General features: G+C 36.2%; 51 protein-coding genes and 29 pseudogenes (1 of these 80 cut by a window edge). 47 read left to right on the top strand and 33 right to left on the bottom strand.

The window, feature by feature from the left end; all coding sequences use genetic code 11:
* The 4 genes in view from nikD to nikA are tightly spaced (at most 18 nt apart) and all read right to left on the bottom strand, a layout consistent with a single transcriptional unit that may run on beyond the window.
* On the bottom strand, positions 1-816 hold the 5' portion of the coding sequence (gene nikD / locus NSS75_RS14475; RefSeq protein ID WP_103672569.1) for a nickel import ATP-binding protein NikD. 12 nt of this gene lie to the left of the window's left edge; 816 of the gene's 828 nt are visible here — the first part of the coding sequence; its start codon is at positions 814-816; the stop codon falls past the left edge of the window.
* Positions 817-834: 18 nt separating this feature from the next.
* A complete protein-coding gene (gene nikC / locus NSS75_RS14470) occupies positions 835-1,665 on the bottom strand; it encodes a nickel ABC transporter permease subunit NikC (RefSeq protein ID WP_024122256.1) in 831 nt (276 codons plus the stop codon).
* Positions 1,662-2,606 (bottom strand): nickel ABC transporter permease subunit NikB, encoded by a 945-nt coding sequence (nikB, locus tag NSS75_RS14465; protein WP_339233521.1) that lies wholly within the window; start codon positions 2,604-2,606, stop codon positions 1,662-1,664. The genes nikC and nikB overlap by 4 nt, the downstream gene beginning before the upstream one ends.
* A gap of 9 nt (positions 2,607-2,615) precedes the next feature.
* Positions 2,616-4,232, bottom strand: coding sequence for a nickel ABC transporter substrate-binding protein (nikA, locus tag NSS75_RS14460; RefSeq protein ID WP_339233519.1), 1,617 nt, complete (start codon positions 4,230-4,232; stop codon positions 2,616-2,618).
* A gap of 278 nt (positions 4,233-4,510) precedes the next feature.
* Between nikA and NSS75_RS14455 the strand changes: the two are divergent.
* Positions 4,511-4,816: pseudogene (locus tag NSS75_RS14455) on the top strand (hypothetical protein).
* A 186-nt stretch (positions 4,817-5,002) separates the two neighbouring features.
* On the opposite strand, the gene NSS75_RS14450 reads toward NSS75_RS14455, so the two are convergent.
* Both NSS75_RS14450 and NSS75_RS14445 read right to left on the bottom strand, forming a co-directional pair.
* Positions 5,003-5,092 (bottom strand): YjcZ family sporulation protein, encoded by a 90-nt coding sequence (locus tag NSS75_RS14450; protein WP_024122253.1) that lies wholly within the window; start codon positions 5,090-5,092, stop codon positions 5,003-5,005.
* A gap of 171 nt (positions 5,093-5,263) precedes the next feature.
* The gene (locus tag NSS75_RS14445) at positions 5,264-5,380 is read right to left on the bottom strand and encodes a YjcZ family sporulation protein (RefSeq protein ID WP_010335054.1); all 117 of its coding nucleotides are present in this window, start codon (positions 5,378-5,380) and stop codon (positions 5,264-5,266) included.
* Between the two features lie 695 nt (positions 5,381-6,075).
* Here NSS75_RS14445 and NSS75_RS14440 point away from each other — a divergent pair.
* The 3 genes from NSS75_RS14440 to NSS75_RS14430 are packed head-to-tail and all read left to right on the top strand — an operon-like array spanning position 6,076 to position 7,923.
* On the top strand, positions 6,076-6,453 hold the full coding sequence (locus tag NSS75_RS14440; protein ID WP_101861127.1) for a GntR family transcriptional regulator: 378 nt from the start codon (positions 6,076-6,078) through the stop codon (positions 6,451-6,453).
* Positions 6,453-7,313, top strand: a complete 861-nt coding sequence (locus NSS75_RS14435) for an ABC transporter ATP-binding protein (protein ID WP_339233515.1) — start codon at positions 6,453-6,455, stop codon at positions 7,311-7,313. Before NSS75_RS14440 ends, NSS75_RS14435 begins: the two co-directional genes overlap by 1 nt.
* A 1-nt stretch (position 7,314) precedes the next feature.
* Positions 7,315-7,923, top strand: coding sequence for an ABC-2 transporter permease (locus NSS75_RS14430; RefSeq protein ID WP_268496808.1), 609 nt, complete (start codon positions 7,315-7,317; stop codon positions 7,921-7,923).
* 391 nt (positions 7,924-8,314) lie between these two features.
* On the opposite strand, the pseudogene NSS75_RS14425 reads toward NSS75_RS14430, so the two are convergent.
* Both NSS75_RS14425 and NSS75_RS14420 read right to left on the bottom strand, forming a co-directional pair.
* A pseudogene (locus NSS75_RS14425) lies at positions 8,315-8,401 on the bottom strand (ImmA/IrrE family metallo-endopeptidase); the annotation flags it as partial.
* Positions 8,402-8,568: 167 nt separating this feature from the next.
* Positions 8,569-8,836 (bottom strand): annotated as a pseudogene (locus tag NSS75_RS14420) (hypothetical protein).
* A gap of 177 nt (positions 8,837-9,013) precedes the next feature.
* Between NSS75_RS14420 and NSS75_RS14415 the strand changes: the two are divergent.
* Together NSS75_RS14415 and NSS75_RS14410 are read left to right on the top strand one after the other, a co-directional pair.
* A pseudogene (locus NSS75_RS14415) lies at positions 9,014-9,287 on the top strand (ribonuclease domain-containing protein); the annotation flags it as partial.
* 18 nt (positions 9,288-9,305) lie between these two features.
* Positions 9,306-9,581 (top strand): barstar family protein, encoded by a 276-nt coding sequence (locus NSS75_RS14410; protein ID WP_339233512.1) that lies wholly within the window; start codon positions 9,306-9,308, stop codon positions 9,579-9,581.
* A gap of 29 nt (positions 9,582-9,610) precedes the next feature.
* On the opposite strand, the pseudogene NSS75_RS14405 reads toward NSS75_RS14410, so the two are convergent.
* Positions 9,611-9,892: pseudogene (locus NSS75_RS14405) on the bottom strand (ImmA/IrrE family metallo-endopeptidase); the annotation flags it as partial.
* Between the two features lie 248 nt (positions 9,893-10,140).
* Between NSS75_RS14405 and ant(6) the strand changes: the two are divergent.
* Positions 10,141-10,995 (top strand): aminoglycoside 6-adenylyltransferase, encoded by an 855-nt coding sequence (ant(6), locus tag NSS75_RS14400; protein WP_339233510.1) that lies wholly within the window; start codon positions 10,141-10,143, stop codon positions 10,993-10,995.
* A 756-nt stretch (positions 10,996-11,751) separates the two neighbouring features.
* On the opposite strand, the gene NSS75_RS14395 is transcribed toward ant(6), so the two are convergent.
* From NSS75_RS14395 to NSS75_RS14380, 4 genes are all read right to left on the bottom strand, one after another.
* A complete protein-coding gene (locus NSS75_RS14395; protein WP_060399085.1) occupies positions 11,752-12,294 on the bottom strand; it encodes a PadR family transcriptional regulator in 543 nt (180 codons plus the stop codon).
* Positions 12,291-13,133, bottom strand: coding sequence for a sialate O-acetylesterase (locus NSS75_RS14390; RefSeq protein ID WP_268544253.1), 843 nt, complete (start codon positions 13,131-13,133; stop codon positions 12,291-12,293). The genes NSS75_RS14395 and NSS75_RS14390 overlap by 4 nt, the downstream gene beginning before the upstream one ends.
* Positions 13,134-13,690: 557 nt before the next feature.
* The gene (gene nfsA / locus NSS75_RS14385; protein WP_339233506.1) at positions 13,691-14,431 is read right to left on the bottom strand and encodes an oxygen-insensitive NADPH nitroreductase; all 741 of its coding nucleotides are present in this window, start codon (positions 14,429-14,431) and stop codon (positions 13,691-13,693) included.
* 379 nt (positions 14,432-14,810) lie between these two features.
* Positions 14,811-15,170: a winged helix-turn-helix transcriptional regulator gene (locus tag NSS75_RS14380; RefSeq protein WP_024122237.1), complete on the bottom strand. Its 360-nt coding sequence runs from the start codon at positions 15,168-15,170 to the stop codon at positions 14,811-14,813.
* A gap of 224 nt (positions 15,171-15,394) precedes the next feature.
* Between NSS75_RS14380 and NSS75_RS14375 the strand changes: the two genes are divergently transcribed.
* From NSS75_RS14375 to NSS75_RS14365, 3 genes and pseudogenes are all read left to right on the top strand, one after another.
* Positions 15,395-16,129 (top strand): NAD(P)-binding domain-containing protein, encoded by a 735-nt coding sequence (locus tag NSS75_RS14375; protein WP_185848787.1) that lies wholly within the window; start codon positions 15,395-15,397, stop codon positions 16,127-16,129.
* Positions 16,130-16,442: 313 nt separating this feature from the next.
* Positions 16,443-16,621 (top strand): annotated as a pseudogene (locus NSS75_RS14370) (hypothetical protein).
* Positions 16,579-16,742, top strand: a pseudogene (locus tag NSS75_RS14365) (recombinase family protein); the annotation flags it as partial. The pseudogenes NSS75_RS14370 and NSS75_RS14365, both read left to right, overlap by 43 nt.
* Positions 16,743-17,160: 418 nt before the next feature.
* On the opposite strand, the gene NSS75_RS14360 reads toward NSS75_RS14365, so the two are convergent.
* The gene (locus NSS75_RS14360; RefSeq protein WP_198098315.1) at positions 17,161-18,057 is read right to left on the bottom strand and encodes a LysR family transcriptional regulator; all 897 of its coding nucleotides are present in this window, start codon (positions 18,055-18,057) and stop codon (positions 17,161-17,163) included.
* Between the two features lie 166 nt (positions 18,058-18,223).
* Between NSS75_RS14360 and fumC the strand changes: the two genes are divergently transcribed.
* The gene (gene fumC / locus NSS75_RS14355; protein WP_185848789.1) at positions 18,224-19,612 is read left to right on the top strand and encodes a class II fumarate hydratase; all 1,389 of its coding nucleotides are present in this window, start codon (positions 18,224-18,226) and stop codon (positions 19,610-19,612) included.
* A gap of 573 nt (positions 19,613-20,185) precedes the next feature.
* Here fumC and NSS75_RS14350 read toward each other — a convergent pair.
* Positions 20,186-20,578: pseudogene (locus tag NSS75_RS14350) on the bottom strand (sigma-70 family RNA polymerase sigma factor); the annotation flags it as partial.
* Between the two features lie 5 nt (positions 20,579-20,583).
* Positions 20,584-21,098: pseudogene (locus NSS75_RS14345) on the bottom strand (ImmA/IrrE family metallo-endopeptidase).
* 266 nt (positions 21,099-21,364) lie between these two features.
* Here NSS75_RS14345 and NSS75_RS14340 point away from each other — a divergent pair.
* Positions 21,365-21,901: an AAA family ATPase gene (locus NSS75_RS14340; protein ID WP_101861115.1), complete on the top strand. Its 537-nt coding sequence runs from the start codon at positions 21,365-21,367 to the stop codon at positions 21,899-21,901.
* Between the two features lie 149 nt (positions 21,902-22,050).
* Positions 22,051-22,407: a hypothetical protein gene (locus tag NSS75_RS14335; RefSeq protein WP_339233501.1), complete on the top strand. Its 357-nt coding sequence runs from the start codon at positions 22,051-22,053 to the stop codon at positions 22,405-22,407.
* 78 nt (positions 22,408-22,485) lie between these two features.
* Here the strand turns inward: NSS75_RS14335 and NSS75_RS14330 are convergent, their stop codons facing one another.
* The gene (locus tag NSS75_RS14330) at positions 22,486-22,704 is read right to left on the bottom strand and encodes a hypothetical protein (protein ID WP_260627350.1); all 219 of its coding nucleotides are present in this window, start codon (positions 22,702-22,704) and stop codon (positions 22,486-22,488) included.
* Positions 22,705-23,075: 371 nt separating this feature from the next.
* A pseudogene (locus NSS75_RS14325) lies at positions 23,076-23,212 on the bottom strand (transcriptional regulator); the annotation flags it as partial.
* Positions 23,213-23,227: 15 nt separating this feature from the next.
* Between NSS75_RS14325 and NSS75_RS14320 the strand changes: the two are divergent.
* The 5 genes and pseudogenes from NSS75_RS14320 to NSS75_RS14300 all read left to right on the top strand — a co-directional run.
* A pseudogene (locus tag NSS75_RS14320) lies at positions 23,228-23,595 on the top strand (DnaD domain protein); the annotation flags it as partial.
* Positions 23,477-24,418, top strand: a pseudogene (locus NSS75_RS14315) (ATP-binding protein). The pseudogenes NSS75_RS14320 and NSS75_RS14315, both read left to right, overlap by 119 nt.
* A pseudogene (locus tag NSS75_RS14310) lies at positions 24,409-24,559 on the top strand (hypothetical protein). The pseudogenes NSS75_RS14315 and NSS75_RS14310 overlap by 10 nt, the downstream one beginning before the upstream one ends.
* 76 nt (positions 24,560-24,635) lie before the next feature.
* Positions 24,636-25,064: pseudogene (locus tag NSS75_RS14305) on the top strand (RusA family crossover junction endodeoxyribonuclease).
* 81 nt (positions 25,065-25,145) lie between these two features.
* On the top strand, positions 25,146-25,352 hold the full coding sequence (locus NSS75_RS14300; RefSeq protein ID WP_213417757.1) for an XtrA/YqaO family protein: 207 nt from the start codon (positions 25,146-25,148) through the stop codon (positions 25,350-25,352).
* A 139-nt stretch (positions 25,353-25,491) separates the two neighbouring features.
* Here NSS75_RS14300 and NSS75_RS14295 read toward each other — a convergent pair whose 3' ends face one another.
* Complete coding sequence (locus NSS75_RS14295; RefSeq protein ID WP_024122226.1) at positions 25,492-25,758, bottom strand: hypothetical protein; 267 nt, start codon at positions 25,756-25,758, stop codon at positions 25,492-25,494.
* Between the two features lie 262 nt (positions 25,759-26,020).
* Between NSS75_RS14295 and NSS75_RS14290 the strand changes: the two are divergent.
* From NSS75_RS14290 to NSS75_RS14260, 7 genes and pseudogenes are all read left to right on the top strand, one after another.
* Positions 26,021-26,476: pseudogene (locus NSS75_RS14290) on the top strand (sigma-70 family RNA polymerase sigma factor).
* Positions 26,477-26,611: 135 nt separating this feature from the next.
* Positions 26,612-27,004 (top strand): hypothetical protein, encoded by a 393-nt coding sequence (locus NSS75_RS14285; protein WP_103672590.1) that lies wholly within the window; start codon positions 26,612-26,614, stop codon positions 27,002-27,004.
* Positions 27,005-27,117: 113 nt separating this feature from the next.
* Complete coding sequence (locus NSS75_RS14280) at positions 27,118-27,351, top strand: hypothetical protein (protein WP_103672591.1); 234 nt, start codon at positions 27,118-27,120, stop codon at positions 27,349-27,351.
* A 93-nt stretch (positions 27,352-27,444) separates the two neighbouring features.
* On the top strand, positions 27,445-27,615 hold the full coding sequence (locus NSS75_RS14275; protein ID WP_213417756.1) for a hypothetical protein: 171 nt from the start codon (positions 27,445-27,447) through the stop codon (positions 27,613-27,615).
* 338 nt (positions 27,616-27,953) lie between these two features.
* Positions 27,954-28,331, top strand: a complete 378-nt coding sequence (locus tag NSS75_RS14270) for a YrdB family protein (RefSeq protein WP_038954242.1) — start codon at positions 27,954-27,956, stop codon at positions 28,329-28,331.
* A gap of 173 nt (positions 28,332-28,504) precedes the next feature.
* Complete coding sequence (locus tag NSS75_RS14265; protein WP_024122221.1) at positions 28,505-29,074, top strand: cysteine hydrolase family protein; 570 nt, start codon at positions 28,505-28,507, stop codon at positions 29,072-29,074.
* Between the two features lie 257 nt (positions 29,075-29,331).
* Complete coding sequence (locus NSS75_RS14260) at positions 29,332-29,973, top strand: hypothetical protein (RefSeq protein ID WP_024122220.1); 642 nt, start codon at positions 29,332-29,334, stop codon at positions 29,971-29,973.
* A gap of 238 nt (positions 29,974-30,211) precedes the next feature.
* Here NSS75_RS14260 and NSS75_RS14255 read toward each other — a convergent pair whose 3' ends face one another.
* The gene (locus NSS75_RS14255; protein WP_024122219.1) at positions 30,212-30,337 is read right to left on the bottom strand and encodes a YjcZ family sporulation protein; all 126 of its coding nucleotides are present in this window, start codon (positions 30,335-30,337) and stop codon (positions 30,212-30,214) included.
* 181 nt (positions 30,338-30,518) lie between these two features.
* Here NSS75_RS14255 and terS point away from each other — a divergent pair.
* Both terS and NSS75_RS14245 read left to right on the top strand, forming a co-directional pair.
* Positions 30,519-31,317: pseudogene (terS, locus tag NSS75_RS14250) on the top strand (phage terminase small subunit).
* A pseudogene (locus NSS75_RS14245) lies at positions 31,310-31,447 on the top strand (phage terminase large subunit); the annotation flags it as partial. The pseudogenes terS and NSS75_RS14245, both read left to right, overlap by 8 nt.
* A 75-nt stretch (positions 31,448-31,522) precedes the next feature.
* Here NSS75_RS14245 and NSS75_RS14240 read toward each other — a convergent pair.
* Both NSS75_RS14240 and NSS75_RS14235 read right to left on the bottom strand, forming a co-directional pair.
* Positions 31,523-31,966, bottom strand: coding sequence for an SMI1/KNR4 family protein (locus NSS75_RS14240; RefSeq protein WP_339233493.1), 444 nt, complete (start codon positions 31,964-31,966; stop codon positions 31,523-31,525).
* A gap of 12 nt (positions 31,967-31,978) precedes the next feature.
* Positions 31,979-32,425 (bottom strand): annotated as a pseudogene (locus NSS75_RS14235) (HNH/ENDO VII family nuclease); the annotation flags it as partial.
* 301 nt (positions 32,426-32,726) lie between these two features.
* On the opposite strand from NSS75_RS14235, the gene NSS75_RS14230 reads away from it, so the two are divergent.
* The 11 genes and pseudogenes from NSS75_RS14230 to NSS75_RS14180 form a co-directional block, all read left to right on the top strand.
* On the top strand, positions 32,727-33,287 hold the full coding sequence (locus NSS75_RS14230; protein WP_339233491.1) for a cupin domain-containing protein: 561 nt from the start codon (positions 32,727-32,729) through the stop codon (positions 33,285-33,287).
* 403 nt (positions 33,288-33,690) lie between these two features.
* The gene (locus NSS75_RS14225; RefSeq protein ID WP_151175170.1) at positions 33,691-34,056 is read left to right on the top strand and encodes a sulfurtransferase; all 366 of its coding nucleotides are present in this window, start codon (positions 33,691-33,693) and stop codon (positions 34,054-34,056) included.
* Positions 34,057-34,071: 15 nt separating this feature from the next.
* A complete protein-coding gene (locus NSS75_RS14220; RefSeq protein WP_151175169.1) occupies positions 34,072-34,332 on the top strand; it encodes a metal-sensitive transcriptional regulator in 261 nt (86 codons plus the stop codon).
* A 154-nt stretch (positions 34,333-34,486) separates the two neighbouring features.
* Positions 34,487-34,969, top strand: coding sequence for a DsrE/DsrF/DrsH-like family protein (locus NSS75_RS14215; RefSeq protein ID WP_185848796.1), 483 nt, complete (start codon positions 34,487-34,489; stop codon positions 34,967-34,969).
* Between the two features lie 39 nt (positions 34,970-35,008).
* A complete protein-coding gene (locus NSS75_RS14210; RefSeq protein WP_185848797.1) occupies positions 35,009-35,377 on the top strand; it encodes a rhodanese-like domain-containing protein in 369 nt (122 codons plus the stop codon).
* Positions 35,378-35,441: 64 nt separating this feature from the next.
* Positions 35,442-35,999: a sulfurtransferase TusA family protein gene (locus NSS75_RS14205; RefSeq protein ID WP_339233486.1), complete on the top strand. Its 558-nt coding sequence runs from the start codon at positions 35,442-35,444 to the stop codon at positions 35,997-35,999.
* A 20-nt stretch (positions 36,000-36,019) separates the two neighbouring features.
* A complete protein-coding gene (locus tag NSS75_RS14200) occupies positions 36,020-36,415 on the top strand; it encodes a DsrE/DsrF/DrsH-like family protein (RefSeq protein ID WP_216394288.1) in 396 nt (131 codons plus the stop codon).
* A gap of 33 nt (positions 36,416-36,448) precedes the next feature.
* A pseudogene (locus NSS75_RS14195) lies at positions 36,449-37,582 on the top strand (MBL fold metallo-hydrolase).
* Between the two features lie 37 nt (positions 37,583-37,619).
* On the top strand, positions 37,620-37,847 hold the full coding sequence (locus NSS75_RS14190; RefSeq protein WP_151175164.1) for a sulfurtransferase TusA family protein: 228 nt from the start codon (positions 37,620-37,622) through the stop codon (positions 37,845-37,847).
* Between the two features lie 61 nt (positions 37,848-37,908).
* A complete protein-coding gene (locus tag NSS75_RS14185) occupies positions 37,909-38,685 on the top strand; it encodes a sulfite exporter TauE/SafE family protein (RefSeq protein ID WP_339233482.1) in 777 nt (258 codons plus the stop codon).
* An 80-nt stretch (positions 38,686-38,765) separates the two neighbouring features.
* A pseudogene (locus tag NSS75_RS14180) lies at positions 38,766-39,320 on the top strand (MFS transporter); the annotation flags it as partial.
* A gap of 71 nt (positions 39,321-39,391) precedes the next feature.
* Here the strand turns inward: NSS75_RS14180 and NSS75_RS14175 are convergent.
* The 5 genes and pseudogenes from NSS75_RS14175 to rapE all read right to left on the bottom strand — a co-directional run bounded on the left by NSS75_RS14175 (position 39,392) and on the right by rapE (position 42,899).
* A protein-coding gene (locus NSS75_RS14175) for an IS3 family transposase (protein WP_339233480.1) occupies positions 39,392-40,542 on the bottom strand; the annotation gives its coding sequence in 2 pieces (ribosomal slippage) (positions 39,392-40,269 and positions 40,269-40,542; 1,152 coding nt in all).
* Between the two features lie 95 nt (positions 40,543-40,637).
* Positions 40,638-41,009, bottom strand: a pseudogene (locus tag NSS75_RS14170) (T7SS effector LXG polymorphic toxin); the annotation flags it as partial.
* Between the two features lie 368 nt (positions 41,010-41,377).
* Positions 41,378-41,537: pseudogene (locus tag NSS75_RS14165) on the bottom strand (hypothetical protein).
* A gap of 111 nt (positions 41,538-41,648) precedes the next feature.
* Positions 41,649-41,783 (bottom strand): phosphatase RapE inhibitor PhrE, encoded by a 135-nt coding sequence (phrE, locus tag NSS75_RS14160; RefSeq protein WP_014114495.1) that lies wholly within the window; start codon positions 41,781-41,783, stop codon positions 41,649-41,651.
* Positions 41,773-42,899, bottom strand: a pseudogene (gene rapE, locus NSS75_RS14155) (response regulator aspartate phosphatase RapE). The gene phrE and the pseudogene rapE overlap by 11 nt, the downstream one beginning before the upstream one ends.
* A 478-nt stretch (positions 42,900-43,377) precedes the next feature.
* Between rapE and czcD the strand changes: the two are divergent.
* The 4 genes from czcD (at position 43,378) to NSS75_RS14135 (ending at position 48,740) form a co-directional block, all read left to right on the top strand.
* Positions 43,378-44,313 (top strand): CDF family zinc transporter CzcD, encoded by a 936-nt coding sequence (gene czcD, locus NSS75_RS14150; RefSeq protein ID WP_101861076.1) that lies wholly within the window; start codon positions 43,378-43,380, stop codon positions 44,311-44,313.
* 68 nt (positions 44,314-44,381) lie between these two features.
* The gene (locus tag NSS75_RS14145) at positions 44,382-45,419 is read left to right on the top strand and encodes an NAD(P)/FAD-dependent oxidoreductase (protein ID WP_103672616.1); all 1,038 of its coding nucleotides are present in this window, start codon (positions 44,382-44,384) and stop codon (positions 45,417-45,419) included.
* Between the two features lie 300 nt (positions 45,420-45,719).
* Positions 45,720-46,847 (top strand): Rap family tetratricopeptide repeat protein, encoded by a 1,128-nt coding sequence (locus NSS75_RS14140; protein ID WP_101861074.1) that lies wholly within the window; start codon positions 45,720-45,722, stop codon positions 46,845-46,847.
* A 723-nt stretch (positions 46,848-47,570) separates the two neighbouring features.
* Entirely contained in the window at positions 47,571-48,740 is a 1,170-nt protein-coding gene (locus tag NSS75_RS14135; RefSeq protein ID WP_127696745.1) for an MFS transporter, read from the top strand.
* A 250-nt stretch (positions 48,741-48,990) separates the two neighbouring features.
* Here the strand turns inward: NSS75_RS14135 and NSS75_RS14130 are convergent.
* Positions 48,991-49,311, bottom strand: a pseudogene (locus NSS75_RS14130) (GNAT family protein); the annotation flags it as partial.
* Between the two features lie 123 nt (positions 49,312-49,434).
* Complete coding sequence (locus NSS75_RS14125) at positions 49,435-50,133, bottom strand: GNAT family protein (protein ID WP_219620031.1); 699 nt, start codon at positions 50,131-50,133, stop codon at positions 49,435-49,437.
* Positions 50,134-50,481: 348 nt separating this feature from the next.
* Between NSS75_RS14125 and NSS75_RS14120 the strand changes: the two genes are divergently transcribed.
* Positions 50,482-51,864 carry a PLP-dependent aminotransferase family protein gene (locus tag NSS75_RS14120; RefSeq protein ID WP_024122193.1) on the top strand — a complete coding sequence of 461 codons (1,383 nt, stop codon included), beginning with the start codon at positions 50,482-50,484 and terminating at the stop codon, positions 51,862-51,864.
* A 40-nt stretch (positions 51,865-51,904) separates the two neighbouring features.
* Positions 51,905-52,077, top strand: a pseudogene (locus NSS75_RS14115) (recombinase family protein); the annotation flags it as partial.
* Between the two features lie 142 nt (positions 52,078-52,219).
* Here NSS75_RS14115 and wzy read toward each other — a convergent pair.
* The gene (gene wzy / locus NSS75_RS14110) at positions 52,220-53,437 is read right to left on the bottom strand and encodes an O-antigen polysaccharide polymerase Wzy (protein ID WP_106020130.1); all 1,218 of its coding nucleotides are present in this window, start codon (positions 53,435-53,437) and stop codon (positions 52,220-52,222) included.
* A 143-nt stretch (positions 53,438-53,580) separates the two neighbouring features.
* Here wzy and NSS75_RS14105 point away from each other — a divergent pair, with 143 nt between their 5' ends.
* Positions 53,581-54,138 carry an XRE family transcriptional regulator gene (locus NSS75_RS14105; RefSeq protein WP_101861070.1) on the top strand — a complete coding sequence of 186 codons (558 nt, stop codon included), beginning with the start codon at positions 53,581-53,583 and terminating at the stop codon, positions 54,136-54,138.
* Between the two features lie 835 nt (positions 54,139-54,973).
* Here the strand turns inward: NSS75_RS14105 and NSS75_RS14100 are convergent.
* Entirely contained in the window at positions 54,974-55,423 is a 450-nt protein-coding gene (locus NSS75_RS14100; RefSeq protein ID WP_101861069.1) for a DUF1569 domain-containing protein, read from the bottom strand.
* A gap of 378 nt (positions 55,424-55,801) precedes the next feature.
* Between NSS75_RS14100 and NSS75_RS14095 the strand changes: the two are divergent.
* Positions 55,802-55,909 (top strand): annotated as a pseudogene (locus tag NSS75_RS14095) (hypothetical protein); the annotation flags it as partial.
* Positions 55,896-56,161 (top strand): annotated as a pseudogene (locus tag NSS75_RS14090) (recombinase family protein); the annotation flags it as partial. The pseudogenes NSS75_RS14095 and NSS75_RS14090, both read left to right, overlap by 14 nt.
* Before the next feature lie 136 nt (positions 56,162-56,297).
* Here the strand turns inward: NSS75_RS14090 and NSS75_RS14085 are convergent.
* A pseudogene (locus NSS75_RS14085) lies at positions 56,298-56,690 on the bottom strand (sigma-70 family RNA polymerase sigma factor); the annotation flags it as partial.
* Between the two features lie 5 nt (positions 56,691-56,695).
* A pseudogene (locus tag NSS75_RS14080) lies at positions 56,696-57,213 on the bottom strand (ImmA/IrrE family metallo-endopeptidase).
* Between the last annotated feature and the right edge of the window lie 77 nt (positions 57,214-57,290).

Here is a 57,290-nt window from a genome sequence, read left to right as displayed (position 1 = left end):
AATGGCACGTTCATCAATTGGCAATGTCAAACGTGCACCTAATAGCTTCTTTGTATATTCATGCTTTGGTGCATCAAACAGCTGAAGCACATCTGCTTTTTCTGTGATTCTTCCTTTCTGCATCACAGCGACTTCATCCGCCATTTCAGCAATGACGCCCAGATCATGAGATATAAGCAAAATCGCCGTTCCGCATTCAGAGCGCATGGCGTCTAAATGTTTCAGCACGGTCTTCTGATTATTTACGTCTAGTGCGGTTGTGGGCTCATCCGCAATGAGAATGCTTGGATGTAAGCATACAGCGGTTGCAATCATCACCCGTTGAAGCATTCCGCCACTTAATTGAAAAGGGTAAGATTTTAAAAGTTTAATAGGATTGGATAAGCTCACATTATGCAACGCTTCGATTGCAAGCTCCTTTGCCTGCTTTTGGTTAAAAGACGTATGAGAGCGAATCGTTTCAATCATTTGATGACCAATCGTAAAAACGGGGGTAAAAGCGTTCATCGGATTTTGCATAATATAGGCAATTTCTTTGCCGCGTATTTTGCGCATTTCTTTATCTGCCAATCCGTTTAATTCTCGGCCTAGTAGTGAAATGCTTCCTTTCACCTTGGTTGTTTTCTGATCATGCATCTGAAGAATGGACATGCCTGTTACTGTTTTTCCACATCCGCTTTCACCAATCAGGCCGAGGACTTGACCGCGCTTCAGTTCGAAATTGACGTTTTGCACTAGAGTAGAAACTCCTTTGTGCGTTTTGGCCTGTACATGCAAATCTCTAACTTGCAGCACCGGTGATTGTTCTGTTCCCAACTTCCTCATTCCTTTTTATCATCGACGTTTGACTCCGTATTTTTCTGATAAGCTTTCGCCCAATAAATTGAACGTTACAACCACAATCATGATCATCATCCCTGGATAAATCATCAACTCAGGGTTCGTCCGGATATACGATTTACCTTCATGAATCATCGCTCCCCATTCCGCAGCCGGTGGCTGGACGCCTAATCCAAGAAACGACATAGCGGATATGTCCATAATGGCCCAGCCCATTTCCAATGTACCCATGACAACGAGGGGAGGGAGCACATTAGGTATGATATGTTTTTTCAGAATCTTCCATTGTGATGACCCATTGATTTGTGCGGCTTTCATAAAGTTCTCCTCTTTCAGACTAAGCACCATTCCTCTAAAGATTCTCGCATAATAGACCCATTGCACAAGCATGAGGGCAAGAATGACTTGAGGAAGTCCAGGTCCGAATATGCCCACTAGACCAAGAACTAAAATTAAGTTCGGAAAGGCCATCACACCATCACAACATCTCATTAACAGATGATCAATCCATCCGCCTTTATATCCCGAAATCGTACCGACGATGAGACCGATCACAAGTGAGGAAATAAAAATGAGCACTGCAAATCCCAAAGAAATTCGTGTTCCGTACAAAAGGCGGGATAAGTTGCATCTTCCTAAATGATCAGTTCCTAAAGGGAACTCCAAGGATGGAGGGTGCAGCTTATATGCCAAATGAACAGCAACAGGGTTATTCGGCGCAATCCAAGGGGCAAATACAGCGATGAGAAATAGAATTGATAATATGATAATACATGCCGTTATCACTTTTTGACTTTTACATATCATGCGTATGCTTGTGATCATCGATACTGCCCTTCTTTCCTGGAAATGCGCGGATCAATATACATTTGAATGAGATCAACGATTAAGCTACTCAATATAAAAAATGTGGCGGCTATGAACACATAGCATTGGATGACAGGGATGTCACGATTGAAAATGGCTTCAATAAAATAACGGCCAAAGCCAGGCCAAGAAAAAACCACTTCAACAATAATGGTTCCGGTGAGAAGTTTGCCAAGATTCATTCCTAGGCCTGTAATCATCGGAGAAATGGCCATTTTCAATACATGCTTAGCCATAATGCTTTTATTCTTCAAGCCTCTGATTTTTGCGTATTGTACATATGGTTCTTGCAGGTTTTCTATAACACTGGCGCGCAAAAGCCTCGTATACATTGCAATTAAAGGAAGCGCCAGCGTCAATGACGGCAGTACGAGGTGCTGCCATGTCCCAAATCCTTCTACTGGAAAAAGATCTAATTGAACTGAAAAGAAAAAAACCAACATATATCCTAACCAAAAAGTCGGAATGGATGCCCCGAAAAAGGAAATGAAGCGACTGATATGATCAATTGCGCGATTTCTTTTCATTCCCGCAAGGAAGCCGAGAGGCACACTGACAACCACCGCGATCAATAAACTACCAAGCGCAAGTTCGATCGTTGCTGGCATTCGGAGTGTAACCTCGTCCCAAACCGGCTTATTCGAAACATAAGAAATGCCGAAATCGAATTGGCATTTCTTCAAAATAGAGTTTACATATTGGATATAGAAAGGTTGATCTAAGCCAAACTCATGTCTTTTTTGCTCTAAAATGTCATCGGTTGGCTGGATATGCGCTGCGGCTACATACGCTTCAGCCGGGTCAACCGGTGAGAGTTGAATCATTCCAGTTGTCAGAAGTGTAGCTAAAAGAAACACTGGTATGATGGACATGATTCGTTTCAATATATAGATGCCCATAAAAGCCTCCTACTGCTTAATGCGAATACCTGTAAATGGATGTTCATCACGGTTGGCAGGGAAAGTAAAGTCTGTAATATTCTTTTGGTAGATCGCTGTCTTTTTTATATAAGAGATAGGAACGATAGCTCCCTGATCTTGAAGGGATGTTAAAATAGATGAGTAAAGAAGTTGACGCTCTTTTTTATCAGTTGTTTTGGGGACTTTTGCCATCTGCTTCAATAGCTCATCCTTGTTTGGATATGCCGAAATCGCTTCATTAAATCCAAATCCTTTTGACGCGACAATGTTTACAAATGTATGCGGGTCATAAGGTGCGCCATAGTTGCTAAAGAAGTTCATATCAAATTCATTCGCTTTGAACCGTTTAACCTGAGTCGCCAATTCTACTCCTTCAAGATTCAACTTCACCCCAATCGCTGCCCACTCTGCTTGCAGCGTTTCTGCCATTGCTTTTTGAATGGATTCCGCTGAATCATACATTAAACTAAATTCAAGAGGCTTTCCGTCTTTCTCACGCACCGTCTTGCCATTCGGAAGCTTCCAACCTGCTGCATCTAATAACGCTCCCGCTTTTTCCGCATCATATTTCACTGGCTTTACATCAATATCAGACGTGTATGGGAAGGTTGTCGGCAAAATATGATCTGCTTTTTCTTCTAATCCGGAGGTAATGCCTTCCACCATGGCGTCTTTATTAAAGCCATAGTGCAGGGCTTGGCGAACACGTTCATCAGAAAGCTGTTCTTTTTTTGTATTCATGACAAGCTGTCTCGTCGCCACCGGTTCGGAAAGGCTTGTTTCATATTGACCTGTCGATTGCAGATGCTTATATGCATCCAAACTGATGACGCCTTCACCGTAAATTAAGTCCAGTTCACCTTTTTCAAATGCAAGTACTCTTGTTTCTGCGTCTGGGATGACTTTCACCTTGATTTTCTCGACTTTAGGCTTTTCACCCCAATAATTTTCATTGCGTTTAAAAATCGCATATTCATCGGTTTTATGCTCTTCCAATACCCATGGACCCGTCCCGACCGGTTTTGTTACACCTTTTGATGTATCGCCATCCTTAGGGAACCCAGCCTCTCCTAAAAACCGAACAGGCCGTACAACTGCAAGCTCCTGAATGGTTGGATAATATGATTCAGTCAGTGTCAATTGAAATGTATGATTATCGATCACTTTTGTTTGAGCTATTTTTGTAATAAATCCTAACCAGCTATGTAACTCAGGATGTTTTAAAATGGAGTCAAAATTCTTTTTCACGATTTTTGCATTAAATGTTGTCCCGTCAGAAAATGTTACATTCTTACGCAAATGAAACGTATACACTTTGCCGTCATTAGATATATCCCAAGACTCAGCTAAATGCGGTTTAAGCTTTCCGCCCGCTTCATAAGAGACCAAAGGCTCGTACACCATTGACTGCGTAAACAATTGGGAAGGATTATAGACATGTGGGTTTATTTCTCCTATATCTCTAGGCCAAGCAATTGTGACCATACTGTGAGGATCTTTCTTCTCTGTTTGTCCTGCATTTGTACATCCTGCTAATAAAATAGAAAAGATGAGTATCGATACGAAAGTAAATTTAATTTTCAAACGAATCTTCCCACTAAGCATCTGTATTTCCCCCTAATTGATGTTGATAATCATTTTCATTTTAAGGAGGCAGCATACCCTTGTCAATGTAAGAATATAGGTATTGTTTTGGAACCCGATGTTCTGCCAACGGCAGTGGGCAGTATTCGCAACAAAAACAAGTAATTGATTTCGAAAAGGGTAACAAGTAATCCTTCGAATAATTAAGATGCAACCGACTTATCATAACCAGAACGGGAAAAGTCGTCATATTTTACTATCTTTTAATGGTGGAGAAGATCTCTCCGAAAACTGAGGAGTTGGAAAAACTGAGTCAAATTAATCTACTTCTAAGATTTTCACTTGAAGTGCTGCAGTCATTTTCATAGGGGGTGTGTGCTTAGAATATGCTTTAACTTTAGCTTTACCAATTGTAGTGATTTATTATCTGGTCCATATTTGCAGGCAATGATCCTAGTCGAAGCGGTCAAACTGTAATAGCCGTAAACAAGATTATTTATTGAATTATTGATCTTTGTAACTTTTTTTGTTTTATATTGCTACACTATATAACTTCAGCTGAGCGTATAAAATGGCTCTGGATCAATATGAATGATGTAAGGTAAAACTGTGGACGTTTTAAAAAAGCTCATAGAGTTTCAGAAAGATGAAGATTTGTAATTTATATTTCCCTGGTACAGAAACTTTGTCAGGATAAGGAGTTAATCACATTACAAAACGCCATAAAGATTTCTTATGGCGTTTAGCCGAACAGGGAGGTGCTGCTACGGAGGAGTTAGTCTAGATTTAACTTAATATCTAAAGAAAGCTGCTCCGACAATGATTAACAAGATGAATAGCACCACGATTAACGCGAAGGAACTACCGTAACCATTAGACATATTGCCACCTCCTTTAGTGAGGGTAGTATAAGATATGCCAAACGATCGTTTTCGACATAGATTTACGTCTAAATAAGAAAAAATGAATTTTTTGTCTAAAAAACAAATTAAAACGCCATAAAAGTTTCTTATGGCGTCAAACAGAACAGGGAGGTACTCCTGCATATCGGGTTAAATAGGAACGCCTTCTGGATAGCCTCCGAAGAAAGCTGCTCCAACAATGATTAGTAAGATGAATAGCACCACGATTAATGCGAAGGAGCTACCACAACCATTTGAGTATCCCATATGTCCACCTCCTTTAAAAGAGGATAGTACATGATATGCGGGGGCGAGTTACTTCGAAAGGGATGCTAGTTGAAATGAATTTTAAAATGATTTTTTAGTCTAAGTTGAAATAGAGAGCATTGGAAGGGCAACAATACCAATATAGACGGATTTATGGAACGAAAACGAAATCGGAAATTGAGTCTCTCTTGAAATAATCAGGAGAAAATACGTCAACACACCATTATATACCTGCTCATTTTTATATGCACCTCTGCTTGGATATTATGTTCTGAGCAGGAGGTGCTTATTTTCGTTTGTATTTCCCGACTGTTACACTCCGTAAAGGAAACTTTTGATCATGAGCACTACATTACCGAACTTCTATTATCTCTATAAATGAATGTGTACATTATTAAAAATTTTATCCTCATTCTTATGTAATTTGTGTTTCTTTCTGATTTGGAGTGTAAACATAATTAACTTTCTATACATAATTCAATTTAAATATAAATTGAGTGAAGAAATAAACCTTCTCAATATCCCTCTGTTGTCTGACAACGATTCATGCACCATACAAGTGAATGAAGCATTATAGCCCTACACTTAACCAAACGATAAACTCGAAGGATTGGATTAAAAAAGAGTTGTATTCTGATATTAATTTGGATATATTGTATATAAAGTATATATACAATATGATAGCGGGGTTTTATATGCAAATTATCATTTCAAATCATTTAAAAGAACCTATTTACGAGCAAATTTATGCTCAAATTAAAAAACATATTTTGACCAATGAATTACATGCAGGGCAATCCTTACCTTCAATGCGACAGTTAGCGAAGGATTTGGATATAAGTGTTATTACAACGAAACGTGCCTATGAGGAACTTGAGAAGAACGGATTCATATATTCGGTTGTTGGGAAAGGTTCTTTTGTATCGGAGCAGGATAGTGAGATGATGAAAGAAAGAAAAATGAAGGTAATTGAAGAGCAATTGTTGACGGCAATTCAAAACAGTAAAGAAATTGGCATCTCACTTACAGAATTAAAGGGCATACTTACACTGTTATATAGGGAGGAAGAATAGTGGAAAATGTTATTGAATTCAAACATGTTTATAAATCATTTGGTGATTTTCAGCTAAAAGATATTTCAATGACAGTTAAAAAAGGATTTATAACGGGTTTTATCGGTGGTAATGGTGTTGGAAAATCTACAACGATTAAACTTATGATGAACTTATTGCAACCAGATAGCGGATCGATTTCAATATTTGGGTTAGATCATAAAGCACATGAAAAAGAAATAAAGCAACGGATTGGTTTTGTATTTGATGAAAATATTTTCTACGCACATTTAACATTAGCAGAAATGAAGGAGATTATAAGGCCCTGCTATATGAAATGGGATGATCGCCTATTTAATTACTATGTTGAAAAATTTGAACTGCCGTTAAATAAAAAAATCAAATCATTTTCTAAAGGAATGATGATGAAAGCTTCTTTATCAATAGCCTTATCACATCATGCAGAGTTAATTATTATGGATGAACCCACATCGGGATTAGACCCAATATTTCGCAGGGAGTTTCTGGATATACTACATGATATAATGCAAGATGGAAAGAAAACGATCTTCTTTTCTACTCATATTACAACAGATTTAGACCGTATTGCAGATTATATTACTTTTATTCATAATGGTGAGCATATTTTCACAAAGAAATCGTATCAAATTCAAGAAGAGTATGCCATTGTAAAAGGAGGCGCGGAGTTATTAGATCGAGATACAGAACAGGAGTTTATTTCCATCCGGAAATCTAATGCTGGTTTTGAGGCATTAACAGCCAATAAAGCACGAATAGAAGATGTGTTTGGTGACTTAGTTTTAATCGAAAAACCAACGATTGAAGAGCTGATGTTCTATACAAAGAAAGGGGCTAAATAGGGTGTTTCACTTAATAAGAAAAGATATCATTTTACAAAAGAAATCTCTTATGATATTGCTGCCTGCTTTATTTGTTTATTTAACGTTAAATATATCATATATCTGGTCAGGTTTTGTATTTAGTATTGTCATAATAATGAACGCGTTTTCAATGGATGAAAAAGCCCGAATAAATACCCTGCTGAATTCACTGCCTTATACAAGAAGGGAAATTGTTAGTTCAAAGTACATCGGGGTACTTATTTTTACTTTAATTATAGTTCTTACAATTTTTATAGGAAACTTAATCATTCATAGAGAACTAACAATATGGATAGATCTAATGTTTATCGTATGCCTTGTGATGGTATCTGCTTCATTTATCTTTCCATTTAGTTATCAGTTTAACAGCCGATATTTGTTCAAAGGCTCACTTGTTTTATTCGGTATTTATATGGTGTTGATTAATACCTTGTTCCGAAATGTGAACGATATAATCAGAGAAAATGTTCGAATATTATTATCATTACAAAATCTTAATGTTTATTTATTAATTCTATTTTCGGTTATGATTCTATATGTTTGTTCTTGGCTTCTGTCGATTCGTATTTATAGAAATAAAGCATTTTAAAGGAAAGGTGTAGAAATTCTACAGAAAGAGATTTTTACTGAGTGGTTTAATCATCCCTATTCTCATATGTTGCAAAAGGAACGGTATCTTAAATCAATGTTTGTGATGTATTTTGAAGTTAGATGTTACTCATACAATGGATTACCTGATAATTTACGGTCCAAAAAAGCGAAATCCAAACAATATTGAAGTGAAAAAGAGCCCATCTCCTTTTATGAGAAGGGCTATCCACATATTTAACATGAGTTTCTGAGTGATACATAGCTTTTTCGAATGCAGCAGCTATTCATTTTTATCTTCGTAATCAATATCCTGCCCGATCGGATCATGAAGGGACACATTTTTTTTTGTTTTTTTCGATACGCGTAAATGCATGATGAGGATATCTTTATTAATTACAAAAGGGGGGAGCATAGTTTCCTGTCACTGATTGATTAAATAAATGTTGGGTCAGCTTCCTGTAATACATGTTCAAACGGGGTACTGCGCATGTCTTAGAGGCTCCTGAGAATGGCCGAACAGTGATTCAAATAAGGGCAGCCTTGCGCAGGTTTAATCATGAGATAGATTTTAAGGGTATGTAAATGAATAATTGAAAAAACCCACTAAAATGTGGGTTCTTTGTATGCGCTAACGGGGGAATAACTATTCTTCATCTTCAAAAAAACCCAATAGTTTTTTCTTCATCATATTCATATTTACGTCCTAGATTATCTGTATCTCTTTCGTGCTGTAAAAGAACTTTATAGTTTTTTCCCTTTGAAGATTCGTTTTCAGTAACACTTAGGACGGTTACTTTATCGTTCTCATATGTCTTTGCAAAAAGTTTCATCTCCTCAATTGTATCCTTTAAATCTGTTTCATCACCATTAAAAAAGTCTAAAGAAACTTCAGTTGTGTATTTTTCAATCATGGCTAGCTCCCTGCTAAAAATGTATTAGTTCTTAAAGGGATAATGAAAAATCTAATCAACAGCTATCACTGGATGGTGAAAGAGGTTCAACAGTTGCAGAGAGTACTCTATGGTTCAGCCACTCTAATGTGAAATTGGGGTGTTGCTCAGTATGGATGAGATGGCGATCAATGGCCGGTGCCGGAAAATTACATAAATAAAGGAGAAGCAAGAAAATTAGGATGGGAAAGCAAAAAAGGTAATTTATCAAAAGTAGCACCGGGGAAAAGTATCGGGGGAGATATATACAAAAACAGAGAAAAATCTTTCTGAAGCTAAAAATAGAGTGTGGTGCGAAGCTGATATAAACTATATCATAGGTTACAGAGGGAATGGCAGATTATTCTATTCGAATGATGGATTAATATATATAACAACGGATCATTATAAAACGTTTGTTAAGTTAAAATAATGGAGGACATAGTTTTTAATGAAAAAAATAGTTGTAGATGGAAAAGACTTTGAAAATAAAGAAGGATTACATGATGCATTAAAAGATAAATTAGACTTCCCAGACTACTATGGGAAAAATTTAGACGCCTTATGGGATTGCCTTACAGGGTGGATAGAGTTGCCGTTAACTTTAATCTGGAGAAATTTTGAGTGTAGTAAAAAGTTTTTAGGTTCATACGCTGATGATGCATTAGAAGTTTTACAAGAGGCCCAAGAGGAATTAGAGGATGAGTTTAAAATAATAATAGAGTAGACTTTCTTTTTTGGTTTTGTGAATTTGAAAAAAGTTACAGGCATTGTTTTTTTATCACCTTCATGTCTATATATATGGCAAAATTCATGAGCGAAATCATACCATTGTTCAGTTCGGCTTTTTCGGCTGTCCAAGCATATATTATAAATTCCGCTGTGTTTAAGTGCGAAGCTTGTTACAGGTTTAAACGAAAGCCTGATATCTAAAGCCTTGGCAATCCGTTCAAAATTAATTTGTTCTGGTTCTTTAATATCAATCTTCCTGTATAAGTTTTCAATCCAATCCTCTAAATGACTGTTTGTATACCTCAAGATGAAAAACCTCCTTAAAGACGACAATATAAAAATTGGATTCGTGAAATATTATAGGGAAAACTAAGACTTTTTTCACGGGAAAATGCATCTAAGATAAGGGTGGTGTTTCTTGAAGAGCTGCTAAGTAATTAATGACAATAATCGATAATGAAAAGTGTTTGTTTCATAATTAGAGCCATATTCGGTTTAGAGTTAGAGGTATTTAGGCTGCAAAAAGAAAAAGTTGAAACGGAGGAATACATGCAATGCGGAGTGAACAGGTAATGATGGACATTTTTTTAGACTTTGCTTTGAATGATCAAAGAATCCGATTGGTTACTTTGGAAGGATCACGTACAAATAGAAATATTCTCCCCGACAACTTCCAAGACTATGACATTTCTTATTTTGTAACTGATATGGAATCTTTTAAAGATAATGATCGGTGGCTTGAATTCTTTGGTACTCGCATTATGATGCAAAAACCCGAAGATATGGAGCTTTTTCCTCCTGAATTAGGTAACTGGTTTTCATACATCATTCTTTTTGAGGATGGTAACAAATTAGATCTAACCCTTATTCCAATCAGTGAAGTAGAAGATTATTTTGCTAAGAACGATGGTTTGGTTGAGGTCTTGCTTGATAAGGATAATTTCATCAAAAATAAAGTAATCCCAAATGATCGTCAATATTGGATTAAAAAGCCTTCTGCAAGAGGATTTGATGATTGCTGTAATGAGTTCTGGATGGTTTCGACTTACGTAGTAAAAGGATTAGCAAGAAAAGAAATACTTTTTGCAATTGACCATTTAAATGAGAATGTACGTCCTAATTTATTGAGAATGATGGCGTGGCATATTGCATCCCAGCAAGGGTATTCATTCAGTATGGGGAAGAACTATAAATTTATTAAACGTTACCTTTCAAATAAAGAATGGGAAGAGCTAATGTCTACATATTCTATGAATGGGTATCAAGAAATGTGGAAGTCGTTATTTACTTGCTATGAATTATTTAGGAAATATTCAAAAGTTGTATCAGAAAGTCTTAGATATAAGTATCCAGATTATGATAAAGGCATCACAAAATATACGGTAAGTATTTATAACTCATTAAAGTGAATGGCATAAACCCGCCTCCTTAGCGGGAGGTTTTCTTATGTACAAAGAAGAAATTAAACTAATGAAAAAAGAAGAGTCTATCATAATACTCTTCTCTAAATTGTTTCAGTCTTCATTTTTCCTTTCCTTACAAATACCATGATTCCAGGGATGATCATAAGTATAGCTGGTATTAAGTAAAACCAATCAATACATATAAGTCCTCCAACCCCTGAGATAAAAAGTAAAACACTGCTCAACTTTGGTTTGAATAAGACAACAATTGAAGCGGTAAACCCAACGCATGAAAAGATCAAAGATACCCATGCACCAACAAGGAGGTCGCTCGTCATTTCAAAGTATCTGATCAAATGAAAAAATAAATCAAGGTAGGCGATACCTAAAGCTAGAATAGATGCTACAACACCCAATAGGCTCCCTATCAAACTTAAAAAAACTCAATGGTTCTCTTCACAATAAACGCTCCTTATGTAATCAGCAACTTCATTTTTATATATTAGAATATAAAAGCAACATAAATGAAAATATAAATGAGAAAGACAACGGTGTAAATAGTGGTTATTCATACGAAGGATTGAAAAAGAAGGACACGCAGCAGATTCATTTGCACTTGTTGGGGGGCAAGTGTTGACAACTCTATTAACTGGCTTAATTAAAGAAGGAGTATAAAACCTGTATCAATGATGTTACTAGATATCTACGACACAGGTTTTATATTTAGCTAACTAATATTCTTATATTTAACTTTGCATTTTTTTATTCTGCAATAGTTGATTCTATTTCTGTTTTCAATTTTTCAAACCACTCTAAATTAACCAAGTGATGTGAACGGGAATTTTCGTTCATACGGCGAAAGTAATCGATTGTGCCGGGAATTTCTTGAGTGATGGACAGGTATTCATCAAGGAGCTCGATTCGAGTTTTAGTCTGATCGATTTGTGATTGGATCAGATCCAGTAATTTATTTTTGTCGAATTCATCGGCAAAGAGTAACGCCCCATAAAATTGCAGGTTCACATATTCCGATTTGGTGCCGTATTTGATCATTAATTTTTCGAATTCTGCCCTTCCCGAATCTGTGACTTTGTAGTTACGGATTTCACGCCCGCTGGTTGAGGGTTTCTGCTGAATCTGTTCAATTAAGCACTTTTCTTCAAGTTGCTGCAGATTGTAATAAAATGAACCTTTCGTGAAGTTAACAATGTATTTGTAATGACGTTTTTCCATTAAGGCCAGAAGTTCATAGCCGTGAGCTCCGGGGTTTTGGATTAGCAAGCCAAGGATAAGTAAGGGAATCATGGTTTCATCACCTTCGCCATCTGCGCCTCAAATTCCGCGTACGTAATTTTACCCGAAGCCAAATCCATACTATGAAGGTAAATCTGTTCTGTTTTAGAATAGTCACCATTCACTTTCAGTGATTGCTCCTCTCCCGAAATGGGTTTCAAGATATGGTACTTTTTCGAAAAAGCCTCGAAATAGCGGTAACCGAATTTGCGTTGTGAAGCTGCGTCTAAATGAATGCCATCAGGATTCGCAGTCAAACCTGCTGCAGTAACAAAATAACAATTCTGTTGTTCGTTGGCAAAACGAAGCAATTGTTCATTAACCTGTCGAAATTCAGTCGCGTGCTGTCCAAAACCGGTCTTCCCAAGAAAGTCACCAAGCCCTCCAATAATTAACGGTATCTCATCAAGTTTCAACTCGTTTCTTAGCGTCTCGATGATAAGAGTTAATTTCTCGTAATAAGTTTCATGTAGCGACTGATAACTGTCACTCTCACCCTGGTGCCAAAGGATTCCACAAATTTGACTGGATCGGAGGGCGAAGCGGGCTTCGGACAAAGCATGCTGAAAAAGGATGCCTTCCGGATGCCAGTCATTCAATGAACTGCCACCTTCCGCACAAGGGATCAAGCCAATTTCTTCATCGGGATGAGCTTTCGACCATGCATCTGCAAAAGATGCCGCTAGGCCAACGCCGGAAACCGGACGGTCGTAATTAATCGGCTCTGTCATCATCTGCCACTGTCCATTGCGCAGCATTTTTATTTTTTCATTATAGATAGGGTCTACTTCATTCAAAAATCCACGGCCCGCCATATTCGACTGCCCCAACATTAAAAAAGACTTTATCATCTAATTTCACTTCTTTACATCAATATTTTAGTCTAATTAGACTATAGTCAATTCAGTTTGTCTTGTAAAGTTATAACAAGGTTTTATTTTTTTATTAGTATGTATGAAAAACAAACTAACATTGAAAATTTGGTGGATGTATTTGAGAAATAGCAAGTTCCTTTGCTTTTTCTTATCTAACTATCGGGGGCTTTATTTCAATAACGATCTTCCACAATCGGGCGCGATTAATGAACAAGAACTAAAGGAGTGATACATATTAGTCATGTATAATATGTATCACTCCTTATTTTTTATGGCTTTTTTTGATTTAGGTTTTGATGAAAAAATAACAAAAACCCTGTCATGTAAGGGTTCCTATGAGGTTCAAAATCATTTTTCATAGGAAATACGTTCAATGATGGGGGTGTATCCCAAATGAAATGGATTGTTAAAAAGGGAGGGCTATGTTGAAGGGGGTAAATATCAATAAAAAATTTTTAAGCATATAGAGGAAGAGCTTCAAAACTCTTCCTCTTTTATTTGGATAGAATACCGAAAATTTCTCTTGGGAAAATTTATTTTTTAGCAAATCCCTGTTTATTTAAATACTCAAGCATGAAGGGGAGTTTGCTTCTTTCGAGATGGTCCTCAATATGATCTTTCCATCCCTTTACTTTTTTCACTGTGAAAGGCGCTTTAACAGGACGATTCTGGTAATACTCACGCATCTGTTGATCATAGGTTGCTAATTTTTCATCATCTAGCGATTGATACTGATTATCAAACATGACCATCGATTGAGGCAAACGTGGTTTTAATCCAGGTTTCTCTTCAGCAGGGTGGCCTATGCATAGCCCTACTAAAGGAACCACATGTTTTGGTAAATGTAATATCTCAGTTAATTCTGTAATATGTAGTCTAATTCCACCGATATATACGCCACCGAGTCCCATTGATTCGGCTGCAGTCAAAGCATTTTGAGCCATTAGCCCAGCATCAAATGTACCTATTAAAAGGTATTCAATATACTCAAGATCTACATCGGGAGCGATTTGATGATTTCGGTTAAAATCTGCACAAAAAATCCAAAACTCTGCTGCCTCTTCAATATAAGGCTGGTTCGCAGAAAGCTCCATCACTTGTTTTCGAAGAGCTGGATCTGTAATTCTAATGATAGAAACGGCCTGAAGAAGGCTGAAAGATGAAGTCTGATTAGCTGCCTTAAAGATTGCTTCTCGTTGCTCCTTTGTGAGAGGTTGATCTGTAAAAGACCGAATGGAAGTATGATTACAAAGTAATTCAATTGTATTGTTCATATTGACACTCTTCCTTTCTTACATATTAGATTCAAGCTGATTAAGTTGGGCTAGAGTTACTTTTGAAAAAAGTGTAACTTGTATACAATATGATAAAATCAGCACTCTAATTTATGAAGAGGGCAATTTAAATTGCCGTAGTGCATTTTTTTGTACTTAGTACCAAAAACTAGATAAAAAGGTGGCTAGATTTTGTTAAAACGAATTTGAAAAAGAATTTAAATGGAATAAACAAAAGATCCGGCAAATGTCCCGAAAAAGGAAGCTTGTGTCAACCTGCTTAGTTAGTAAAAAAAAGCTGTCACATTCGACAGCTTCTGATCTTTTAACTCTTACCCCGATACTTTAATACATTTCTTCATAAACTCTTATCGTAAAATTACTCTATCTGCTCCCCAAACTTCTTTCCGAACTCTTCCATCAAATCAATTATAGGAATGAATTCTTTCCCTTTTGAGGTTAGTGAATACTCTACACGAGGAGGAACCTCAGGAAACACCTCTCTCTTAATTAATCCATCTGTTTCTAATTCTCTCAGCTGCTTTGTAAGAGAACCTTGTGAAATGTCCCATAAAAAAGCTTTAATTTCGCTATAACGACGTTTTTTTGTTTTTAAAAACCAGAGAATAATATATTTCCAGCGTCCCGAAAGCATATTTTGAGCATATGCAATTCCATATACTTCTCTTTGTTCCTTTATATACTCTTTGTCAAATCCATCCTTACATATTTTAGACACCTTTTCACCTGCTTTCTGCTGTTAAGTACAGAAAAATGTACTACGGCAATTTAAATTACCTACTTTAAATAGATGAGAAACGGTTTTATTCTAGTATATGTAAAAGAAATACTCAATACTCATTACGCTTTTCTTAATATATGTTTACGATTTGGTGAACATATAATGGTGTAACTTTAAGCAGAAATATTCTTTTATATACAAATTCTTTAGGAGGGAAAATAGTGAAATTCGGAATTATAGGTGCAGGAACAATTGGGTCAATTATTTCTAAAAAATTAGTTGAGAATGGGCATGATGTCAAAATTGCAGATGCAAGGGCAATTGAATATTTAGAAGGAAAAAAGCTTGCTGGAACCCCTGTGCGCGTAGAGGATGCAATTAAAAACATTGATGTTCTGATCATATCTCTTCCTACAAAAGCAATGTCAAGCATTCGAAATATGATCGATCAAGTCGGAGAGGATGTAATCATTGTAGATACTTCAAATTATTATCCTTTTAGAGACGACAAAATTGAAGAAATCGAGAACGGGATGGTTGAAAGTGTTTGGGTATCAAATCAATTAGGCAGACCTGTCATTAAAGCATTCAACAATTTATTAGCCTATACTTTAGAAAATGAAGGAACAACCGTAGATTCTAGTGAACGAATCGCGATAGCAGTTTCTGGTGATGACACATCACAAAAACAAGTAGTCATAGACGTAGTATCCGAGTTAGGCTTCGATGCAATAGACAGTGGTTCTTTAAGTGATTCTTGGAGACAGCAACCAGGAACTCCTGCTTACTGCACAGAGCTAACAAAAGATGAACTTACGAAAGCGTTGAAAAAGGCGAATAAAGAAAAAGCACCGTTACTACGCGACAAAGTGATGGAAATATTTGCAGAGAAAAAGGATGTTAAATTTTCACACGAGGATGTTGTGAATCTAAACAGAGAAATATACAATTCATAAAACAAGCTATCATAAGGAAGAATTTAAAAATTCTTAATCAATATAGATGAAAGGTTAACGATTATTGTTTTGGCTCACCATTTTATAACCACAATCCATGAAACCAAATAGAAATGATAGAAAATGAAAGTAAAGAGTATAATAAAAATAAACATTCATAACGTACGAGATGGTTTTATAATGTTGAGGGCTAGTGAAAAAAACGGTGGTTTTATACCATCGGTTTTTTTAAGCACTTTTTTACACTCATTGAAAATCACTTCATTAGGACAAACAGTTATTACATAGCATTACCCAAGGGGTGATGCATTTTATGAAGGTGATAATCATCGAGGGACCGCAAGCTGGCAAATGCATTAACGATTGCTATCATTATTTAATAAAACGTTATAGGAAGGAGATCCAGGGTGATAGCCATATATGTAAGGGTATCGACCGAGGAACAAGCGATCAAGGGATCGAGCATTGACAGCCAGATCGAAGCCTGCATAAAGAAAGCAGGGACTAAGAAGTGCTGAAGTATGCTGATGAAGGGTATTCTGGTGAGTTGTTTGAACGTCCAGCTTTTAACCGCTTAAGGGAGGACGCAAGTAAAGGACTCATAAGCAAGTTATCCTCAATGACTCAGCTATCATTGATGATGATTAGTCTAATTCCATTTGACAGTAATGGTATTAAGCATTTTAATATTTACTCACTTTGTAGATACAGACAGATTCAAATGTTGGTTTCATAATAGTTGGAGATCAAGTTAGGGACTAAAGGAAGGAAAGAACCTTTCTTTTTTACTTGGAAGGAAAAAAACCGTGCCCATTTTGTGCCCAAAATAGATATAAAATGATGCAATGAGTGTATTGGATAACTTCAGATGCTTGAAAGCTTCTGTAACTGACAATATACTTCCACTTTATTGAGGGCCTGGACTAATAAAAAGATACCAAAGCCATATTGGTATCTTCTTTGTTTTTGCTTTAGAGCTATTAAATCCATCTAAGAGTGCCATGACTTGAACTCAACAACAGTAACTTATACTATATCGAATCTATTTGAGGAAACTGATTGATGATATATTGCTTGAAGTTTTCAGTGACAGGTGATAGATACTTCCCTTCAATCCAAGAAATACCGACTACACGCTCAAACCTTGGCCAACTAATACGGACCTTTGCGATATTTGTTTGGTCTAAGCCTTTACCTTTAAAATCAGGAAGAATTGAAACGCCAAGACCCGCTGCAACAAAACCTGCGATTGTAGCAGCTTCTTCGCCTTCAAATACAATGTTTGGGGTAATATTAACCTGTTCAAATATATGATCTATTGTTACTCGAAGAGCAAAACCTTCTTTCATTAAAACAAAAGGCTCATTAGCAATTTCGTTTAAGGTAATATCCTTACGAGTAGCTAACACATGTTTTTTGGGCAAAAATAAAAAGAGCTCCTCCTTCCATAAGGGCTTCCACATTATATTTGATTCGACTGGAAAAGAAGCAAGCAGGCAGAGATCTAGTTCACCTGATTTTAGTTTATCTAAAAGCTGATTAGAGTGAGACTGGTTTAATTGGAAATGAACATTTGGGTATTGATCTTTAAATGCTCCAATTAAATTTGGAACGATCGTTGTACCCAGAGTGTGTAAAAAGCCTAAAGACACTTCACCTTGATCTGGTTGTAAAAGGGATTGAATTTCTTCCTTTCCTTCAGTAAATTCTTTAATGATGGAATCGACCCTCTTGAGGAATCTTTCCCCATATTTATTTAATGTAATGGACCGGCCTTGTCTATCAAAAAGCGGAACCCCTAAGTAATTTTCTAATCTAACAATAGACCGAGAAAGTGCTGGCTGTGTTATTGATAATGTTTCAGCAGCTTTAGTTACATGCTGTATACGAGCAAGTGTTTGAAAGTATTCTAATTGTTCCCATTCCATTAGAAATCCACCTTTTTTATAAATCATTACATAAATGAATTAAAATCATATTTATTATGCATTATACATCATAATTTATTAGTGTTATGATAAATTTATCGAAAAAATATATGAATTTTTATATGAATTTTAAACTAATTATGTGTTCAGAAGGAGGACTATTTTAATGAACTATCGAATTGAAAAAGATACTTTTGGAGAAATAAAGGTGCCTGCTGATAAGTTTTGGGGAGCGCAAACACAACGTAGTAAAGAGAACTTCAAGATAGGTTCTGAAAAAATGCCTATCCGTATTGTTAAAGCTTTTGCTATATTGAAGCGCAGTACAGCTATTGCTAATAATCGTCTAGGTAATTTGGATAACGAAAAAACAGAGGTTATTACAGCAGTTTGTGATGAAATTCTTGAAGGCAAATATGATGACAATTTTCCACTCGTTGTTTGGCAGACGGGAAGCGGTACACAAAGCAATATGAATGTTAATGAAGTTATAGCGAACCTTGCAACAGCTTTATTAAAAGAAAAAGGCTCTATACAAACCATACATCCAAATGATGATGTCAATCGCAGTCAAAGTTCGAATGACACTTTCCCAACAGCGATGCATGTTGCAGGTGTATTAGCCATCTATGAACAATTAGTTCCTGCACTTGATCAACTTCGGAACACATTAGATGAAAAAGCAAAAAAATTCAATGACATTGTAAAAATAGGTCGTACACATCTTCAAGATGCTACACCTTTAACCCTTGGACAAGAAATTAGCGGTTGGGTGTATATGGTTGATCGTTCGAAAGAAATGATATTGGAAGCAACTGAAAAAATGCGTGAACTTGCTATCGGGGGTACGGCAGTAGGGACAGGCATTAATGCACATCCACAGTTTGGAGAAGTTGTCTCAGAGGAAATCTCGAATTTTACAGGCCAACAGTTTAAAAGTTCACCGAATAAGTTCCATGCCTTAACTAGTCATGATGAAATAACGTATGTACATGGTGCTATGAAGGCATTAGCTGCTGACTTAATGAAAATTGCGAACGATGTTAGATGGCTTGCAAGCGGTCCTCGCTGTGGTATCGGGGAAATTTCAATCCCGGAAAATGAACCTGGCAGCTCCATTATGCCCGGTAAAGTCAACCCTACTCAATGTGAAGCCCTAACCATGATTGCGGCTCAAATTATGGGGAATGATGCAACTATTGGTTTTGCTTCAAGTCAGGGCAACTTTGAACTAAATGTATTTAAACCGGTTATTATCTATAACTTCCTTCAATCCGTGCAGTTACTGAGTGATGGAATAAAATCTTTCCATGATCATTGTGCGGTTGGTATTGAACCTAATACGAAAACCATTAAAGAAAATCTTTCCGGATCTTTGATGCTTGTCACAGCATTGAATCCTTATATCGGATATGAAAAAGCTGCGAAAATTGCTAAGTTTGCTCATAAAGAAGGCTTAACGTTAAAAGAGGCTGCTGTGAAACTTAAATTGCTAACGGAAGAACAATTTGATGAGATGGTTAAACCGGAAAATATGGTGAAACCAAACATTTAAATCTTTAAGATGAAAACTAGTTACTGATCAGTAACTAGTTTTTCCTTTTTTTACACTTGTTGAAAATCACTTCATTAGGACAAACAGTTATTACATAGCATTACCCAAGGGGTGATGCATTTATGAAGGTAATAATCATCGAGGGACAGCAAGCTGACAAAATGCATTAACGATTGCTATCATTAAAATTTGTAGGAATACGATCCAGGGTGATGGAAATTTGTATGTGAAAAGGTATCGACCGAGGAACAAGCGATCAAGGGATCGAGCATCGACAGCCAGCTCGAGGTCTCTAAGGATGTGCTGAAGAATGCGTTGAGGGATTTTCTGGCGAGTTTGGATGAAAGTAAAGGACTTATAAGTCAAGTCATCTGCTAAGATGCTGACCGTCTTTCTCGGAAATGATAATTGAGCTTATCAGTGCTGACGAGTTAAGATAGTGAGACAAGCGGTTGACTGGAAATATTTTCATGCCTCTATCGTATATTCTGTCTCCGTTAGTTTCGAAAGTTTTAAAAGAAGCATGTAAATGAATGAGAGAAAGCCGGAATATTAGATCCGGCTTCTTCTGCATTATTTCCCCTTCGCTTTCTTCCGCTTTTCCTTTTCCGCCCGGTAGAACTCATGAAACATCTTCATCAGCGCCCGTTTCTCAATCCGAGATACATAGCTGCGCGAAATACCGAGTTCTTTGGCAATCTCACGCTGCGTTTTTTCCTTCTTTAAATCAAGCCCAAACCGCCCGACAATCACTTCCTTCTCACGGTCATCTAAAATGTCAATGTATTGCTTCACTTTTTCAAGCTCCATATTGAGCTGGATCGTATCAATCACGTCTTCATTTTCTGATTTCAGGACATCGATCAGGCTTATTTCATTCCCTTCTTTATCCTGCCCGATCGGATCATGAAGGGACACATCTTTTTTTGTTTTTTTCAATGCGCGTAAATGCATGAGGATTTCATTATTAATTACAAAAGGGGGGTGCACAGATTTCCCGTCACAGTTTGATTAAATAAAGGTTGAGTCAGCTTCCTGTAATAAATGCTTAAACGTTTCTTAGTGAATGAAGGGTACCTTAAATAACCAAGCCCATTTTCAATTGCATGTGATTGTATGTACGAAAGATTAATATTACGCAACATGAAAGTTGGAATGCAAAAGTGATATGTAAAGTAATTGGACTGCCACTCTAAATAATCAGTCCAAGTTGCAGGCATTGTTTTTTATCGCCTTCATGTCTATATATATGGCAAAATTCATGAGCAAAATCATACCATTGTTCAACTCGGCTTTTTCGGTTGTCCAAGCATATGTTATAAATTCCGCTGTGTTTAAGTGCGAAGCTTGTAACAGGTTTAAATGAAAGCCTGATATCTAATGACTCAGCAATGCGTTCAAAATTAATTTGTTCAGGTTCTGTAATATCAATCTTCCTGTATAAGTTTTCAATCCAATCCTCTAAATGACTGTTTGTATACCTCAAGATGAAAACCTCCTTAAAGACGACAATCTAAAAATTGGATCGTTTAAATATTATAGGGAAATCAAGACTTTTTTCATAGGATAATGCGTCTATGGAGATGGAATATGAATCCGTTTAATAATGGCTGTTTTCGTAAGTATTATGATTTTAACACGCATCTGGATTTCCCTCGAAAAGTAAAGGTCTTTAGGGATTTATGTCAAAATAATAGTAAGTACCTTATGCAACAAACAGGGAGTTTGGTTGATTAATTAGGAGGGGGAAGTATGAAAAAAAATATTCACATATTGGGAGCCTCTGGTGTCGGAACTTCAACATTAGGTGTTGCATTATCAAAGCATTTGCCTCATACGCATTTTGATACCGATGATTACTATTGGATAGATAAATTCACTAAAAAAAGAGAAATTCCTGAAAGAAGAAAGTTGCTTGAAAAAGACTTAACAATAAATGAGAAATGGATTCTTTCTGGTGCAGTGTGTGGCTGGGGCGATAATCTAAAAAGTTATTTTGACCTTGTCGTCTTCTTATGGATTCCACAAGATATACGGCTTGAGAGATTAAGGCATAGGGAATTTCAGCGTTATGGAAATGAGGTGTTAGCCGGTGGCAGTAAATATGAACAATCAAAAGCATTTTTAGAGTGGGCTTCTTTATATGATACTGCTGGAATGGAAGTTAGAAGTAAAGCATTACACGAACATTGGATGGCAGATTTATCTTGTCCAGTGTTAAAAATTGAAGGTGATTGCTCAGTCAATGAAAGAGTTGACCGTGTCTTGGATTATCTGAATTCTAATTAAACTAACGGATAGCGATAGCTGCATAAGAAAATAAATTTAAAAATCAAAGAAAGTTCTAGTAATGCATTTTACGGATCACGTTTTTTTATACCGCTATCAGTATGCTGTTGGAGGGGGTAAATATCAATAAAAAATTCTTAAAAAGGTTAATGATTGTACCAATTCTATTCATTTGTTATGTTTTATTTTTAAATCCTAAAGTTATACTTGAACAGCAATGTCCTAATAAGCCTTACAGTTTAACAATCGTAAAGCACGGGACAGGTATATTCGATAAGAAAATTGTTTTAATATATTACAAGATCAACGGAAAAACAGTAGCTGTTGGGGATTTGGTGTTTTTTGAGAATTTTGACAGAGATATAGATGTTACTTGGGATACGAATACAGATGATGGAACTTGGTGGATAGATAAAAGCGTACATTTAACCATGACCTATGCTAAAAATTTTAAGGGGGATTTAGACAAGAAAGATATTCATTTTGATTATGGTACTGTCCAATAATAATGAAGCAGTTTATTTAAAATAGGAATATACACTAAAAGAACCGCCAGTCGCGGTTCTTTTGTGTTATACTCTGCTCTAAATTGCTTTAGTAGCAGTTTTTTCTTTCCTTACAAACACCATGATTCCAGGAATGATCATAAGTATTGCTGGTATTAAGTAGAGTAACGAAATACAAAATAATCCACCTAAACCAGATATAATGAGTAATGTACCGCTTAGCTTAGGTTTTACTCCAACAGCAAATGAAGCAAGAAAAGCAACACTTGAAAAGAAAACAGATCCCCCATGAAACATCTATAAGTTCACTTGATAAATCTAAATGAATAAACGCATTTAAAAGTGCATCTGAATAGGCGATAATTAAGGCTATGATGGCGACTACTATACCTAGTAGCTTCCAATTAAACTTAAAACAAACTCAACAATTCTCTGCACCAATAGACGCTCCTTATGTAATGATTTTTATATATAAAATATAAAAGAAACATAAATGAAAATATAAATGAGAAAACAACAAAAACCCTTGTCACGTAAGGGTTTTTATGGGATTCAAAAGTCACTTTATAAATGAGGATATGATTGAGATATAAATGAGAATCTAAATCTTATTAGTAAACAGAATTAAACATAATAAACAGAAATAAATAATAATAAACTAACTGCGTTTATTTATCTGATTTCCGTCTTTCCTTTAATTGCTCCGTTATAATCTCCAAAGCAGCCTGTGAAATTTCATCAGTTACTTCACCGTCTTAGCTGCAAGGAATGTTTCAGGATCGTTTAATACTTTTTTTGCATCGTCAGTGATTATATTGCAGCTGAGATTGAACACAGGAGGTCGATGACAAAATGAAAAATGCCTTTGAGCTATATGAAAACAAAGTTGCTCGGTCAGTCGGCCCGATTGAGGCACAGCGGATCGGCTACATGGTCGATGACTATGGTGAAGAAAAAGTAAAGGAGGCTATCAAGACAGCGTTTCAATTAAAGGGGAAAGCTGCAAGTTTGTCATATGTTCAAGCTATCTTATCAAATCCATTCACTCAAAAGAGAAAGGAGAAACAATATGGCTATAAACAAAGCAGTCAGTATAGACACCGCATTTCAAACGATCATGCAGGAGCTTCGGGAAAAGTCAGCCCACTTTTTGGGAACAAAACAGGCCGTATCCGGAGAAAAGGCTGAATTTGATTGTCCTTATTGTAAGGATCGTGGAATTGTCGTTTATCGGGTACATAAGGACACTCCTTGGCATTTAGATGATCAGTTAGATCTTATGGTTCCTAACGAAATGGTACCTGAAGATGATTTTCTGTTAGGTAAGGTTTGCACGCCGGACAAAGCTAGTGAATGGAAAGATACTTATTCAAAACAGTGTGAATGTGTGAGACGAAAGAAAATTGCCAGACTCATGGCAGCTAGCGGCATTACAGAAGAGTTTGAAAAGCTTCTCTTTGGTAACTTCGCCACGGACGGTAAGTCAGACAGGATCAAGGACGCTTATGAGTGTGCAGTGGAATACTATAAAGATTTCCAAAAGATCAAAGGAGAAAGGCAAAACAGTATTGCATTACTTGGACAGCCTGGCAGTGGCAAAACTCATTTGCTCACGGCGATTATGAATAATCTGATCAAGAAAAAATCAGTACACTGCATGTATTTCCCTTACGTAGAGGGCATGGGTGATTTGAAAGCTAACTTTGATAACTTAGAAGCGAAACTCGATGTCATGAGAAAGGTCGAATTACTATTCATTGATGACTTATTCAAACCAATAAACGGTCATCCAAGGGCAACCGATTGGCAGGTTGAACAAATCCAGTCGGTCATTAATTATTGATACTTGAATCATAAGCCTTTGCTGATTTCTTCGGAGTTAACAGTCGATGAGATTTTAGATATAGACGAGGCTCTTGGTTCACGAATTCACCAGATGTGTCGTGATTACATAGTGATTATTAAAGGTGATCGAATGCAATTAAATCATAGGTTAGGTGAATGGGAATGAAAGAGAAAACGAATGTAAAAGCAGCTGATGGACTTTATATATTCGGACCCTCTAAGTCCTACAGAAGGTAAAGATCTTACGCCAACTATCCGTTTACTTGAGGAACAAATAAAGCAAATGGAGCGGATGCTGAGTGCTTAAAGCAGTCGTGTCTCTGCTGGCAATTTTACTCTCCGCACCGAGAATAGAAAAAGAAATTCAGCTATGGAAAGAGCAGTTGGATTACATTAAGTTCACTGTTTATGATGAGCCAGTCGCACAGGGGCGGCCGCTTGGATCAATACGAAATGGGAAGGTGCATATGCGAGATCCAGCGAAATCAAAGTACTTTAAGCAGTATGTAGCATTGGTTGCGTCTCAGCATCGACCAGAAACAATTATTACTGGTCCTGTCTCAATGGATGTCAAAGTGTATAGACCTATGCCCAAATCAGTTTCAAACTCATGAAAGAAGAAAGAAAAAGCCGAAAAAGGTCTTCTGAGGCCGACGACAAAGCCCGACGTTGATAACTATGTAAAGGGTGTAAAAGACGCTCTGAACCATTTGATATATAAAGATGATAGCCAAGTAGTGGACCTGAAAGTTAGCAAGTTTTATAGTGGAGAGCCGAGGGTGGAAGTCATGATAAGAGAGGTTTCTGCCTAAAAATAAAAAACACTGAAGCGCTTAGCCTCAGTGTTCTTGATATGAACTGGTACTTCTATCATAACACAGGGGGCGCTTTGAGTGTGCAATCCAAGAGAAATAAACATCAAAAAAGACTTTACTATTCAACAGAAGATTGACCCAGAGAAAGTTCAGATCATTGTTTTAGATGGGAATCAAGGTACTGCCCATGTCTTAGATGCTCCGGAGCACGGTAAAACGGTGATCCAAATTGTAAAGGGCAGCTTTGCAAGGGTTGATCATGAGATAGGTTACAAAGTCAGGTAAGCAATTGAAAGGAAGTTTCATAATGGATACCATTAACAAGTTGAACTTCAAATGTACGTCAAGTCATGCCAGATGAAATAATAACTGACAAACAAGCAGTAGAACTATAAGAAAGAGGAGGCTATAAACCTCCTCATAGTTAACTTGAATAGTAGGCGATATAAGATCCATCAGGATAAAAAGTAACACTGTCTAAATAATATGTTGTTCCGTTTATAGTGATTGTTTGTCCTGGGTCTGGATCAGAAGGAAGTCCACGAACAACTAGGGTACCTAATGCAGAAACTTCTTTTGATTGACTTTCTTCAGAATGAGTATCAGTAGGACTTGCGGCAAAGGCAGGAGCGGCAGAAACAAGCAAAGTAAGTGACAATGCAGTACCAGTTAAAACTTTTTTCAATTTCATTTTAAACACTCCCTTTGTTTTTAATACAAGTGTATTATTACATGAGATACAAAAATATCCAAGGTATTTTTTGTTAATATTTTGTGAACTTAGATTAAAATATAGAATCCTCCCGAATGCCTGCACCCCGAAATGAGGGCACAGCATGAGCGCTGAGAGGTAATATTGTCCAAGAAGGAAAGCCTGCGGACACTGAACTTACAGTATTATTTACGCTGTTGGTTTGGTGTCCGTTTTATTTATTTAAAAAGGAGGACGTTTCATGAATCGAAAAGAAATTGAAAATCTAATCAATAGCTATCACTGGATGGTGAAAGAGGTTCATCGTTTGCAGAAGGTACTCTATGGTTCGGTAATTCCAATGAAAAATTGGGGTGTTGCTCAATATGGATTAGAAGCTGCTATGCCAAAAGGGAGTCCTGGGAAGAGTCAGGCTGAATTGAGGCAAATGGATATGCGAGAGGAACGTCTTTTCAAACGTCTTAAGTACTATGAGAAACGAGTATATGCAGTTGAGTTGGTGGCAGAAAAGATCAAATGAGAGCAACATAAAGTCATTTATGATTGCATGATGGAGGGTATGAGCAACCGCGCAATAGGTCTTCACCTTGGCATTTCAAGGGAAACTGTACGCAAAATGAAAGACGAATTGATCAGCCAATTATGCCAAGGTTGCCACTTTGAGCGTTTGTTGAATCTGAAAAAATCTGTGGTTTAAAATGGGAGGCAGGTCGGCGCGGCAGAATTATTATTGTGCCACCTAAACCATATAGTAAAAGGATAATAAATCATTCGTGCAAAGCGTCCCTTTGTTCTCTTTGTTCACCGATAATAAAGGTGGGGGAGGAGACAAATGAAAAAGATTTGTTTGTTATTTATATTAGTTGGCATTGTGGCGGTAATTGGTGCATGTTCTTCAGAAGATTCGACTGACGATACATCGGTAAACTCTGTCGATTCATCAACAGATGATTTAACGGACGATACATCTGATGAATTAGATACAGATAGTGGTGAATCTGATAGCTCAATTTATACTGAAGAAGAATTAGAGAGTGATCCAAAAACACCTTCTTCAAATCCAAATGATTACAATGATGATGCAGAGTATGTACCAGAGAATGGGGTTTCTGATAACCCAGCTGATTATAATGCCAACGGAGAATATAAACCAGTTGAAGACATGACTCAAGAAGAGATTGAAAAAGAATTGGAAAGTATGATTGGAGATAGTATAAATCAATAATTTTTTCATGGGGCACCTTATTAGGTGTCTTTTTTATGTTCAATCGTTCGACAAATTTTGTAAAATGTTCTTTGTCATAATCTATGGCCGATATTAAGGTAGGAGGTGAAAACATGACTAGAACAATTAATGTTAATCAGCAACATTTGTTAGAACAATTGGCAGGTAGATCGGTAAACCGTCAATGCACAATAGAAGCTCTAATTGATATTCTCATCGATAAAAAGGTATTTACTGAAGAAGAATTCGTTAAATACCAAATGCATCATTTAGAACAATCTGCAGATGAGCATTCTGCGGAGCTTTTAGGTGTCAGTAAAGAAGATTACATAAAGAGCAGAAAATAATAAAGCATCCTGTAGGGTGTTTTTTTGTCGACAAATTTTGCAAATAGTTTCTTAGTTACTTGCTTTAACCGATAATTAAAAAGAGGTGATTAAATGGGAAATGAAAATGGATGGAGCAAAAACTTGGTAGGAGACTTAAAGATACCTAAGATCAATTTAGAATTACCTAAATTGAATTATCCTCCAACTGACTTGAGTCATATTAAGAAAATTAATGAGCAGATAGCTTCAGAGCGGCAACAAAAAGAGCAAGCCAATAAATAAAGAGAGAAAGATGAGAAAGAGTACCGTGAACAAACTCTTCAACTACTATCTGGTATCGAAAGGAATACAGCTATACTGCATGAAATATCGTTGCTTATGAGAACTAGCAATGAGAAACAAGATGAAATTTTCACTCTAATTGTAGAAATGTTAGAGGTATTGAAAAGTGCCAATCAGGAAGAAGCTGTAAGCAAATATAGAAAGATCATGGATAAGATAAGTAAATTCAAAGGAGATACCGATACTATTAAATCACTTTATAGTGTTGGTTCTGCTATTTTGACTATGATTAATACTCTTAATTCTTGAGCCGGTTTAGCGTTGTAAAGGAATAGGAGCTGTATAATTTGAATCAAACTAACTTACTTTTAAGATTCGCTCTTGAAATCGTTGCACTAATCTCCATAGGTGTGTTTGCATGGACCCATTTTAACTTTAATGGTTATCTTAAGTATGTTGTAACTTTGGTTTTACCGATTGTAGTTATGATTATCTGGTCAGTGTTTGCAGTGTCTAATGATCCTAGTCGAAATGGACAAACTGTAATAGCTGTAAACGGGGTAACAAGATTAGTTATTGAATTTATGATCTTTATAATGGCTGTTGCAGCGCTTTATTTTAGTAATTTAAAAACTGTTAGTATCATCTTTTTATGTCTTATAATACTCCACTATATATTTTCAGTTGAGCGTATCAAATGGCTTCTAAATCAATAGTCTTTAATTTCAGCACTCCTTATTAGAGTGCTTTTATTATTCGCTGTAGAAAATATATTCAAATGTTTTAGGGGGGCGCTTATTTGGAATTCATCGTTAAGCCATTGTACAAAAGTAAAATTTGTATTTAAAATGTAGTAATAAAAATAAGTGATTCTTTAGGAGGTTAACTTATGGAAGAAAAGAAAAAAGCTTTAATAATTGTGGATGTACAAAAAGCCTTCGATGATAAAAAATGGGGTGAACGAAATAACTTAAAGGCGGAAGAAAACATTAGTGAAATACTAAAATTGTGGAGAGAAAAAGGATGGACAGTAATATACATACAACACACTTCTGATAAACCTCATTCTTTATTTCATCCAAAGAATGAAGGGTTTGCTATAAAGGAAATAGTTAAACCTATGGATGAAGAAGTAATAATAACCAAGAAAGTAAATAGTAGCTTTATTGGTACTAATTTAGAAGAGTTCTTAAAATTAAATGAAATAACAACTGTAGTAATAACTGGTTTAACTACGCCTCATTGTGTATCAACAACCACAAGGATGAGTGGTAATTTAGGATTTGATACATACCTAATTTCAGATGCAACAGCAGCCTTCGGTATTAAAGACCAAAATGGTACATATTATGATGCGAATACTATTCATAATGTATCTATAGCTACATTGCACGATGAGTTTGCCACAATATTAACAACTGATCAATTAATAAACGATTTTATAAAACTCTCTAATTAAAATAATTATGCGCAATTATGGCATGATAATGGCACGCCATTTTGTATTCCGTATGTCGGTAATAGGTAATAAAACGAGAAGAGCGACCCAAATGTAGGGTCGCTTTTTATCACTAATAAAACTATGAACAAAATGTTCAAAAGAGAAAGCAGTTCTGTGATCAAGGAAATTAAGATTCGTAGCAAAAATTTCGACAAATTCTGCAAATTATTCCTTTGTCCTTTTCTTTCACCGATAATAAGGTGGGAGGAGATTATATGAGTTTTGAAACAAAGTATTTAATAAGGTGGGGCATACCAGGATGGATGTTAATTTTCTGGATAGGAGCCTATTTTGCACTTACTGAAGCTGACTATATATCAGCTCATTTAAAGTTTTCTGAGCTTGGAAAATTAATAGGGGTTTTCATTTCTCTGAGTATATTTGGCGTGGTAGTGGGTTATATAATTCATCATTTATACTTTGTAGCGAATTGGATATTTAATAAAAATCGGATTTTTGATAATGCAATTAAGCAGGTTGAGAATTTTCCCAAACCTGACAATTGGAAAGATAACAATAAGAACGATTATTTTTATTTTGAGGTTTTATGGCATGAAAATTTATTAAAGATTAAAGAAGATAAAAGAAACTATATCGTTGAAAGGTATAGGTACCTGCTATCAACAATTCATGCCTTGGGTACTGTATTCGTAAGTCATTTTTTAGCCGTTTTGTTTACAGTGATAGCAACACTGTATAAGTATGGCTGTTTTTCTTACCCGCCGATGGTAATTGCTATGTTAATTATACAACTTGTAATATTGTTTATTGCGGTATCAAGTTTCAGATACTACTCTGCAAACTTAAATTATTTTCAAGGAAGTTTTTTAGACAAAATGTTAAAAAATAAGATTTAGCATCCTACGGGGTGCTTTTTATATTCTCTGTAAACTGCTTCCGGTAAATCTCAGGATAGACAATTGGCGGTTAACGGCTTGAGTGCGGTGGCGGTTTAGAGAGAATATTTACCATATAGAAACCTTGTCAGCATGATTCGGCAATCAAATGGCAAAACGCCATAAAAACTTCTTATGGCGTTTTGCCGTACAGGGAGGTGAATTCAAAAAGGCCGCTTTGGATTGAAGTGCCTCAAGACTAATAAAGGAATGCAGCACCAACAATGATTAACAAAATGAATAGCACCACGATCAAAGCGAAGGAGTTACCATATCCATTTGAATAACCAGTATTTCCGTTAGAGTATCCACCGAAGAATCCCATATTTCCACCTCCTTTAGGGGAGATAGTATAAGGTATGATAAACAATAACTTTCGACATAGATTTAAGTCTAAAAAAGAAGAAATGAATATTTTGTCTAAAGGTGCAATAGCGGACACATCAGCAAAAGCTATTAAAACAAACACAAACTCAAACATGAGATCCGGAGGTGGGTGAGATGTAATGCCAAGACCACGTGATCCACGCAGAGATGAAGCTTTTCGTTTGTGGGAAGAGAGCGGCGGGAGCAAGAAGTTAAAAGACATTGCTGAGGAATTAGGCATCACAAGCAGCACTATTCGCAAATGGAAAGCAAACGATAAATGGGAAGAAAAAATAAAAGGGAGCGCTCCTAAATCGAAAGGGAGCGCTCTTTTGCGTCGAGGCGCACCTAAAGGGAACAAAAATGCAAAAGGAAACAAGGGAGGAAGAGCACCGTTTGGTAATAAAAATGTGTTAGGAAATAAAGGTGGTGCCGCTCCACTGAGAAATCAAACAAAATGCTGTGACTCATGGATTCTTCTCAAAGTTCTTGCCAGAAGAAACGCTATCCATCATGGATGAGATTCAGGAGCGCTCACCTGTCGATATGATATGGGATCAGATACAGATCCAATATGCTGCAATATTAAGGGCGCAAAAAATCATGTTCGTTTCTGATAAGGAAGAAATGATTAAGGAACTGAAAAAGAAAAAGTCTGTCATATCTGAGACAAACGAAGTCGAAGAGGAAGAATACGAATTCCAATTTTCTTGGGATCGTCATGCTACGTTCTTGAACGCTCAATCTAGGGCAATGGCAGAGCTCAGGAACCTAATAAAACAGTTTGATGAGTTAGCTCATTCGGAAGACGAACGACGCCTTAAATTGGAGCATATGCGTTTAAATATCAACAAGAAAAAATTAGAGATTGAAGAACTTACAGAAGAAGATAAACCTTTTGAGATCACCATTGTGAACAAAGGTGATAACAGTGATTAAACAAGTAAATCCCCATTTTAAAGAATTTCTCTTTGACTGGAATCAAAAATTTCAATTCTTAGTAGGTGGTTATGGATCATCCAGAAGCTATCATGTGGCACTCAAGATTGTTCTGAAATTGATACGAAAGCGAAACTAGAAGCATTTATTGAAGTGCAAAAGAGCCTCTCATATAATGAGGGCTCTATATTGCAATCCTTCTGACTTAATCGTCCCAGTTTTCTTTAGATTCCTCAAAATCCTCCATTAAAAACTCTAAAAAGTTACGGGCCACAGTTCGACCGTAACCCTCTTGATTGTCCCAAAGGATAACCGGACATTCTCCATCATCATCCATTCTGTTTGTATCAAGACAATAAGAAAATTCATCTATATATTCGATAACCACAATTCCATCAATTAAATCATAGTATTTCTTGTATTCTTCAGTCACTGTAACCACTCTCGCCCTAGCTTTACCATGACCTAGTATATTCACTCCATAAACTCCACCAGATCCATATTTCTCAAGAAACCATTTATAACTGTTGGGTAATTTAACGTTTAGTTTTTCCTCTATAGCATTAATTTTATCAATGCTAATTCCACCCGTAAAATCGTCATCTTCTGCATTCTCTCTAATAAATTGCTCAACTTGTGAATAGTTCATTAAAGTCACCTCTTACTCTTGATTCTCGAATTGTTTAGCTCTCCATTTCCAATATCTCTTTCTAAAATTATTGTACTGTTTTTCAAGTATTGGATCATTTCTAAAGCTCTGTCCACTTCCCTTCAAGCCATGCAGCACTTTACTATATTTGTTGTGCCAGCTTTCGGGTATTTCAAGCATTGTACCACTCTCTTCTTGGATAAGGTGATGCAAATTAACTTTGGTTCCATCATTAGCGTAAGGAGCATCTCCTTTTTTCATTATCTGAAGATTCGTTTTCCCTGTATCTGGGTCTACTCTGTTAATATCAATGTCTTTCATTGTGTATACTCTACGGCTTACATCTCTAGGTTGTCTTTTTACTTTTACTTTGCCGTCTATTTCAACAGCACTATACTTTTCTTTATTTAACCAAGGAAGATTTATTTCCTTACCTGTAAACGGTTTTCTGCTATCATCTAGTTTTACGATTATAGAGTCGGTGATAAATTATTCATCCGTGTAAACGGTGATCGAACAAAACGTTACTTAGAAGTAGATATTATGAAAGCATCTAGTGCAAATAAATCAGGGTTTATGAATATGGTTTTATGAGAATTTGTAAAGGGACATACAAAGCAGGTCTTTTTAAATAATATATTTTACATTAATTAAGAACGTCCATTTTTGTGTTAAATATGAATTTTCTTGATTTAGTAACACTCTCTTAATAAATGCATAGGATACTATCACAAAAATTTATAATTGTGGGGATCAAAAAATGTACTATATACCTTTTTCGCCTCAATGTTATTATTATGTCACTGTACCGATGTATAACGATGGAAGATCTGTTTATTGGACTATTCCAAATGAAATGCAGTATGTAAACAGATTTAATGATGTGCGTTCTTCCTACGAAGATAGAAACCTTCTCTTGAAGGATTATGGACCAAAACCATTTGTTGTAAATATCAATAGAGCCACAAAACAAAACAATACGTTCCGTACTGCCTTATGGACAGGAAAACATTTCCAATTAACTTTGATGAGTATCGGTATTGGAGAAGATATTGGTTTGGAAATGCATTCAAACGTCGATCAGTTCTTACGGATTGAGCAGGGTCGAGGGATCGTTAAAATGGGAAAGAGCAAAGATAATTTAAATTTCCGAAGAAATGTCTATGATGATTCTGCCATTGTTATACCTGCTGGCACTTGGCACAATGTGATTAATACAGGTAATACGCCGTTAAAACTATACTCAATTTATGCTCCATCAAACCATCCATTTGGTACAGTTCATGCAACCAAAGCAGATGCAGCTGCTACGGAAGATTAGCATAGATATTTTGCAGAATTCTGAGTAATTCGAGTCACATCCGGCATGAAACATAGGGAACCAGTACCTGCAAATTGTTCTTATGCAAATGAAACTCAATTTAATATCCAAGCAGCGGAGGATTGCATGCTGTGTAGCGTATTAGAAATAGTTGCTGAGCAGATGAACTGTCTTGTGCTAATTTTAAAAGTAATTGATTAAACAAGTCGATTTAAATGAAAATCGGATTGTTTCTTTATTCGAGTTACTTTTAGTCGAATTGGCATTAGCGAAATGTGAGTGTTTTTCAGTCGTTAGAGGTTAAAATTAATTAATAGCTCAAAGAAATTAGCTTTCACACTTGACTATATACCTATAGGGGTATATTATTACGTTATGAATAAGAAGGGGTTAATAAGGTGGTGTGGTTAGTATCAATTATTTAGTTGTTGCATTTCTGCTTATTTTTGTTATTATCCATGCAACGTATAGACGTTATTATCCTATAACCGGAATTTTTTGTATTCATAAGGATAAATTAGAGACCATGGACATAACAATATTAGATATTCGCCATTATAACGATGTACCCAATTTTTCAGATGGTATTATTTTAAACATCCCATATGCGTATCTAAAACGTTTTTATTTAGAGATTCCACGTGATAAAATACACATAATAGCTTATGATAGGGTGGAATTAAATTTAGGAGTGCGTTTTCTGAAGAGCAAAGGTATCCATGTAAATAGTTATGAATTGGCAACATGTAAATGTAAAAATAAATTATAGAAAGGATTTCAGCGAATGGAGTATGATCAAAAGATTAAAAACCGCTTACGTCGGATAGAAGGACAAATTAAAGGTGTATTGACTATGATGGAGCAAGGAAAAGACTGTAGAGAAGTTGTGACTCAATTGGCAGCATCACGCAATGCTATCGACCGAGCATTAGGTGTTATAGTTAGTACAAATCTTGAACATTGTGTTCGCGAAAGTTTAGAAAAGGGCGAAGACACACAAAACTTAGTAAAAGAAGCAGTCGACTTATTGGTAAAGAGTCGATAAAAAATTCATCAACCTATATTTAAGGTTGACGAATTTTTATATGTGTTATATTATACCCCTACCGGTATATGTATTTGGCGAAACGTCCATCTTTCACTTAAAAATTTTTGGAATTCTATATACCCCTATGGGTAATTCGATTGGGAGGAGAAACATGACAGAACAAACAAAACGCACAACAATTGTTTTATTTAGTGGAGATTATGATAAAGCAATGGCAGCTTATATTATTGCAAATGGTGCTGCTGCCTACGATCACGAAGTGACGATCTTCCATACTTTTTGGGGTTTAAACGCTTTACGTAAAGAAGAACTGATTCCAGTAAAAAAAGGGTTTCTTGAAAAAATGTTTGGAAAGATGATGCCTCGTGGTGCTGATAAGATGGGTTTATCTAGAATGAACTTTGCAGGTATGGGCCCTAAAATGATTAAAAATGTGATGAAAAAGCATAATGCACTTACGTTGCCTCAGTTGATTGAGATGGCTCAAGAACAGGGTGTAAAGCTTGTAGCTTGTACGATGACAATGGATCTTCTTGGTTTACAGGAAAAAGAACTATTAGATGAAATCGACTATGCTGGTGTAGCCGCTTATTTAGCAGATGCTGAAGAAGGCAGTGTCAACTTATTTATTTAATGTTACCAATTGCAAATTAAATAAAGGAGGTGAAACACAATGGATAGTGGGATAATCATCAATACCTTACTAATTTTATTTTTACTTTGGATTGTATTTCGACGATTTTTACCAGTGGAAGGTGTTAAACAGATAACAACTACTGATTTAAAGTCAGAGCTGAAAAATAAAGGAAAACAGTTTATCGATGTACGAACACCTCATGAGTTTCGTACAAGGCATATTAAAGAGTTCAAAAATATTCCCTTGTCAAAATTGGCTCATCAAACAAGTCAACTTTCGAAAGACCAAGAAGTTTTTGTTATTTGTCAAAGTGGAATGAGAAGTCTAAAGGCGAGCAAGGTATTGAAAAAACAAGGATTTAAAAATATCACAAATATTAAAGGTGGTATGAACACATGGCCATAAAACCTTAGATATTATTTTTTTGTATGTTTATATACCCCCACCTGTATTTGAAAAGGAGGAAAAAATGGTGAAGGCAAATATTGTGTTAGACGCTAAAGGTTTGACGTGTCCAATGCCCATTGTAAAAACGAAGAAGAAAATGAAGGATTTAAATGCTGGTGAGATACTAGAAATTGAAGCAACAGATAAAGGCTCTACGGCAGATTTGCAAGCATGGGCAAATAGCACAGGTCACGAATATCTAGGTACTGAAACAGAGGGAGAAATACTTCATCATTTTCTTCGTAAAGGAGGAGTGCATTCATCAGAAAGCGCACCTTCTATTCCTGAGGTTCCACTAGAAGCTTTCAAACAGAAAGTGGAAAGTGAGGAGTCTCTTAACATTTTAGATGTCCGGGAGCTAGATGAGTATGAAGAAGCTCATATCCCGGGAGTTATGCATATCCCTCTTGGGGAAGTGGAAAAGCGCTCTAACGAGTTAAACAAAGATGATGAAATTTATATCATTTGCCATTCTGGAAGAAGAAGTGAAATGGCAGCCAAAACGATGAAAAAACAAGGTTTTAAAAAGGTAATTAATGTTGTCCCTGGTATGCGTGATTGGACAGGTAAAACAGAATAAATAAAAAGGATGATGAACCAATGAGTACAAGAGTAGCGATTATTGCGGCAAATGGTGGTCTATTTGATGCTTATAAGGTATTTAATATTGCGACTGCGGCAGCAGCAAGTGATCAAGAAGTATCTATCTTCTTTACATTCGAGGGATTAAATCTGATCCATAAGCAAGCCCATCAACATTTAGAAATGCCGAAAGGAAAAGAACACTTCACGGAAGGATTTAAGAAAGCAAATGTGCCTTCTATTCCTGAACTGATTGAAATGGCACAAGAAATGGGAGTTACATTTATTGGTTGTCAAATGACGATGGACGTTATGGGTTTAACAAAAGAGGACTTTGTAGAAGGAATTGAAGTAGGCGGAGCTGTTACCTTTTTAGATTTTGCAAAAGATGCGGATGTATCTTTAACATTTTAGTCCTGCTTTAAAAAGATTTTGATATAGGAGGAAATTAAACATGACCGTGCAAGCACTTACCGCAAAAGAAGTCACACAAAAAATCTTTAACAAAGAACCTTTATTTATTCTAGATGTACGTAATGAAAATGATTTTAGCAATTGGAAGATTGAAGGGCATGACTTTGACCATTTGAATGTTCCTTATTTCGATCTTTTAGATGGAGTAGAAGATATATTGGAGAAAATTCCTTCTGATAAAGAAGTGCTAGTCGTTTGCGCAAAAGAAGGTTCATCCGCAATGGTATCCGAGATGCTTTCAGAAGCAGGTCTTTCTGTATCCTATCTTAAAGGCGGAATGAAAGCATGGAGTGAACATTTAGAGCCAGTAAAAGTCGGGGATTTAAAAGATGGTGGGGAAATTTATCAGTTTGTTCGAATTGGGAAAGGCTGCCTATCATACATGATATTATCCAATGGAGAAGCAGCCATAGTAGATGCTACACGTATGGCGGATGTCTTTTTAGATTTTGCTAAAGAGAAGGGTGCAACAATTACTCACGTATTTGATACCCATCTCCATGCAGACCATATTTCAGGGGGGAGAGTGATTGCTGAAAAAACAAGAGCAACCTACTGGTTACCGCCTAAAGATGCTGAAGAAGTGTTATTCGATTATCAGCCGTTGGAAGAAGGAAATGACATTATCATTGAAAAACGACGATTAAAATTCAACCAATTTATTCACCTGGACATACCATTGGCTCCACTTCTTTCATTGTCGATGATCAGTATCTCCTTTCAGGTGATATCTTGTTTATCGATTCAATCGGCAGACCTGATTTAGCCGGTATGGCAGAAGATTGGGTAGGAGATTTAAGAGAAACCCTTTATAAACGTTACAAAGCGTTATCAAAGAATTTAATTGTATTACCGGCACACTTCATGATTATTGATGAGTTAAATGAAGACGGAAGTGTTGGTAAAAAACTAAGTACATTATTTATTAAGAATCATGGTTTGAACATTGAGGATGAAACAGAATTTAGACACCTAGTGACAGACAGTCTGCCTCCACAACCCAATGCATATCAAGAGATTCGAGAAACAAATATGGGAAAAATCAACCCAGATGAACAAAAACAGCGTGAAATGGAGATTGGGCCAAATCGTTGTGCAATTCGATAACACAAGATGATATTACTAAAACAGAGGAGAGACGAACATGAAGTCAGATAAAGTATTAGATGCAACAGGACTAGCATGCCCAATGCCAATTGTGAGAACAAAGAAAGCTATGAATGAGTTAGAATTGGGCCAAATTTTAGAAGTACATGCAACAGATAAAGGATTCAAAAGTGACCTAGCGGCTTGGTCTAAGTCAGGTGGTCATGAACTTCTAGAACATGTTGAAGAAGGCGATGTACTGAAATTCTGGATTAAAAAAGGCTAATCACTGTGAAAGGGTATCGAATAAAAAGATACCCTTTTCCTTTGAAAAGGAGGAATTCCGAATGGATATTGCCTTTATTATAACTCTTTTCATCATAGGGTTTATTGGTTCCTTTATTTCTGGAATGATTGGTATTGGAGGATCTGTTATTAATTACCCACTGTTATTATACGTTCCTTCTTTAGTGGGAGTGATGTCATTAACAGCCCATGAAGTTTCAGGGATAGGAGCTATTCAAGTTTTCTTTGCAACACTTGGCGGTGTTTGGGCTTATCGTAAGAGTGGGTTTTTAAATAAAAAATTAATCATTTACATGGGAAGCAATATTCTTATAGGGAGTGTATTGGGGAGTTACTTTTCTAAACTCATATCTGAAAAAGGAATTAACTTTATATACGGAATTATGGCCATTATAGCTGTTATTTTAATGTTTATACCTAAAAGAAGACAAGAACATAGAGAAAGAAAAGAAGTGATATTTAATAAATGGTTGGCGTCGTCCCTAGCGTTTATCATTGGTGGCGTATCAGGTATTTTAGGAGCTGGTGGCGCCTTTATCCTAGTCCCCATTATGTTATCGATTTTAAATATTCCTGTAAGAATCACCGTCGCTTCATCTCTTGCGATTACATTTCTTTCATCTATTGGAGCAACAGTTGGAAAGGTGATCACAGGTCAGGTACTTTTTTTACCTTCTTTGATTCTTATTATCTCAAGTTTAATCGCTTCGCCTCTAGGAGCAAAACTGGGACAAAAAGTAAATGAAAAAATCCTGCGGTGGATCTTAGCTTCACTGATTTTGGTGACGACCGTTAAAATTTGGTTGGATATTCTGTAACAGATCACTTTCTTACGTATGATTAAAAGAAAGACCAACAGAGTGTTTCAAATGTTGGCCTTTCTTTTTTATGTAAGACATTTATCATTATATTTGTACTTGCTTTCGGATTATCAGCATATGAAACAGTTTTCAGCCTATTTTCTGATCATAAATTTGGCTTCACGCCGAAGGAGATTGCAACTATTATTACAATCAGCTCAATCTTCGGAGTTGTTATTCAATTATTTATGTTTGGAAAAATGGTAGATAAACTTGGTGAAAAGAAACTAATTCAATTATTGTTAATTATAGGTGCAATATTGGCGGTGGCATCTACTGTAATCTCTAGCTTTTTAGCAGTACTGGCAGTAACTTGCTTCATCTTCCTCGCATTTGACTTGCTTCGCCCGGCGTTAACGACTTTTTTATCAAAAGCTGCCGGGAAAGAGCAAGGATTTGCTGCTGGAATGAACTCAACCTATACGAGCTTAGGTAATATCGGTGGGCCAGCCATGGGTGGAATATTATTTGACGTAAACATCCACTATCCTTATCTTTTCGCTGCTGTCATTATGGTCATTGGCTTCGGTATTACAATTATGTGGAAAGAAAACCGGTTGGGAGAAAGCTTAGCGAAAAACTTGAGGTCCTAGTGGGGATAGTAAAAAAAAACGATGATTTAAGGGACTGACCCCTGTTTTTGAGACAGGGATCAAAACACCTTTTATACAGCTAATTGCCGATAGCTTATTGGTGATTGGCTGTTTCGTTTCGTTTGAATACGAATGTTGTTATAATAATAAATGTATTCTTTGACAGTGCGTTCTACGATGGTGGTCGTGGTTCGATCAATGCTGTAAAGATAGAACGTTTCAGACTTTAGTGAGGAATGAAACGATTCGATGGAGGCATTATCAGCGGGCGTCCCTTTGCGGGACATGCTCATGGTAATGCCTTTTGTTTTAACAGCTTTCTGATACTCATAAGATGTATACACAGATCCTTGGTCACTATGTAACACACAGTTCTGAGGCAGTGTTGGCAGTTGCTCAAGTGTGTTTAAGACAAAGTCTGTGTCCTGCTTATCTCCAATCGTGAAAGCAATCACTTCTCCATTGTATACATCCAATATACTGGAAAGGTACAATTGTTTCTGTCCATAAGGCAAATATGTGATGTCCGTTACTAGTTTTTCAAGAGGACGATCAGACTGAAAGTTCCGATTCAATATGTTATCGACCACGGCATATGGCTGCCCATTCTTCTTGCGTTTTTTCACCTTAACCCGGCACTGCCACTGATTTTTCTGCATGATACGCTGAACCGTTTTATGGTTAATACGCATTCCCTTTTTTAATATAGCTGTAATTTTTCGATATCCATATCGATACTTGTGCTCTCGGCACAACGTGCCGATTTGTTTTTCCAAATGGCATTTGGGATGATCTTTCGTCAGGTTCTTTTTCCAACGATAATAAGATGCTCGTGAAATACCTAAATGAACACAGATATTCTGTACGGTCATTGTGTTGCGCAATACTTCTACAAGTTCGACTGACGTTTGACTATCAACTTCCTTTCCAATTCGTTGTACTTTTTTAAAACTTCATTTTGTTGTCTCAGATAACGGTTCTCAGCCTGCAGTTTCTCTAATTCGGAAGAGTACTCCGGACCTTTTCCGTAAGTGTATTGCTTACCAACAGGCTGTTCAAATCGATGTGTTTCCCCAGCCTTATGCCATCTAACCCATGTCTGAACCTGCGTCTTATTCTTGATATTCAATTCCTGCATGATCTCTTTCATAGGCACACCTGCCAATCTCATTTCTACAGCCTTCTGTTTGACTTCAATCGGATAACTCGCTCTTGTTCCCATACAAAAAACACCTCCAAGTCTTATTTCGGATAACAACTATCCGTTTTCAAACTTGAAGGTGTTTTTTATTTGTCTCATCTTATGGGGTCAGTCCCATCTTTCATGGCTTTTTTCTGTTCAGACATGATTGATTTTGATTTTTTATGGGCGTTAGCCAGTTCATGTTCTAAAAAAGATTCTTCAATATAAGCATCAGAGAGACCTTTGTCTTCGACAGCTCCGGCAATGCTGTTAAAGAATGCGATTTTCATGTCAATGTAGTCAATCCATTGATCAGTGACACCAACATGATCGTGATAGAATGCTTTAATGTTATTAGCGCCTTTACCTGAGAATTCGCTGTCGTCCAGTTCAGCGACGCTTTGTAAAGCTTTTCTCAAGTTGACCATTTGCGTCCTTAGTTCTTTATATTCTTTGGCGCGGTCTGTAGCTTCAGACATAAGTGTTTTAGCTTCAAAGACTTTCATAATCATACCCTCTCATTTAATCATATAACAAAATATTACCATGGAAGAATGATGAAACTAACTGTTATGTGGATCAAATGGTGGAAATGAATCATTCGATCTGTGTCATTTTACCTATTTGCTAATCCTTTCAATGAAAGGGGACTTTCCAATTGTAACATCGCCATCATGAAAAAATTCGATAACGTAGCCGGATTCACTAAACATAAAAGTATCTGAACCAACGGCAGTTACATCATCAATTACGTTTAATGCATGTTCAAGACTGGTTTTTAATGCTGGTTGTTCTCCGTAACCCCAAAGAATGATAATGTTTCTATCTTTAAAATGGTGTTCAGCTAGCCACTCGTCAATCTCTTCCTCGTAATCTATAGATTGGTGACAACAAACTTCTTCCCACTTGATTCGTCCCCAAGATGTAAAGGGAAAACTGTTTGAAAGCAGTTCATAATATTTTGCCGTTAATTCTTCTGATAAGATTTCTTTGTTTTTCTCTAGAGCTTCTAAGCATTCATCAAATAAGTCCAAAATTTTCACCTCAAAAGCTTTATGTATATGATGGATTTTTTCAGTATTAGAAATAAGAAAAAGCCGTTATGAAACGGCTAAAGGGAATTAGAACTAATGTTGTTTATCGAATCAAACAAGGAATTCATGAGTAGGTGCGAGAGTTACATTCCGGGATGCTTCCTTCATTTCGCCATTAGACATAGATCCGAAAAAGGCAAGTCCAATTAAAACAGCGGATAAACTGATAAACAATTTAGATTTCATACATGCATTCCCCTTTCGATATTTGCTTTTGAGCATATACCATCTTCTTGAAACAGATGATACTATCCTCTATTTTTCCATTATAATCGAAAAGGTTTCCTCCTAACAATGCCAGCTCTTCCAGATAAGGGTATCCTTTGCCGTTCTCTAAACGAGAAAAAATGTTGAGGAGTTTAGGTGTATCGCCATTTCTTATATAAAGAACGTCTAATGCTTCAAATAAGTTCATAAAAAGTTCGTCTTTAAAATCTACAGCGCTTCTGATTCCTTTGCGGAAGCAATCCATTGCTTGTTCTTTTTTGCCTTGTTTAAAATAAATCAACGCTAGGTCATGATAAGCTTGCGGAAGTACGTCAGAGTTTATTTTTCTGTATTGAACCAAAGCTTGTTCGATGTAACGTGCAGCCTTATTTAGGTTGTCCATTTTGTGATAGCAGTTACCGAGATTGAAAAATGCGGTGGCATAGATGTGAGTATTTTTACTTTTAAGCAGCTCAGCACCTTTTAAAGCTTCTTGAAGGTGGGGGAGAGCTTTTTCATGATTTTCAAGGTCATCGTAGTTGCCAGCAATAACAAAATGGCACTGAATAAGCCGACCAGAATAAAGTTCATGTTTTTTATAGATGTTGTATGAAAGTTCAGCGTAGTGCATTGAGATGTGAGTCATCTTCATATGATAATAGACTTCGGATAACTTAAAATAAAACTCAGCTTTTTCAATCTTGTCGGAGATCGTTGGAATTTTGCGTTCAGCTTTTTTGTAATATGTAATGGCCTTTGTGTATTCACCGTTTCTAAACTCATACATCCCGCGGAAGAAGTTATAATAATACGCTCGCATATTGTCTAGCTTCTTCTTATGCCCCTCGATTTTCTTTAAATATTCTGAAAGTTCCATTCGATTTTCATCAGATGCAGCGTGTATTCCAACATAATTTTATGGCGAAAGGCCATTAATTGATAATAAATAAGCAAATCTTGATCTTCTTCCATCACCTCTATATCACGTTCGATTTCAGCTTTTAACATTTCAGCATCAGTTACGTTGAATTTTTGAATATGCCTATGCCATTCATTAATCTTCATTCCCACTTCAGCTGATGTGATTGATATCAAGATATTCACCCTTCCCTTAACTCTACTAGTAATGTAAATATTAACAAGTTTTCCTTCGCGGAAAAAGGCAATAGGGCACCGCAATTTAAATTTTCGGTGAGACCGCAATAACTTTTTGTCTTGGTATTAAGAATCTTGATTATATGCTACGTAGAAAGTGACGGGTTGGGACTGTTAGAGGAGTAAACCTTGTGTTTGCTCCTCTTTTTTTTGCTTATCAGATAGTCGTCGTGGTGTTGTTATCAAGTTGCAATAGTATTTTTAAGAAAAGCATCAATTGATTTTATTTGAATACAAAAGAACCTGTATTGGAATTTTTATAATAAATATTTTGACATTTCAGTAAAGAGCATATATATTCTTATATGAGCATGTAATCATATATTGATATTTCTAGTGTCAGGTTAGAATGCTCAATAAAAGATAAGAAATAATAAAGCATATGAATCAAGAAACTTTCGTTAAGGAGGAGATTTTTATGGGTCACAATCATACTACGGGAGCTAATAAAAAGGTTTTATTGATCTCTTTTATCATGATTACAGGTTATATGATGATAGAAGCCATAGGTGGATTTTTAACAAATAGTCTGGCGCTTTTATCAGATGCAGGCCATATGCTGAGTGATTCAATTTCATTAATGGTTGCCTTGATTGCTTTTACATTAGCTGAAAAAAAGGCAAATCACAATAAGACATTCGGCTATAAACGATTTGAGATTCTTGCTGCTGTGATAAACGGTGTTGCATTAATTCTTATTTCTCTTTATATCATTTATGAAGCAATCGAACGTTTCTCTAACCCACCAGAAGTAGCAACAACTGGCATGCTTACGATTAGTATTATCGGGTTAGTTGTGAATATATTAGTCGCATGGATTATGATGAGTGGCGGAGATACAAAGAATAATCTGAACATAAGAGGAGCTTATTTGCATGTGATAAGCGATATGCTCGGCTCTGTAGGTGCCATTCTAGCTGCCATACTTATCATCTTCTTTGGATGGGGCTGGGCAGACCCATTGGCTAGTATGATTGTGGCTATTCTTGTTCTAAGAAGTGGTTACAATGTGACTAAAAGTTCCATTCACATATTAATGGAAGGAACTCCAGAACATATTGATGTCACTGACATCATTCGTGCAATTGAAGAGACAGAGGGAATTCAAAACATTCATGATTTACACATATGGTCTATCACAAGTGGATTAAATGCTCTTTCTTGCCACGCTGTGGTTGACGATCAGCTGACCATTTCAGAAAGTGAAAATATTTTACGCAAAATTGAACATGAGCTTGAGCATAAAGGCATTACGCATGTAACCATTCAAATGGAAACAGAAGCACATAATCATGACAATGCGATCCTTTGTCAGGCCACAATTGAGAAGCCGCATGACCACCATCATCATTAAAATTTTTATCTGATGAGGTTCAGTTTTAGTCTATCTCTCGTATGAATAAAATTAGTGGGAGGCTTAATATGTATGACACGATAGTAATTGGAGCTGGTCAAGCAGGAGTCTCAATAGGATATTATCTTAAGCAGACCGACCAAAAGTTTATCATTTTGGATAAAAGTCAGGGGGTTGGGGAGAGCTGGACAGAACGGTATGACTCATTGGTTTTATTTACTTCTCGAATGTATAGCTCTTTGCCTGGGATGCATCTTGAAGGAGAAAAAAACGGATTTCCTTCAAAAGATGAAATTGTAGCTTATCTAAAGAAATATGTTGAAAGATTTGATATTCCAATCCAATTACAGACAGATGTAATAAGTGTTCTAAAATCAAAGAATTATTTCTTAATAAAAACAAATCAGGGAGAATATCAATCAAAGAATCTTGTCATTGCTACAGGTCCTTTTCATACCCCTAATATTCCATCAATATCAAAAGATTTAGCTGATAATATTAATCAACTACACTCGTCACAATATAAGAATTCAAAACAATTGGTACATGGAAATGTACTAGTAGTTGGTGGGGGGAATAGTGGTGCGCAGATAGCTGTTGAATTATCCAAAGAAAGAGTTACATATTTAGCCTGTAGTAATAAACTTGTTTATTTGCCTTTATTGATCGGAAAAAGAAGCATCTTTTGGTGGTTTGATAAATTAGGAGTTTTACATGCAAGTCATACATCGATATTAGGCAAATTCATTCAAAAGAAAGATGATTCAATATTTGGGTATGAATTAAAACATGCAATAAAACAGAGGGAGATTATGTTAAAAACAAGAGTCGTAGCTGGAAAGCAAAATGAAATCATTTTTAAAGATTCATCTTCATTAGAAGTAAACAATATTATTTGGGCTACAGGTTTTAGGAATCCCCTTAAATGGATAAATATAAAAGGTGTTTTGAATAAAGAAGGTCGAATCATACATCATAGAGGTGTTTCACCTGTAGAAGGATTGTACTTTATAGGTTTGCCTTGGCAGCATAGGCGAGGTTCAGCATTGCTTCAAGGCGTAGGAAATGATGCTGAATACATTGTAAAACGAATTAACGGGGAATAAACTATGTAGAGCAGTAACTAACATGTGAACTGCTCCTATTTTTTGTGGGAATAAGTTTAGGAAGCAGAGATGTGCCTTCTCTTTTATATTTAAGAAATTAGAACAAAGAAGCGAAGAAATCTCTTCAAGACATACTCATATTTTTATGTTCAATAATGTAAGAGGAGAGAAACGAGCCTAAAATTATCTTGGTTAATCATATCAAAGGTACCGAAGAAAAAGTTTGCGGTTTTTTTGCGGTTCAAACACTTTTTGGAAATGTTAGAATATTACATAAAAAGACATAAAAGGAGGGGTCCTGTGAATCCGGTTTTATCATCGTCAGAAGTTGGCGTAAAGATCAATGAATGGTATAAAATGATACGTCAATTTAGTGTCCCGGATGCAGAGATTTTAAAGGCAGAGGTGGAGCAAGAAATCCAACGGATGGAGGAAGATGAGTATTTACTCATTTACTTCTCCCTAATGAAATTCCGTCATCAACTCATGTTAGATTATTTGGAACCCGTAACAACACGTATAAGACCAACTATTGACGAACTTCTTGAAAAAATTGAGACTTCAAATAAAGGCATATCTGGTCTTTTGTCATATTATTCTCTGTTTTTCAGAGGGATGTACGAGTTTGATAAGAAGCAATACATGAAAGCTATTTACTATTATAGAGAAGCTGAAAAGCAGCTTATACATGTCCCTGATGAGATCGAAAGGGCAGAGTTTCATTTTAAGTTAGCTGAAGCATATTATGGTATGAAGCAAAGTCATGTGTCTATGCATCACGTTAAACAAGCATTGGATATTTATAATCAATATGAACTTTATAAGGTGCGAAAAGTTCAATGTATGTTTGTTATCTCAGGGAATTATACTGATTTTAAACATTACGAAAAAAGTCAGCCGCATCTTGAAAAGGCATTAGAGTTATCTAGGGAATTGAATAACAAAAGGTTGATTAGTTCTGCACTATATAATTTAGGCACTAATTTTGCTGATAGTGGTGATTACGAGCAGGCGGAAGTATACATAAAGCAAGCAGTGGAGATTACAGAAAAAGAAAAGCTCACAAACTTGCCACATTCTTTATTTTCTTATGCAAAAATCCTTTTTAAACAAGGAAAAATGAATGAGGCTATCCAAGTAAGTAAGAAAGGTTTGTCAGCAGCTCTTTATCAAGGTGATGAGCTTTTCGCAAAATTACAGGGATATTTAAAAGCTCTTTATGTCGATGCAGTGGACCAACAAGGTGTTAATAAAACAATAGAATACTTAGAAAAAAATAAGAACTATTCATATATTGAAGACATTGCCTGTGAGACCGCAGCTGCTTACGCAAACTCAAAAGAATTTGAAACATCCTATGTATATCATCAGAAAATGCTTGAGACTCAAACACAAATTCAAAGGGGAGAATGCCTGTATGACTTTTAAAAAGAAGGTATGCCTAATCCTGGGTTTGTCACTTGTTTTAGTGTGTAGTTTCGGATCCAACTTAACAGAAAATCAAACTCAAAACACATTTCATATTGCCTCTGATCGTTTTCAAACTTGATAATATTACATTCAACCTCCTTCAGAAATGGAGGTTTTTTTATTTGATATCAACAGAAACAATGGAATCAAATGCGATATAATTAGTATCCCCCCTTTAAATCCTTGAGGAATAACCTTTACTTTTGGGGAGAGAAAAAGGCAATAGGGCACCGCAATTTAAATTTTCGGTGAGACCGCAATAACTTTTTAGTTCTCATGGAAAATCTCTCGATGGTGAATTAAGTGGTTTTGAGGATTAGCTCATTAAAAACTCACTTCGTAGATGAAGACAGTGCTTCAAAAGTGATTTTAAAATTGCTGCAGAACAAGTTATGCATAAAGAGAAAGGTGATCAGACCTTTTATTTCTATTTTGGATGATTGCTGAACTTGTACCCATTTTTGTGCATAAAATATAAAACTGTGTAAAAAGATGTAATGAATGACTTCAAAATTACTTAGGACCTAATGGCCGAAGTAATTGTCCGAGAAAACACTGGTTGTTTCAAACTATCGGTGTTTTTATTTGTCTCATTTTATGGGGGTGTACCACTTACATAAAGTTCTTTTATGCCCCCTAGAGAATATACATGTAAAAATATTTTTTCATATGGGGGATTATATGAAGTTGCAAGGGAGGATAAGTTTAAGCGTTGGTTGGATAACTTTGTTTCTAATGGGTACTGATTTATTTGTGGTATCCCCATTATTACCGTTTATTTCGGAAGTATATAAAGTTAGTGCATCAACCACTGGATGGATGGTAACTGTTTTTGCAGTTACATATGCTTTTTCGGCTCCTTGCTTCGGTTGGCTTTCAGATATCAAAGAACGGAGAACATTGATTACATTTGGCTTATTGCTGTTCGCTATTTCTAATATGCTAACTGCATTTTCTCCTTCATTTTTATGGTTGATTGTTAGCCGTATTTTAGCTGGTTTATCCGTTGCTTCAATCACTCCTTTGATATACGCAATCATTGGAGATACTGCCCCGCCTAACCGAAGAGGAACATGGCTTTCGATTGTTGTCTCAGGACACTTGACGGCTCTTTGGGCAGGAGCGCCAATCGGTACGTTATTAGAGCATTTTCTTGGATGGCGCTCAGTATTTGTTGTAATGGCAATCATAGGAGCCGTATTGGCGGCAGTGAATTTTAAAACATGGGAATCTATTCCTAAAAATGGTTTAACAAGAAACCTGTTAGAAGGAAATCTGCTAAGAATACTTGGTTCTGTAAGTGTTACTACCATTTGGGCGATTTCAATGTATACCCTTTATGTTTATTTAGGTGCAGCTCTTTACTCTAAAAATAAATTCTCGTCATCAGAAATCGCATTAGCTGTTGCTTTTTATGGTGTCGGTGCTGTTTTAGGGAGCCTTACAAGTGGGCAATTAACAGATAAATTTGGAGAAGAGAAAATTTCGAAGGTTACGCTAATTTTGTTAATTTTAATACTCATTTGTTTAGGGATATTCTTCTCATCTGGTGATTGGATTTATTTCTTTCTTTTTATATGGGCTTTAGTTGGGTATGCAGGATTTACATCATACCAAGCAAGATTAGCAGTGGAATATCCAAAAGAACGAGGAATTGTTATGGCATGGAATAATACAGCTCTGTATATTGGTATTACCATTGGTTCAATGATTGGGGGTTATGTCATATCTAATTGGGGATATTCTTCACTTCCATATGTTTGTAGCGTTGCAGCAATCGTAAGTTTTGTGCTTAGTACCCAAAAGGTACAAGAAGCCAAAAAAGATTCAGCTTTTTCAACAGATACATGACCACGGAACAAAGTCTATTTGGGGTTCAGCCGAGATACATGTATAAGGGGTCATAGGATTGTTTTTATTTCCAAATCCTAAAATATCAAAAGTGACATTAGGAAACATGGATTTTTTGCACAAAGCTTAACTTCAAACTAAAAAAGTCAAATTTCCTGTCACGCTAAGCCACTTTTCATTAAAGCCGGATTCCTGTTCAACTAGAGGCTCAGGCTTATGTTCATTACACTCTGATTCTCGTTCGCTTTACTCAGTTATATTTTTCAAGCCGATCTTTGAGATTTGTGCGGACAGCAGGCCATTCCTTGGCAATGATTGAAAAGTAAGCTGTATCCCTAATGCTACCATTACTTGCAGGGAGATGTGCCCTGCGAATGCCTTCAAAAGTAGCACCAAGCCTTTGTATAGCAGAACGTGAACGTATGTTACGAGCGTCAGTTTTCAGTGTGACTCTGATAGTATTCCACGAATCAAATGCATGTGCAAGCATCAGAAGCTTGCACTCTGTATTAACACCAGTACGTTGAAATGAAGCTCCATACCAGGTGCTACCGATTTCTGCCACGGTTGGTGGAGTCAAATCTGTAGGGGAAGTCCCACTTGCAACGCCCGGTGGCCATGAAAAAACTTCGAGAGCAAAAAGCCGCGGATCTGTTTTGAAACATCATAAAAATGGATAAATTAATTTCTCGTTTCAAAACTGGTTGTCTAGTTTTGAAATTTGATTTCCATATTCATCAAAATTGCTCTCCAAAAGCCACTTTTCGAACCGATTTTTTATATTGGGCCATTCTTTATCAATTATCGAAAACCAAGCTGTATCTCTATTTCTTTGTTTGTATACAAGTGCTTGCCTAAAAGTTCCTTCATATTGAAATCCCAATCTTAGAGCTGCCTTTCTAGAAGGATCGTTTAAACTATCACATTTCCATTCATAACGTCTATAGTGCAGCTCTTCGAATACGTAACGCGCCAGTAGAAACTGTGCTTCAGTAGCAATTCTAGTTTTTTTTAGTCTTTCAGAGTATATTACATGTCCAACTTCCACTGAACTATTTTCGATATTGATCCTCATTAGTGAAAAAGAGCCCAGTGCTACGTTAGTGTCATTGTCAACTATTGCATAGTAAAAAGGATCTTCTGATTTTATTAATTTTGATAAGAAAATTTCGAATTCCTTTTCACTTGTAAATTTTTCGGTTGGCAGATAGGTCCATTGTTTATCGTCACTCTCGGGTCCATAAACATTTTTGTACAGATCATCAAAATGCTTCATTGATACCTTTTCTAACGTACAGTATTTTCCTGCTATTGTGTTTCTTGTTGGAACTAGTGGATGTTGATAGCCCTCAACTGGCTCACCGATTTTTTGTCCAAATTGGTTAATTTGCATACTTAACATATCCTTTCTTAGATCAACCCACGAAGTAGGGAACTTATGCTTGTTAATATTACATTGAATGTTTAATAAGATTGATTTCTCTACTTTTGGGGATTCCATCAGCGTAAGAATTCTCCCAATAAAGTACCTAGTTCAAGAATAATCCAAACAATTTAACCGATCGTATCTGAGTAAAATCAATCCTCTTATTATCTGTACATACTAATTTTATTGGCGGATATTATGCATTTTTTTTATCCCAACTTTCTTTATAAATGATAAAATCATTTTAGAGAATTTCTGTACCTAATAAAAGTGACAGAATTTAAAAAAACAATAGGGACAGATGGAGGGTTAACAGTGGAAATTACCCCATTTTTACATAGGGAGTCGTCTGAGCCGTTATATAGTCAATTGTATCATTGGATTAAGAATGAAATTGAGGAAGGTAGGCTCTTGCCAGGAATGAAGATGCCATCAATTCGTCAGCTAACGGCTCATTTAAAGGTTAGCCGAAACACGGTTGAGACAGCATATCAGCAGCTACAATCAGAGGGATACCTAGAAAGTGTCCCTAAAAGTGGAATATGGGTAGCTGAGATTGAGAAACCTTTACTACATCCGATTGTTGTGGAACATCCTATTAGGTTGGAAAGTAAACAATCAAGCGAGGTCCTTGTGGATTTTAAATATGGAAACATCGATCTGGAGAAGTTTCCCTTGAAGCAGTGGAAAAAATGTCTGTCAGACGCAGTTGATCAAGTATTTCATTATGGAGAAAATCAGGGTGACTTTGCATTGAGGAGAGAGATTTCAAACTATCTGCTTCAATCCAGAGGTGTACGCTCTACACCGGAACAGATTCTTGTAACGGCCGGAACACAAGCCTCCATGGCGTTAATCTGCCGTCTTTTAGCACTTCAGGAAAAAACCGTGGCCATGGAAGAACCCGGTTACAGTGGAGTTCGATCAGTCTTAAAAGACCAAGGATGCCAAATTGAACCAGTGCCTCTTGAGAAGGACGGATTGTCAATGGAGCATATTCAAATGAGCAAGGCAAAAGCAGTGTATTTAACGCCTTCTCACCAATTTCCATTTGGTATGATTATGTCCATATCGAAAAGAATGCGTTTACTAAAATGGGCTTATCAAACTGGGGGATACATTATTGAGGATGATTATGACAGCGAGTTTCGATACAGGGGACAGCCGATTCCTTCACTGAAATCATTGGATGAAGAGGAAAGGGTTATTTATTTAGGTACATTTTCTAAATCATTTCTACCTTCAGCTCGATTAAGTTATATTGTATTTCCATCCTCTCTAATGGTTCAATATTCACGAAAGTTCGCAGCTTACAAGCAATCTGCTTCTCCTATTATTCAGAGGGCTATGGCCATGTTTATGCAATCCGGGGAATTTGAGAGGCATATACGAAGAATGCGCAAGATTTATCAAAGAAAACATCAGACTCTGTTAAGGAGCATTGAACAGTATATGGGCAATCAAGTAAAAATTGTTGGAGAAAAGTCAGGCTTACATATCTTATTGAAACTAAAAGGCGTAACAGCCTTCGAGTTGATCGAAGCTGGTTTCCAAAAAGGTGTCAAAGTATATTCTCCGTCAAGGTTTTGGCTTAATCCAAACCCCGAAAATGATTCCTATATCATGTTGGGATTTGGTGGATTATCAATTGAAGAAATTGAAAATGGAGTAAGATTACTCGCTAGCTGCATCCCATGAAGAGGGAGAACAGTAAGTAATAAACATATTGGCTTAAAGAATGATGGCGATATATGTAGGTATCGACCGAGAAACAAGCGATCAAGGGGTCAAGCATCGACAGCCAGATAGAGGCCTGGCCTGTATAAAGAAAGCAGGGACTAAGGATGTGCTGAAGTATGCCGATGAAGCTTTGGGGAGCTTTTAGAACGTCCGGCTTTGAATTGCTTAAGGATAAGGATGGATTCAAAATTGCCGCATATCGAGTTGGTGCATAACATAGTTTTGAGTAATTTTCCAAATAATAAACCCACCTTCATCTTTACAATAGAAGCTGGGTTTATTATTTCAGGTAGTTTTTAAAGTGTTAAAAATATTACGTGCTTGTTGTTTTCAACTCATTTATTTGAAAATTAGATTCTTTCTTCTTTCTAACTTTTAAAGTTAATAGCATTAATATGATTGAAATAAAAAGTAATAAAAAGAATGCAAAATTATAAGAGTTTGTTATATCTTTTGCAGCCCCAACAAGTATAGGGACAGCGCCACTTATAATGTAACCACCGAATTGAATCATAGCAGTCCATTGACTAGCATCTCTTGGTGTAGTTGTTGCGTCTAAAGGAAGGATCATCGCTATTGGAAATAACCCTCCGGCACCAATCCCAGTCAAAATAGCACTAATAATGGGTGAAATACTTCCAGCTATTAACGTGATTATCCCGATAAAATAACATAAAGCACATAGAATAATCCAAGGTTTTCTATTTGGATTATTATTAATTAAAATAGGGATGATGAAGCTGAAAATCATCTGTATGATTGAAAAAACAGTAGCAGTTGTTGCTGCATATGTGGCACTAAAACCTACTTCTTGTACTTTTGGAGCTAGCCATGTTGCAAAAGAATAATACATGCCAGACTGTAGGCCAAAAATCACCATTAGCAGCCATACATATCGATTTCTCCAAGGTAATTGGTTTTTTTGTTTTACAGACTCCCCTTCTACACTTTTCTTTAGTTTAGATTTTTTAATGATTGGCATCCAAACAATTATTCCAATTCCAGCGAATAAAGCCCATATTGCTAAAGCGATGTTCCAAGAATTATTAAAAGAATGCATAGCGGGCACTACCAACCCAGAACTTAAGGATGCTCCAACGCCCATGCCAGCTGAATAAACACCAATCATTGAAGATGAATATTTAGGAAATTGTTTTTTTATATATCCAGAGATAAGTGGACCGGCTATTGCAATTCCAATTCCGGTAAGTACAGCCGTCATTAATAATAGAAAAGGGAAGGTTGCCATAAAGCGCAACGCTGTTGCTAGTCCAATTAATAAGACTGAAAATGCAATGGTCAATTCAATTCCCCATCGTTGACTAAGCTTTGCAGCCACAGGAGCAAATACCCCCATACAAAAAACTGGGAGGGCTGTAAGTAAACTAACCGAAACATTAGACATTTGTAAGTCTGCCTGAATAGTTTTTAAAACTGGAGAGATTGATGTAATGGAAGCACGTAAGCTCATGGATATAACAAACAAAGAAAAGATGCTCCAAATTATATAAATGTTTCCCTTTTTTTTCATAATTATAAACGCTCCTTTTACGATTTTAGATGATTATTTGATATAATATAGTTAACTTTTTTGTTTGGATGTATACTATAGTTACATCTTTGGTATACTATAATATATTTTGTAGATAGAATCAATGCGAAAGGTGTGAAAAAGTGAAGGAAGAAAATATTGACTTATCCAATCAGGTAGGGATTAAACTTAGAGGAATTCGAAGAAGTAAAAAAATTAGCTTGGAAGAGTTATCTAACTTAAGCAATGTCAGTAAATTAACTCTAGGTAAAATTGAAAGAGGCGAAGCGAACCCAACAATAAATGTCTTATGGAAAATATGTAGAGGATTAAATATTCCATTAGCATCTTTACTAACTTTTGAAGAGGAAATTGAAGTACACCGATTTGTGCCTCCCCATCACTTTGCGGGACAAAATAATGATTGGTTTATCAACCCATTGTTTAAGGCACTTGGCACGGTTGAATGGTATAGAGCATGTATCGATCCAAACAGTGAGTACAGTGAGTCACATTTGGCTGGATCTGAAGAAATCGTACTTGTATTAAATGGTCAATTGGAAATGAAAGTTGGAGAGGAAAAACACCAACTCAACAAGTGGGATGTCATTAAATTTAAAGGTGAAGAGATTCATACGTACATAAACCGTTCAGACGAAAAAGTGTACTTAATGATTTCTTTAACCTATACAAGCCCTTAAGCTCAAACTTTTCAAGAGAGGAATTTTTTGTTTATCACTGGTTATTTTAATACCTACCGTATGAGGATAATCTTAATTCGAAAAGCAAGTTACTTTAAGATCAGGCTACCAATGTGGTAGCTTTTTTATTTACTATAGGGGCAGTATTCTGTTATATACCAGGTTTTCTTCTAATTTTTGCCCTACTTCTGTTTTCTTAAATAGTCCCCTCAACAAAAATTTGTATTGTTGAAATTGCATTAATAACTGGCAATAAAAACGCTATTTCATTTTTAAAATGAGAATAAATCTTTGTAAACGATAATAAGCTAATTTTGATTTAAGGCTTTGATTAGAAAATAAAATCTCTCCTATTGAGGATCTAAGGAGTGTAGAAATGTCTCAACAAAACATCAATTGTTTCAAATTATCGGTGTTTTTTATTTTCTGCATATACATTGAAACGTTTAATAACACTGTAGTTTAATTTAAAATCTCCTCATTTGGACAAACAGCTGTTACATAGCATTACCCAAGGGGTGATGCATTTTATGAAGGTGATAATCATCGAGGGACCGCAAGCTGGCAAATACATTAACGATTGCTATCATTATTTAATAAAACTTTATAGGAAGGAGATCCAGGGTGATAGCCATATATGTAAGGGTATCGACCGAGGAACAAGTGATAAAGTAACGAAAGCTAGAGCGAAATCTGTATAAAGAAAGCAGGGATTACTCTTTAGTTGAAGAAAGAATTGTATTTTTAACAATAGAATGATTTTTTATTTCTAAGCAGTTAAAGCATTTTGTTACTTTTCTGTTTGGTCATCATTATTTATATTTCTAAAATCTTACTAAACTCCAAATTGTTTTAAATGATGGTCAAGATGCTTGTATATTCCTTTTCCCCATTGCTCAGAAGTAAGTTTACCGAAAAAAGGATGTGGATGAGTCGTACACTTCTCTGGACCATTACTTTGGAAAGTTATAATTTTTTGTTTCAGTATTTCCTTCTCTGTTTCAAATTCTTTTTCATCTACTATCAAAATGTCAGGAATCGTGGACATATTTTGGGCTAATGGCTTGTCATTATAAAAAATTGGTTTCACAAAGTTTCCTATTAATATTCCTAACCAACCTCTCGCTGGAAAAGAAAGTCCCATTGGAATGTCTTGAAAGGATGAGAAATGTGCTAACATTTGGGGAACATCCATTTTACCCCATTTAGGCTTGCAAATTGGGCTTAATTTGTCAATACGATTTAAAATTTCCTCTAAATGCAATTGATTAAAAATATTTTTCATTTATGCATCTCCCCCTATTCTACACCTGCTAATAAAATGATACCTAGTGTACCCAGCAAGCCCAAAATGAAAATTCGTACTGGAAATTCATTTCCTCTTATTAAAGATTCATTCTCATATGTATAATATATCCTAAAATTTCTGCCGATGTAATCACCTTGCAAAGTTAAATTTTTGAACCTTTTATCTGTCTGTGAAAATTTAAGAGACATAAGAGAGGAAAATGGAAATGCTATGAGGATTTACCATGTGAGGACCTATTGAGTGTAGTGAAAAACCGTTAGTTTTTTTACTGCTTTTTTACACTCCACTCATTGAAAATCACTTCATTAGGACAAACAGTTATTACATAGCATTACCCAAGGGGTGATGCATTTTATGAAGGTAATAATCATCGAGGGACCGCAAGCTGACAAATGCATTAACGATTGCTATCAATATTTAATAAAACGTTATAGGAAGAAGATCCAGGGTGATAGCAATATATGTAAGGGTATCAACCGAGGAACAAGCGATCAAGGGATCGAGGAATCGAGTATTGACAGCCAGATCGAGGACTGCATAAGAAAGCAGGGACTAAGGATGTGCTGAGGCATGAACGATTTTCTGACGAGCTTTTAGAACGTCCGACTTAGAATCGCTTGAGGGAGAATGCGAGTAAAGGACTAAAGTTTGCTAAGGTCCTGACCGTCTTTCTCGGAAATGATAATTGAGCTTATCAGTGCTGACGAGTTGAGAGAGTGAGACAAGCGGTTAGCTGGAAGCATTTTCATACCTCTATCGTATATTCTGTCTCCATTAGTTTCGAAAGTTTTAAAAGAAGCATGTAAATGAATAAGAGAAAGCCGGCATATTAGATCCGGCTTCTTCTGCATTATTTCCCCTTCGCTTTCTTCCGCTTTTCCTTTTCCGCCCGGTAGAACTCATGGAACATCTTCATCAGCGCCCGTTTCTCAATCCGTGATACATAGCTGCGCGAAATACCGAGTTCTTTGGCAATCTCACGCTGCGTTTTTTCCTTCTTTAAATCAAGCCCAAACCGCCCGACAATCACTTCTTTCTCACGGTCATCTAAAATGTCAATGTATTGCTTCACTTTTTCAAGCTCCATATTGAGCTGGATCGTATCAATCACGTCTTCATTTTCTGATTTCAGGACATCGATCAGGCTTATTTCATTCCCTTCTTTATCCTGCCCGATCGGATCATGAAGGGACACATCTTTTTTTGTTTTTTTCAATGCGCGTAAATGCATGAGGATTTCATTATTAATTACAAAAGGGGGGTGCACAGATTTCCCGCAATTGTTTGGCTAATAAATGTTGAGTCAGCTTACTGTAGTAAAGGTTCAAACGTTTCTTAGCGAATGAAGGGGATACCTTAAATAACCAAGCTACATTTTCAATTGCATGTGATTGTATGTACGAAAGATTAATATTACGCAACATGAAAGTTGGAATGCAAAAGTGATATGTAAAATAATTGGACTGCCACTCTAAATAATCAGTCCAAGTTACAGGCATTGTTTTTTTATCGCCTTCATGTCTATATATATGGCAAAATTCATGAGCAAAATCATACCATTGTTCAATACGGCTTTTTCGGCTGTCCAAGCATATGTTATAAATTCCGCTGTGTTTAAGTGCGAAGCTTGTAACAGGTTTAAACGAAAGCCTGATATCTAATGACTCAGCAATCCGTTCGAAATTAATTTGTTCAGGTTCTGTAATATCAATCTTTCTGTATAAGTTTTCAATCCAATCCTCTAAATGACTGTTTGTATACCTCAAGATAAAAAACCTCCTTAAAGACGACAATCTAAAAATTGGATTCGTTTAAATATTATATGGAAATCAAGACTTTTTTC

Origin of the sequence: Bacillus sp. FSL K6-1012, from assembly GCF_037964915.1 — a bacterium.
In the GTDB taxonomy this organism is placed as follows: domain Bacteria; phylum Bacillota; class Bacilli; order Bacillales; family Bacillaceae; genus Bacillus; species Bacillus halotolerans.
The sequence above is the reverse complement of the archived record's forward strand: the minus strand, read 5'-3'. Positions and strand labels throughout refer to the sequence as shown.

Excerpts from the sequence above, each read along its gene's own strand:
- nikC (WP_024122256.1), bottom strand. The coding sequence starts at position 1,665 with ATGATCACAAGCATACGCATGATATGTAAAAGTCAAAAAGTGATAACG.
- nikB (WP_339233521.1), bottom strand. The coding sequence starts at position 2,606 with ATGGGCATCTATATATTGAAACGAATCATGTCCATCATACCAGTGTTT.
- nikA (WP_339233519.1), bottom strand. The coding sequence starts at position 4,232 with ATGCTTAGTGGGAAGATTCGTTTGAAAATTAAATTTACTTTCGTATCG.
- NSS75_RS14450 (WP_024122253.1), bottom strand. The coding sequence starts at position 5,092 with ATGTCTAATGGTTACGGTAGTTCCTTCGCGTTAATCGTGGTGCTATTC.
- NSS75_RS14445 (WP_010335054.1), bottom strand. The coding sequence starts at position 5,380 with ATGGGATACTCAAATGGTTGTGGTAGCTCCTTCGCATTAATCGTGGTG.
- NSS75_RS14440 (WP_101861127.1), top strand. The coding sequence starts at position 6,076 with ATGCAAATTATCATTTCAAATCATTTAAAAGAACCTATTTACGAGCAA.
- NSS75_RS14410 (WP_339233512.1), top strand. The coding sequence starts at position 9,306 with ATGAAAAAAATAGTTGTAGATGGAAAAGACTTTGAAAATAAAGAAGGA.
- NSS75_RS14395 (WP_060399085.1), bottom strand. The coding sequence starts at position 12,294 with ATGATTCCCTTACTTATCCTTGGCTTGCTAATCCAAAACCCCGGAGCT.
- NSS75_RS14390 (WP_268544253.1), bottom strand. The coding sequence starts at position 13,133 with ATGATAAAGTCTTTTTTAATGTTGGGGCAGTCGAATATGGCGGGCCGT.
- nfsA (WP_339233506.1), bottom strand. The coding sequence starts at position 14,431 with ATGAACAATACAATTGAATTACTTTGTAATCATACTTCCATTCGGTCT.
- NSS75_RS14360 (WP_198098315.1), bottom strand. The coding sequence starts at position 18,057 with ATGGAATGGGAACAATTAGAATACTTTCAAACACTTGCTCGTATACAG.
- fumC (WP_185848789.1), top strand. The coding sequence starts at position 18,224 with ATGAACTATCGAATTGAAAAAGATACTTTTGGAGAAATAAAGGTGCCT.
- NSS75_RS14340 (WP_101861115.1), top strand. The coding sequence starts at position 21,365 with ATGAAAAAAAATATTCACATATTGGGAGCCTCTGGTGTCGGAACTTCA.
- NSS75_RS14335 (WP_339233501.1), top strand. The coding sequence starts at position 22,051 with ATGATTGTACCAATTCTATTCATTTGTTATGTTTTATTTTTAAATCCT.
- NSS75_RS14330 (WP_260627350.1), bottom strand. The coding sequence starts at position 22,704 with ATGTTTCATGGGGGATCTGTTTTCTTTTCAAGTGTTGCTTTTCTTGCT.
- NSS75_RS14295 (WP_024122226.1), bottom strand. The coding sequence starts at position 25,758 with ATGAAATTGAAAAAAGTTTTAACTGGTACTGCATTGTCACTTACTTTG.
- NSS75_RS14285 (WP_103672590.1), top strand. The coding sequence starts at position 26,612 with ATGAAAAAGATTTGTTTGTTATTTATATTAGTTGGCATTGTGGCGGTA.
- NSS75_RS14280 (WP_103672591.1), top strand. The coding sequence starts at position 27,118 with ATGACTAGAACAATTAATGTTAATCAGCAACATTTGTTAGAACAATTG.
- NSS75_RS14275 (WP_213417756.1), top strand. The coding sequence starts at position 27,445 with ATGGGAAATGAAAATGGATGGAGCAAAAACTTGGTAGGAGACTTAAAG.
- NSS75_RS14265 (WP_024122221.1), top strand. The coding sequence starts at position 28,505 with ATGGAAGAAAAGAAAAAAGCTTTAATAATTGTGGATGTACAAAAAGCC.
- NSS75_RS14260 (WP_024122220.1), top strand. The coding sequence starts at position 29,332 with ATGAGTTTTGAAACAAAGTATTTAATAAGGTGGGGCATACCAGGATGG.
- NSS75_RS14255 (WP_024122219.1), bottom strand. The coding sequence starts at position 30,337 with ATGGGATTCTTCGGTGGATACTCTAACGGAAATACTGGTTATTCAAAT.
- NSS75_RS14240 (WP_339233493.1), bottom strand. The coding sequence starts at position 31,966 with ATGAACTATTCACAAGTTGAGCAATTTATTAGAGAGAATGCAGAAGAT.
- NSS75_RS14230 (WP_339233491.1), top strand. The coding sequence starts at position 32,727 with ATGTACTATATACCTTTTTCGCCTCAATGTTATTATTATGTCACTGTA.
- NSS75_RS14220 (WP_151175169.1), top strand. The coding sequence starts at position 34,072 with ATGGAGTATGATCAAAAGATTAAAAACCGCTTACGTCGGATAGAAGGA.
- NSS75_RS14215 (WP_185848796.1), top strand. The coding sequence starts at position 34,487 with ATGACAGAACAAACAAAACGCACAACAATTGTTTTATTTAGTGGAGAT.
- NSS75_RS14210 (WP_185848797.1), top strand. The coding sequence starts at position 35,009 with ATGGATAGTGGGATAATCATCAATACCTTACTAATTTTATTTTTACTT.
- NSS75_RS14205 (WP_339233486.1), top strand. The coding sequence starts at position 35,442 with ATGGTGAAGGCAAATATTGTGTTAGACGCTAAAGGTTTGACGTGTCCA.
- NSS75_RS14200 (WP_216394288.1), top strand. The coding sequence starts at position 36,020 with ATGAGTACAAGAGTAGCGATTATTGCGGCAAATGGTGGTCTATTTGAT.
- NSS75_RS14190 (WP_151175164.1), top strand. The coding sequence starts at position 37,620 with ATGAAGTCAGATAAAGTATTAGATGCAACAGGACTAGCATGCCCAATG.
- NSS75_RS14185 (WP_339233482.1), top strand. The coding sequence starts at position 37,909 with ATGGATATTGCCTTTATTATAACTCTTTTCATCATAGGGTTTATTGGT.
- phrE (WP_014114495.1), bottom strand. The coding sequence starts at position 41,783 with ATGAAATCTAAATTGTTTATCAGTTTATCCGCTGTTTTAATTGGACTT.
- czcD (WP_101861076.1), top strand. The coding sequence starts at position 43,378 with ATGGGTCACAATCATACTACGGGAGCTAATAAAAAGGTTTTATTGATC.
- NSS75_RS14145 (WP_103672616.1), top strand. The coding sequence starts at position 44,382 with ATGTATGACACGATAGTAATTGGAGCTGGTCAAGCAGGAGTCTCAATA.
- NSS75_RS14135 (WP_127696745.1), top strand. The coding sequence starts at position 47,571 with ATGAAGTTGCAAGGGAGGATAAGTTTAAGCGTTGGTTGGATAACTTTG.
- NSS75_RS14125 (WP_219620031.1), bottom strand. The coding sequence starts at position 50,133 with ATGCAAATTAACCAATTTGGACAAAAAATCGGTGAGCCAGTTGAGGGC.
- wzy (WP_106020130.1), bottom strand. The coding sequence starts at position 53,437 with ATGAAAAAAAAGGGAAACATTTATATAATTTGGAGCATCTTTTCTTTG.
- NSS75_RS14100 (WP_101861069.1), bottom strand. The coding sequence starts at position 55,423 with ATGAAAAATATTTTTAATCAATTGCATTTAGAGGAAATTTTAAATCGT.